Source organism: Streptomyces sp. NPDC007808 (assembly GCF_042868655.1).
GTDB lineage: Bacteria > Actinomycetota > Actinomycetes > Streptomycetales > Streptomycetaceae > Streptomyces.
Map to the genome: position 1 here is coordinate 570371 of NZ_JBIAEQ010000003.1, position 57671 is coordinate 628041.

A 57671-nucleotide genomic window follows, 5' to 3' on the forward strand; every position below is an offset into this window, starting at 1 on the left:
ACCGCCAGCGGAGCGGTCTCCGCCTCGGTGGTGATGACGGAACAGGTCACCCACCAGGCCTGCGGGTGCTCGTCGGGCAGCGTCTTGTCCCGCCAGAACTCGTACAGGCCCGCCATCGCGAACACCGACCCGTCGGCGGGCAGCACGAAGTACGGCTGCTTGCGCGGCCGCTTCTTCTTCCCTTCGACCTCCAGGTCCCGCTCCTGCTTGCCGGTGACCCACTCGTAGTAGCCGTCGGCGGGGATGATGCAGCGGCGGGTGGCGAAGGCCCGCCGGTACGACGGCTTCTCGTGCACCGTCTCCGCCCGCGCGTTGATCATCTTGAAGGCGCTCTCGGGGGTCTTGGACCAGCTGGGCACCAGTCCCCACTTCAGCTTCCGCAGCTGCCGAACCGGCCGGGGGTCGTCGGCGTCCTTCAAGGGACGGTCGAGGACGACGTGGACCTCCTTGGTGGGAGCCACGTTGAAGTCCGGTTCCAGGGTCTCCTCGGGCTCCCACTTCTCGATCTCGAAGATTCCTGCGAGATCCTCTGGTCCTCGACTCGCTGCATACCGTCCGCACATGCGTGCCACACTGCCAGATTCCATCCGACCCAAGGGAGCCTTCGCCTTACATGGACAGCACCGCATCCGCCTCGCTCGCCTCCCTCTGGGACGAGGTCTTCGGCACTCAGCCCGATCCCGACGTGTGGGTGGTGGTCGCCACCCTGGTCGCCGCTCTCGTCGTGGTGGTCCCGCACGGCCTGTGGCGCGTCTCGCGCAACGCGATCACCATCGCGCACGAGGGCGGCCACGGCCTGATCGCGCTGCTGACCGGCCGGACCCTGACCGGCATACGTCTGCACTCCGACACCAGCGGCCTCACGGTCAGCCGCGGCAAGCCGTACGGCCTCGGCATGATCCTCACGGCGGCCGCGGGCTACACGGCTCCTCCGCTGCTGGGGCTGGGGGGTGCGGCGCTGCTGGCGTCCGGCCGGATCACGTTGCTGCTGTGGCTGGCGACGGCCCTGTTGGTGGCGATGCTGGTGATGATCCGCAATGCGTACGGCGCACTGACGGTGTTCGTCACGGGTGGCACGTTCGTGCTGGTGAGCTGGTTGACCGGACCGCAGGTGCAGGCGGCCTTCGCGTACGCGGTGGTGTGGTTCCTGCTGCTGGGCGGAGTCCGGCCGGCGTTCGAGTTGCAGGCCAAGAGGTCGCGGGGAGGCGCGGGGGACTCGGACGCGGATCAGTTGTCGCGCCTGACCCATGTTCCGGCGGCGCTGTGGCTCTTCCTGTTCCACGCGGTGTCGCTGTGTTCGCTGATCGGCGGCGGCAGGTGGCTGCTGGCGCTGTGACCAGCCCGCCCGAGCGGGGGCGGGCCCGTACCGTTCGTCGGCTCCGCCGCGGGGCGCGACCAGCCACAACGGCGCCGCACCCGAACGACTGCCTCCTTATAAAGTGAACCCATGGCCCAAAACCCCGCCGCACACACCGCCCTCTGGCCCGCCCCGCACGCGAGCGGAGCCGTCGACGCGACAGTCCACGTGCCCGGGTCCAAGTCGGTCACCAACCGCGCCCTCGTCCTCGCCGCCCTGGCGAGCGAGCCCGGCTGGCTGCGCCGCCCGCTGCGCTCCCGCGACACCCTGCTGATGGCCGGCGCGCTGCGCGCGATGGGCGTCGGCATCGAGGAGGGCGTCGGCCCCGAGGGCACCGGCGAGGCCTGGCGCGTGCTCCCCACGGGCCTGCGCGGCCCCGCCACGGTCGACGTCGGCAACGCCGGCACGGTGATGCGCTTCCTGCCGCCGGTCGCCGCGCTCGCCGACGGCCCCATCCGCTTCGACGGCGACCCGAGGTCGTACGAGCGCCCCCTGAACGGCGTGATCGACGCCCTGCGCGTCCTCGGCGCCCGTATCGACGACGACGGGCGGGGCGCGCTGCCGCTGACGGTCCACGGCGGGGGTGCCCTGGAGGGCGGCCCGGTGGAGATCGACGCCTCCTCGTCGTCCCAGTTCGTCTCGGCGCTGCTGCTGTCCGGGCCGCGTTTCAACCAGGGGGTGGAGGTCCGCCACATCGGCTCCGCGCTGCCCTCCATGCCGCACATCCGCATGACCGTCGACATGCTGCGCTCGGTGGGCGCCCAGGTGGACACCCCGGAGTCGGGGGGCGAGCCCGACGTCTGGCGGGTCACGCCGGGCGCCCTGCTCGGCCGTGACCTGACCATCGAGCCGGACCTGTCCAACGCCCAGCCCTTCCTGGCGGCGGCGCTGGTGACCGGCGGCAAGATCCTCATCCCCGACTGGCCGGCGCGCACCACCCAGCCCGGTGACCGGCTGCGCGAGATCTTCACGGAGATGGGCGGTTCCTGCGAACTCACCGAGTACGGGCTCGTGTTCACCGGTTCGGGTGCCATCCACGGCATCGACGTGGACCTGAGCGAGGTCGGCGAGCTGACCCCTGGCATCGCGGCGGTCGCGGCCCTCGCCGACTCCCCCTCCACCCTGCGCGGGGTCGCGCACCTGCGTCTGCACGAGACCGACCGCCTGGCCGCGCTGACCAAGGAGATCAACGAACTCGGCGGTGACGTGACCGAGACCGCCGACGGTCTGCACATCCGCCCGCGCCGGCTGCACGGCGGCGTCTTCCACACCTACGAGGACCACCGCATGGCGACGGCCGGAGCGATCATCGGCCTCGCGGTCGAAGGCGTACGGATCGAGAACGTGGCGACGACGGCCAAGACCCTGCCGGACTTCCCTGAGCTGTGGACCGGGATGCTCGGGGCGTAGGGACGCGGGGACACAGTCATGCGCCGCTACGGCAAGCACACCGACGAGGACGACATCCGCACGCGTCCCGGCCGCCGGAACACCCGGCCGCGCACGAACATCCGGCCCAAGCACGAGGACGCCGCCGAGGGCATGGTCCTCACCGTCGACCGAGGGCGGCTGACCTGCCTCGTCGAGGACCGGGTCGTGATGGCCATGAAAGCCCGCGAGCTGGGCCGCAAGGCCGCGGTGGTCGGTGACCGGGTCGCCCTGGTCGGCGATCTGACCGGCAAGAAGGACACGCTGGCGCGGATCGTGCGGATCGAGGAGCGGACGTCGTTGCTGCGCCGTACCGCCGACGACGACGATCCGTTCGAGCGGGTGGTCGTGGCCAACGCCGACCAGCTCGCCATCGTCACCGCCCTCGCCGACCCCGAGCCGCGGCCCCGGCTGATCGACCGCTGCCTGGTGGCGGCGTTCGACGGCGGCCTTGAGCCGCTGCTGGTGATGACGAAGTCCGACCTGGCGCCGCCGGACAAACTCCTTGAGCTGTACGGGGCGTTGGACATCCCGTATGTCGTCACCAGCCGTGAGGAACTGGAGGACGGCGGTGCGGCGGACCGGGTGCGGGAGCATCTGGACGGCCGGGTCACCGCGTTCGTCGGGCACTCCGGGGTCGGCAAGACGACGCTGGTGAACGCGTTGGTGCCGGAGGAACGCCGGCGTACGACCGGTCATGTCAACGCGGTGACGGGGCGGGGGCGCCACACGACGACGTCGGCGCTGGCGCTGCCGCTCGCGGTGGCGGGTGGCTGGGTGATCGACACCCCGGGTGTGCGGTCGTTCGGGCTGGCTCATATCGATCCCTCCCGGGTGATCCACGCGTTTCCCGACCTCGAACCGGGAACCGAGGGCTGCCCGCGTGCGTGCAGTCATGACGAACCGGACTGCGCGCTGGACGGCTGGGTGACGGAGGGGCATGCGGATCCGGCGCGGCTGTATTCGCTGCGGCGGTTGCTGGCCACGCGGGAGCGCACGGAAGGCGACTGACCTCCGCGTTGTTTGTCTCCCCGTGAGGCCGGTAAAGGCATAATCGCACCGAGCCGGACGCAAGCCTGATCAAAGCCTGATGAAGCGGTCACAGTTGGCGGGGATACGGGAGGACAGCACATGGCGTGGCTGCTGGTCATCGTGGCGGGGTTGCTCGAAACCGGCTTCGCCGTCTGCCTGAAGCTGTCGCACGGGTTCACTCGGCTGTGGCCGACGATCGCCTTCTGCGTCTTCGCGCTGGGCAGCTTCGGGTTGCTGACGCTGTCTCTGAAGAAGCTGGACGTGGGGCCGGCGTACGCGGTGTGGACCGGGATCGGGGCGGCGGGCACCGCGATCTACGGGATGATCTTCCTCGGGGACATCGTGTCGACGCTGAAGATCGTGTCGATCAGCCTGGTGATCGTAGGGGTCGTCGGGTTGCAGCTGTCGGGGTCGGCGCACTGAGCGGGTTCTCCGGGTGGGGTCAGCCCGTCAACTGCCGGTGCAGCGCGAAGCGTACGAGGTCGGAGACGCCGCCTTCGCCGGGCGGGGCGGCGACGCAGGACAGCGCCAGTCTGACGACCAGTTCGCAGGAGCGGGCGAGGTCGGCGGTGTCGGGCTTGTTGATGCCGGGGCCGGTCAGCACGGCCATCGCCCGGTCGCGCACGATCGCCACGAAGTCGCCGGGCGAGGGAAGTGGCCCGTCGGCCCGCCGCTGCGCCGGTACGGACGAGGAGGACGGGACCGCGGTCAGCGTCAGCGAGGGCAGGCGCTCGCTCCAGCAGCCGGTGAGCATGGCGCGGACGAGGGCGTTGTCGCGGGCGAGTGCGGCGGTCCACTCGGCGGTGGCGGTGAGCCGCTCACGGGCGTCGCTGTGGGTGGCGAGGGCGCGGTCCACGCCCGCCAGGTAGCCGTCGGCCTCGCGGCGGACGAGGGCGCGGGCCAGGCCCTCCTTGCTGCCGAACTCGTTGTACAGCGTCTGCCGGGACACTCCGGCCGCCGCGGCCACGTCCACCATCCGCACGGCGGACCACGGCCGGCGCACCAGCGCCGTGTAAGCGGCGTCCAGCAGGGATTCCCGCGCTGCAGGCATCATCGCCTCCCTGGGCGAGCGGCTCTGCGCCCAGATTTGACGCGCACAGACGCACTGTCAAGGGTTCGCGAGGGCACTCGGGGGCGCCATTCGGCCACTCTGCGCGGGGGGGTGACGGGGCGGTGTGGGGGGCGCGTTCGCGGGTTCGGTGAGGGTGTGCGATGCCTGCGGCGCCAGCGCGGGTTCGGTGGGGGTGTGCGTTCTACGCCTGCGGCGCCTGTGCGGGTTCGGTGGGGGTGTGCGTTCTACGCCTGCGGCGCCAGTGCGGGTTCGGTGGGGGTGTGCGAGGCCTGCGGCGCCTGTGCGGGGTGCGCGTCGCGCCTGCGGTGGGTGGGGCGGGGCCGTGCCGGGGGGTGTCCGTCCTCGGGCCGGCGGTCGGGGGGTGTCCGTCCTCGGGCCGGCGGTGGGGGGCGTGTGAAAAGTGCTGTTTCTTGACGCCGGCCACTGCGGGCGGGCACCCCCCGGCACGGCCCCTTACCGCCATCGGCGGCCGCGGGGCGGTGGGGGTGCGCGGCCAATGATCACTAGGCCCGGTGGCCCCATCCCGACCATGGCAGATACCGTTCGTTCCATGCCGGACTACCTTGACGATCTCCGCCTCGCCCACGTCCTCGCGGACGCCGCCGACGCCGCCACGATGGACCGATTCAAGGCGCTCGACCTCAAGGTCGAGACCAAGCCGGACATGACCCCGGTGAGCGAGGCCGACAAGGCCGCCGAGGAGCTGATCCGCGGGCAGTTGCAGCGGGCCCGGCCGAGAGACGCGATCCTCGGGGAGGAGTACGGCGTCGAGGGCACCGGTCCTCGTCGCTGGGTGATCGACCCCATCGACGGCACCAAGAACTACGTCCGCGGTGTTCCGGTCTGGGCCACCCTCATCTCGCTGATGGAGGCGGGCGAGGGGGGCTATCAGCCCGTCGTCGGCGTGGTGTCCGCCCCCGCCCTCGGTCGCCGCTGGTGGGCGGCCCAGGGGCACGGCGCCTTCAGCGGGCGAAGCCTCTCCTCCGCGACCCGGCTGCAGGTCTCCCGGGTCTCGAAGCTGACGGACGCCTCGTTCGCGTACTCCTCCCTGAGCGGGTGGGAGGACCAGGGTCGGCTGGACGGTTTCCTCGACCTCACGCGGGAGGTGTGGCGCACGCGCGCTTACGGCGATTTCTGGCCGTACATGATGGTCGCCGAGGGGTCGGTCGACCTCTGCGCGGAGCCGGAGCTCTCCCTGTGGGACATGGCCGCCACCGCGATCATCGTCACGGAGGCCGGCGGTACCTTCACGGGCCTCGACGGCCGCCCCGGCCCGCACAGCGGCAACGCCGCCGCCTCGAACGGGTTGCTGCACGACGAGTTCCTGGGGTATCTCAACCAGCGCTACTGACGCCGCTAGCGGCCTGACCTGCACGTTCCCATGGGGATCACGCCCCCTGGGCCGTCGTGGGGCCGTCATCGTCCTCCGGACCGTTGTCGAACGCTTCGTTCACCGCCGCACGCGTCCGCTTCTCACTGCTCGGCATGAGGTGGGTGTAGGTCCGCAGCGTGAACCCCGGATCATGGTGACCCAGGTACTCCGACACAGCCTTGACGCTCTCCCCTGCGTCCAGCAGCACAGACGCGTAGAAGTGCCTCAGCGCGTGCATGCCGTTCTCCCGCCCGCGTGGGATGCCCGCCTTGTCGAGGGCCGGGCGCCACGCCTTGTGGTTGAACACGACGCGGTTCACTGGGCGCCCCTCGGCATTGCGGAAGAGCACGGCTGCCGTGGCCGGTGAGCCATCCACCGACCGCCACGGCAGCGTCACGGCCGTGGGCGGGTACTGCGCCATGTGCGCCTCCAACGCACGGGCAACCCTCTCCGGCAGTGGGACCGTGCGGGTCTTCCCACCCTTGGGCAGCGCGAACACCTGCCGTCCGGCGATGAGCTTGACCTGTCGGACGACGTGAATGACGCCCCCCACGAAGTCCACGTCATCGTCCGCCAGACCGGACACCTCGCCCTGGTGCATGCCGCACCCGCCGGCCAAGTCGACCACAGCCTGATACCGCTCCGGCAGTGCCGCGCGCACCGCCAGCACGCGCTCACGGGACCACGGAATGATCCGGCGAGGTTCCGGCTTTGGCGCCTTCACGGACGACGAACGGCACGGATTGTGAGGGATCAGGCGGTCGTCGACGGCTGCCGCGAGCATCGCGTTGAGGTTGGCGAAGATGACCCGCTGATAAGCGGCGGCCACTCCCCCGTCCTCCAGCTTCCGCAGCCACTCACGGATGTGGATCGGCCTCAGCGAGTCGAGCGAGCGGGTACCCCGGTGCGGTAGGACGTGGAGGCGAATGCGCTGCTCGGTACTCACGTAGGTCCCGGGGTCCATGGTGAGAGAGGCCAACCACCGTTCGGCGTGCTGCCGTACGGTGAGGCGACCGGCGCGGGGGTCGATGTACTGCCCCCGCGTCATGTCCGCCTCGATCTGTGCCAACCACTTCTCAGCGACGCGCTTCTGTCCGTCGGGGAAGCTCTTCGACTTCTCGGTGCCATCGGGACCGACGTAGCGGGCGCGGTAGCGCAGGCCAGTTCCGTGACGGTCAGTCTTGACGCGGACGGCCTTGTCGTTGAGGTGCGTGATCTTGTACCAGCGGTCTTGGATGTGGCCAGCCATGTAAGGCGCCGTCCCTTCTGGGCATGGGACGGGGAGGGCCACGGCGTGGCCCTCCCCTGGGAGTTCGGTGATGTGGTGACTTGTCGCTCTAGGCGGCGTCTACGTCCGCGTTCTTGCGGTCGGTGACGTAGGCGAGTACGTCGGCGGGGTCGTAGCGGACGTGCTTGCCGATGCGGAAGCTGGGCGGCCCGACGCGCTTCTTGCGCCACTGGTAGAGGGTCTCTTTGGGGACGTCGAAGATCTCGGCGACGTCGTCGGGGTTGAGGTACCGGTCGGGGAGGCCGCTCCGGAGGGTGGCGCGGGGGTCGGAATCTGTCGGCTGTGCCATAGGGACTCCAAACGGGGAGGGCATGGCCGCGTGTGTCCGAGGCTCGGATTTCTGCGTCATTGCGTCAGGCACGTCACTTGCAGGTCTGACCTGCGGCTACGCGGTGACGCAAGCCGCTCGGGGCGTGTCACAGGGCGGGGCCGGGTTCTGTCACGGGTGACGCGGGATGACTCAGGTGTCGGCCGTCTGCGTCACCGCTGTCGCCGCTGTTCAGGGAGCTGGTGCGGGTGGCTGATGACGTGGGTGACGCAGCGTCTCTCCTCTTAGGAAAAAAGAGGAGGGGTGGTGTCTGTTGTGGTGCGGCGGCGCTCAAGACATTCGGGTACGCACTGCCGCAATCATGGAAGAACCCCGAAATTCGCACACACCTTCAACAAATCAAGATATGGGATCAAGAGAGATACTCCAGCAGTACTGGTTTTCTATATTTTGAGGAGTTGGCCATCCAACTCGCCTGGGTCTGCGGGAGGATTCCTGAGACAGCCCGCAGATCTGAACTTCTACTGAGTGCACCCCCGCGCCACGCTTTGATTAGGCGAATTGTTGATTGATATTCATTCAGCCTCCGCTTCTATAGATGGTGGTGGCGGGCAACTGGGCATCCTTTTCCCGGGAACGGGAATCACACTTCGCGTAACGTTCGCAACTCGGCGGGCATCGAACTGCACGTGCCGCAGCGCACCAGGAGAGTGCGCTAAGAGCTCGTAACACGATCATGATCCGGCCTACTTGAGTCGCCTCCAGCAGATGAGGCTGCAGCCCAGCGAGGACCGCTCCGGCCAGGGCGGCAGCAGCGGCTCAATCAGTAACCACAAGTCATCGTCCACGATCCACGGGCGCGTACCCATACCCCGCGAACGGCCGGATCATCACCCCGGTCACGCCCGACCAGCAAATATCTACAAAATCGCGTTAGGACCTCATAGTGGGCGAGATGCTGTGACGATAGAACCTAGAGATTACTTCCGTCCCCGCACGGACTTGCATTTCGCGAGTTGGCTAGCGGCTTACTCCCAAGATGGAAAGGCTTACCGAAGCCCGGAGTGCCGGACACATTGTTATGCAGCGACTCTTCCGAGCGAAGCCAGCCTTTACCGCTGCTATCCGTAAACACAAGCGCATAGACATTGAAATCTACCTTACCTGTGCGCATCGTTGATTTTGCTACACCCCACTTCTTTAAGTCGCTCCCGTTGATAAGAACTTCCGAGCATGGCGCAAGGTAGCTAAGCGTTATGACGATACCCTCCCACAGTTGTTCTCCTGAAACTTTTGCGGAGATCTCGAAGTGCACAGACACTCCACTCACAGGGTCAGGTGATCGATTAGCGATGTGCATACGCTCACGCCCTTCACGGTCCGGTGTCACCCAAAAGGTGATTCTTTTGGCCTGGTCTCGTTCTTTGGCGCGGGCGGCCTCTTTGGACTCATCTAGCTGATCCGCCGCAACAAGGGCACCGTAGTAAGTGGCTATTCCCGTCAGGAGCAACCCTCCAACACTGGCAACAACCGTGACTACGACGCCTGCCTTGACCCAGTCGATTCGTAGCCATGTCCTTCGGTCTGATGTTCGCCGCGAACGTGGCGTCAGACTCACCCGACCCGGCCGAGGACGCTGTCTTGCGAGGCGCGCTCGTGTGCGTCGGTGTCCCATGTTTGCGAACATCGGCCCTCCCGCCTGCGTTGGTGGCAGAGGTAGAGACGCATGCGTAGTCGAATCGGATCCCTAGTACTGCAGTACTAGCCCGTTCTGTTCGGCTGTGGGATCTCCAACTTAGGCCATCCCGAACTGAATATCGGATCACCAGTCACGCAACACTAATCCGGCCCCTTAGAGCTCGTATCACGATCATGATCGTGTCACGAGCTCTAAGCGTCCAACTGCGTGACAACGCCCACGCATGGCGGCAGACAGCACCGCAGCAGGTGAGACCTGATCGCTCGGCGCACCCGCCGTCGTGGCTGGCTGTGATCGGCCGAGGATCGCGCCGCTGCCGTGCCAGATGCAGCAGTCAGCCACGGTCAATACCCTTGGGGGGCCGACCTCGACCCACGGTGTTCATGCAGGTCACCCAACCGGCCGGGGCCGTCTGTAGGCCGTCTGAGGGTGGCCGACGACGACCAATAGCGGCCAACATCGACAGCAATCGCGCTGGTCCCCGGCGCGGTGCCAAGCAACACCCCACCCCGCCGGGGAGCCGTTTCAATACCAGCGCTACTGAGGCGTGCGGGGTCGGCGTATGGCACCCGGCGTACACGCAGTTGCGTAACCAGCCGCACGCGCCCCCTTGTTGACCCGCGCTTTGCCTGCCACTCTGAGGGTCCCCCCACTTGTGAATTTGTGAAATGACGAACAAAGGCGGGGGCACTCCAGGAGGTGGCTCCATTCCATGCTCGTCCGTGACGCCATGAGCACAGTGGTCCTCACCATCGGCCCGACCCACACCCTTCGCCAAGCCGCAGCACTGATGGCCGCCCGCCGCGTCGGCGCGGCCGTGGTCCACGACCCCGACGCGGGCGGCATCGGCATCCTCACCGAGCGCGACATCCTCAACTCCGTCGGCCTCGGCCAGAACCCGGACATCGAACGCGCCCACGACCACACCACCAACAACGTCGTGTTCGCGACCCCGTCGTGGACCCTGGAGGAGGCGGCCCGCGCCATGGCGCACGGCGGCTTCCGCCATTTGATCGTCCTGGACCACGAGGAACCGGTCGGCATCGTCTCGGTCCGTGACATCATCCGCTGCTGGGCGCCCGCGCGGCAGCACGTGCCGGCCTAGGGGGTGTCTTTCCGATCATCGGATCGTTGGTCCGGTCGTGAGGGATGAGGAGATTTCTGACGCCGCGTGGGCGGTGATTGAACCGTTGCTGCCGCCCGTGGGCCGGGCCCGGGGGCGGTGGCGGGATCACCGGCAAGTGCTTGAGGGCATCGTGTTCAAGTTCCGCACCGGTCTGCCCTGGAGGGACCTGCCCGAGCGGTTCGGTCCCTGGCAGACAGTCCATGGACGCTTCGCCCGCTGGGCTGCGGACGGCACCTTCGACCGCCTGCTGGCCGCCGCTCAGTCCCGGGCGGAGGTGGACTGGCTGGTCGCGATCGACTCCACGATCGTGCGGGCCCACCAGCACGCGGCTGCCAAAGGGGGCTCGAAGAACGCGGCCCCGGACGTTCCCGCGGCGGGCTGACCAGCAAACTCCACCTCGCCTGCGACGGACGGGGCCGGCCTTTGGCCTTCGTGGTCACCGCGGGCAACCGCAACGACTGCACCCAGGCGGAGACCGTCATCGGCCGCATCCGCGTGGCCCGGCCGAGCCCGGGAAGACCCCGAACCCGGCCCGACCACATCGTCACGGACAAGGGCTACTCGGCCCGCAGCTTCCGGGCCTACCTGCGTCAGCGCGGGATCAAGGCCACGATCCCCGAACGTGTCGACCAGCTCGCCGGCCGGAAGCGGCGCCGGGAACGGCCCTGCGGCTTCGACAAGGCCGCCTACCGGCGTCGCAACGTCGTCGAACGCTGCTTCCACCGGCTCAAGCAATGGCGCGGCATCGCCACCCGCTACGACAAGCGTCCCGACCGCTACCTCGCCGCCATCGTCCTCGCCAGCACCCTCATCTGGCTCGACACATGATCGACAAGACGGCCCCTAGGGGCTCGGCGGTACACGGGACGGGTCGGTGGCCGGCGGGTGCCGGCCCGTCGCGCGTTCCGCGTGGTGTGGACTTTGTCCAATTCGGGTATTGATCCAAAGTCACACCCATTCGGAACCTGGTTACCCGGCTGTTAAGGTGTCTCCATGAGTGACCTTCTGGAACGGCTGCGCGGACGCGGATGGCGGATGACCGCGCAGCGTCGCGTCGTGGCCGAGGTCCTCGCCGGCGATCACGTGCATCTGACGGCCGACGAGGTACACGCACGGGCCGTCGCCAAGCTGCCCGAGATCTCCCGCGCGACCGTCTACAACACACTGGGCGAGCTGGTCACCCTGGGCGAGGTCCTTGAGGTCTCCACCGACAAGCGCGCCAAGCGTTACGACCCGAACGCCCACCGGCCTCACCACCACCTGGTCTGCGCCCAGTGCGGCGCGATCCGGGACGTCCACCCGACGGGCAACCCGATGGCCGACCTTCCGGACTCCGAGCGCTTCGGCTTCACGGTCTCGGACGTCGAGGTGACGTATCGCGGCGTCTGCCCCAACTGCGCCAAGGCCTGAACCCACATCCACCCCCGGCACCGGAGAGTGCCGGGGGCTTTTGTGTGCGCCCACATAGAGCAAGGGTCGGGATCCCTAAGGATCCCGACCCTTGGCCTTCAGTAGCGGGGACAGGATTTGAACCTGCGACCTCTGGGTTATGAGCCCAGCGAGCTACCGAGCTGCTCCACCCCGCGTCGATGAACGCAACATTACGTCAACACCGCGGACAGAAGCAAATCGCTGATCATCGCCCGGCTCACGCCGACAGTTCCTCCCGCAGCGCGTCCCGTAGCCGAGCCGCCCGCTTCGCGACCTCCTTCGGTCCGAGCGCCACCGCCCGGTCCGCCCAGCGCTGCCCCTCAGCCAGCTCTCCGCGACGCGCGTAGACCAGGGCCAGCCGCAACGCCGACCGCCCGTGCCCGGCGTCGGCCGCCCGCGTCCACCACATCGCCGCCTCCGGCTCACTCCCCTCCCGGGCGAGCAGCAGCCCCAGATTGAACGCTCCGTTGCGCGACCCGGCCTCCGCGGCCTCCCGGTACCACCGTGCCGCCTCCACCACGTCGCCCCGAGCCGCGGCCAGCATCCCCACCCGCACCATCGCCCGCCGGTGACCCTGGGAAGCCGCCCGCTCGTACCACTCCTCGCACTCGGTCTTCTCATGCACCGACTCGCCGAGCTCGTGCGCGGGCTCCGGCGGCCGCCGGGCGTCCAGCAGGGTCGCCAGCCGGTACGCCGCCTCCGCGCTGCCGGCGCCGGCCGCGCACCGCAGATGCCGCTCCGCCTCCGGCTCGTCCCCGTCCCGCAGCCGCGCGATGCCCACCTGGAGCGCCGCCTCGGAGTGCCCGGCGGCGGCGGCACGCTCGTACCACCGCAGCGCGGCCCGCTCCTCGCCCCGCCCGGCGTGCAGGATGCCCAGGTTGAACGCGGCGTCCACGCTGCCCGCCTCCGCGGCCTTGGAGAACCAGGGCTCGGCGCCGGTCACGTCCCCGCCCTGCAGCAGCAGGATCGCCAGCGCGTTCGCCGCCTCACGGTGTCCCGCGTACGCCGCCCGCCGGTACCACTGCTCGGCCTGCGGGGTGCGCCCCTGCTCGGCGCAGAGCAGCCCGAGGTTGTACGCGCCGTTCACGTCCCCTGCGTCCATCGCGGCCCGGTACCACCGCTCGGCCGTCTGCGTCTCGCCGCGCTCGGCGTGCAGCGCGCCCAGCGCGTTGGCCGCGTTGCCGTCGCCGTCCTGCGCGGCCCGCAGCCACCACACGGCGGCGCTCTCGGTGTCCCCCGCGTCCCGCAGCAGGAACCCGAGCGCGCAGGCGGCCCGCGCCTCCCCGTCCTTCGCGGACGTCAGGTACCAGCGCCCGGCCTCCTTCAGCTCCCCGCGCTTCTCCAGGATCGCCCCGAGATGCAGCGCGGCCCTGCGGTGCCCGCGCGCGGCGGCCTGCCGATACCACTGCTCGGCCTCCTCCAGCAGCGACGCGTCCGCGGCGACACCGTTGTCAGGCCCGTCCTCGCCCGCACGCACCGCCTGCCGGTCCAGCGCGCGCGCCAACCGGTACGCCGCCTCACGGTGCCCGCGCTCCGCGGCGGCCCGCATCCACTGGCGGGCCCCGGCGTCGCCGCGGTGCTCCAGGAGATCGGCGAGGGCGTACGCGCCCAGCACATGGCCCTGCTCGGCGGACTGGCGCAGCCAGTACTCGGCGGCGGGCTCGTCGCCCCGCTCGCGGTGATGGCGTCCCAGCGCGTGCGCGGCTGCCGCCGACCCCGCGACGGCGGCGATCCGCCACCAGCCGGCCGCCTCGTCGGCGTACCCGCGCTGATGCAGCAGGACTCCCAGGTTGTTGGCGGCGGCCCGATCCCCGGCTGCGGTGGCGGCGCGCAGATGAGGCTCGGCGTCGTCCAGATCACCGCGCCGCAGGAGCATCGCCCCGAGCACACTCATCGCCTCGACATCACCGGCCTCGGCGGCGAGCCGCTGCCGCGCCACCTCTGCGGCCTCTCCCGCCTCGTCCCGGTCCGTCGGCCGGTCGAGGGCGAGGTCGCCCTCTTGCTGTGCGACGTCCCCCGCCGGCTGCACGAAATCGCCCGTCGGCTGCTCAAAGTCGGCAGGCTGCACAAACCGCCCTGTCTCCAACAGAGTTGCCTTGTCCCCCATAACGTCCATCGTCGCACCACCTGCAACCTGGGTACACCTCGTATACCGCAGCCAGTGAGGTCACTTCAGCGTTTTGTCGACATGCCCACAGAGAGACAAGTCAAACACAGTTCTGCCAACTCCCCGCAGTGGCACGACCGTCCCGCCCTCCGGCACATGCGTTCGCACACGCCGAAGGCCCGGATCCCTTGTCGGATCCGGGCCTTCGCTGTCGTACGAATTTCTCGTCGACTTCAGTAGCGGGGACAGGATTTGAACCTGCGACCTCTGGGTTATGAGCCCAGCGAGCTACCGAGCTGCTCCACCCCGCGCCGTTGCTTTGCAACCGTATCACGGCGCGGGGTGGGCTTTTCGATCAGCCGGCGTCCCTACCTTCCGGTGGGGCTGCCGGACGGCTTCGGACTCGGGCTCGCTGCGCCGTCACCGGCGCCGCCCGTGCCCTTGTCCGCCTGCTCCTGGGCGTCCTCGGCCCGCTGCAGCGCCTCCTGGAGGTCCTCCTGCGCCCGGCCGTACGCCTCCCAGTCGCCCTTCTTCAGAGCTTCCTGGCCGGCGTCGAAGGCCTTCTGGGCGTCGTTGAGCGCCTCCTGGACCGTCGGGTTGGTCGACGTCGGCGGAGGCGGCGTGGTGCCGCCCTCCTCCTCGCCCTCGTCCGGTGGCTCGGGGGTCGCGCCCTCGGCTCCGAAGACCTTGCTGAGCGCTTCGTCGAGTGTGTCCTCGAAGGCGGTGGCCCCGCCGTAGGTCACCAACACCTTGCGCAGCAGCGGATACTTGAGGCCGCCACCGCGCACGTAGACCGGCTCGACGTAGAGCAGGCCGCCGTCGAGTGGGACTGCCAGCAGATTGCCGTACTCGACCTCGGAGTCGCCACCGCTCAGCAGCCTGATGGTCTCGGCGATGTTCTGCTCGGAGTTGAACTGGCTCTGGACCTGACTGGGGCCGTTGACCGTGGTGTTGGTCGGCAGTTTCAGGATTCTGATCTTGCCGTAGTCACTGGTCCCCGCCTCGGCGTCGACCGCCACGAAGGCGCTGAGGTTGTCCCGTCCACTCGGCGTGAGCGTCGTCGTCAGCGAGAACGCCTGCGCCTTCTGGTCGGGCATCTTCATGCTCAGGTAGTACGGCGGCACCGCGCTGCCCGACTTGTTGGTCGGGTCGTCCGGAACCTCCCAGACCTCGCTGCCGCTGAGGAACGTCGTCGCGTCCTTCACGTGGTAGCGGGTGAGCAGCTCACGCTGGACCTTGAACAGGTCCTGCGGGTAGCGCAGATGGGCCATCAGATCCTGGGAGATCTCGCCCTTGGGCTTGACCGTGTCCGGGAACGCCTTCATCCAGGTCTTCAGGACCGGATCCTTGGTGTCCCACTGGTACAGCTTGACCTCGCCCGTGTAGGCGTCGACCGTCGCCTTCACCGAGTTGCGGATGTAGTTGACCTGGTTCTGCTGGGCCACGACCGCACGCTGGTTGTTGTTCGCCGTCAGCGAGTCGGCCGTCGTGTCGCCGAGGGTCGTGCGGGACGAGTACGGATAGCCGTTCGTCGTCGTGTACGCGTCGACGATCCACTGGATGCGGTGGTTGACCACCGCCGGGTAGGCGTCACCGTCGATGGTCAGCCACGGGGCGACCGCCTCGACGCGCTCCTTGGGCGTGCGGTTGTACAGGACGCGCGAGCCTTCTCCGATCGCACCGGAGTACAGGATCTGCGGCTCGCCGAACGCCAAGGCGTACGCGGCCCGGTTGACCGGGTTGGACAGGCTGACGCCGCTGTCGCCCTTGTAGCTGTAGGTCTTCTCACCACTGTCGTCGGAGTAGTCGATCTCCTTCTGGGGACCGCCGACGATCGAGTACATGGTGGTCTTCTCGCCGTAGTAGACCCGCTGCTCGTACGTCCCGAGATCGCCCTTGGACGGCAGGTCGGACTCGGTGAAGTCCGGCCGGCCCTGGGAGTCGGCGCTGGTGCCCTCGGCGGCGACCACGCCGTAGCCGTGGGTGTAGCGGAAGTGGTCGTTGATCCAGTTCCGCTTCGGGATGCCGTTGAGGTTGATCTCGCGCAGACCGATGACCGTGTCCTGGTCCTTGCCGTCCTTGCTGTACCGGTCGACGTCCAGGTTGGTCGGGAACGCGTAGTAGTTCCTGATCTGCTGGAGCTGCTGGAAGGTCGGCGAGACGATGTTCGGGTCCATGATCCGGATGCTCGCCGTGGCGTCCACGTCGTCGCGCAGCTGGGTCTTGTCCTCGGTCTTGCTGGTGCCCGGGTAATCGGTGACCTTGGTTCCGTCGATGCCGTAGGCCTCGCGCGTCGCCTTGAGGTTCTTCTCGACGTACGGCGCTTCCTTGGCCTGCTCGTTCGGCTGGACCTGGAACTTCTGGACGATCGCGGGGTACAGGCCGCCGATGAGGATCGCCGAGAGCACCATCAGGCCGAAGCCGATGACGGGCAGCTGCCAGGTGCGCCGCCACAGGGTGGCGAAGAACAGCAGCGCGCAGATCACGGCGATGCAGAACAGGATCGTCTTGGCCGGCAGATAGGCGTTGGCGTCGACGTACCTGAGTCCGGTCCAGTTGTCGGTCGCCTTGAAGTCGCTGGACTTCACCGCGAGTCCGTACCGGTCGAGCCAGTACGCGATCGCCTTCAGCGCGACGAAGATGCCGAGGAGGACCGACAGATGGCCGGTGGCCGCGGCCGTGGCACGGGCGCCGGGGCTGGTGATGCGCAGCCCGCCGTACAGGTAGTGCGTCAGCGCGGCGGCGATCACGGAGAGGATCACGGCGGCGAAGCCGAAGCCGAGCAGGAACCGGTACCAGGGCAGGTCGAAGGCGTAGAAGGAGACGTCGAGCTCGAACTGCGGGTCCTTCTCACCGAAGGACACGCCGTTGACCCACATCAGCCAGGTCCGCCACTGGCTGGAGGCGGAGGCGCCGGCGATCAGGCCGACCAGCGCCGTGATCGCGATCAGCAGCCACTTCTTGTACGGCGCGATGCCCATGCGGTAGCGGTCGAGACTCTGCTGCTCCATGGACATGGCGCTCAGCGGCGGGCGCAGCCGGTGCGCCAGCCAGATGTTGAGGCCGACCGCGAGGGCCATGAGCAGGCCGAAGACGAAGAAGAGCCCGATCTTCGTCCACAGTGTGGTGGTGAACACGGACGAGTAGTTCACCGACCGGTACCACAGCCAGTCCGTCCAGAAGCCCGCGAACATGGTGAAGGCCATGCCGAGGACGGCGAGGACGCCCAGTGTCATGAGCAGGGTCCGGACGCGCCGGGACGGGCGGCCCACTCTCATCCGTGGCCCGGTCGGGCCTCCGCCGCGGTCCGGCATCTGGAAAGCCAAGGTTCGCACCCCGAAGTTCGCTGTTGATCCGTCAGGCCCGCGTCTTCGTGGACCCTCCGTGGCCCCCCGTGATCGTGGGCCCACACCTATGCAACTTACTCACCCTTTACTCGGTTCCCGATTCCGGTCAGGAACGAGGCAGGATTGTGACCATGTCCAACACTCCCATGGCGGCGAGCCCGCTGACCCGGGCGGTCCTTGAGATCGACGAGTACGCCTCCGGTCTCGGCTGGGACCAGCCCGCCCGCCTCTTCGCCCTCGTAGACACCGCACGGTTGCGCACCCAGGAACCCGGGCTCGCTGCCCAGCTCGGCCTGGGGGACGAGCAGGAGTCCTCCGGCCTGACCCCGATCGAGCAGGACGAACTGCCAACGGGCAAGCCGCTCGACGAGTTCCTGGGCACGATCGCCTGGCCCGACGCGGTGGTGGGCTGCGCGCTCACCGTCGAGCGCCTGATGCTGCCCCCGTCCGCCGAGGCCCAGGTTCCGCAGGGGCTGAGCGAGGCCAAGCTCACCAAGTGGGTGGCGGAGCACCCGGACCGCCAGGAGGTCCGCATGACGGTCGCGGTGCTGCGCGACGGAGCCCGCGAGTCCGCCCTGCGGCTGCGCGAGAAGGACACTCCGACCGAGGTCCTGACCGGCCCTGACCTGGTGCCCGGCCTGGCGGAGGCCCTGGCCGCGACGTTCGCGGACTGAGCTCTTCCGGCACGGCGACGATCTTGCGCCGGTACGGCGGTGGGGGCGCCCCTGAGGTGAGGGGCGCCCCCACCGCCGTACCGCGTCCGGTGTTCAGCTCTTGGCCGTGCAGCTGGGCAGGTCGGCGGTGTCGCCGGAGCGGATGTCCTTCAGCGCGCCGAGGGCGTCGTCCATGGTGCCGACCTTGACCAGGGTGAGCCCTTCGGGGACGTCCCTGGCGGCGGTCGCGCAGTTGTCGGCGGGCGTGAGGAAGTACTGCGCGCCCTTCTCCCGGGCGGCGATGGTCTTCATCTCGATGCCACCGATGGGGCCCACCTTGCCGGCGTCGTCGATGGTGCCGGTGCCGGCGACGAACTTGCCGCCGGTGAGGCTGCCCGGGGTGAGTTTGTCGTAGAGCCCGAGCGAGAACATCAGGCCGGCGCTGGGCCCGCCGACGTCGGCGAGCTTGATGTCGATGGTGAACGGGAAGGTGTGGTCGGTCCCGGCGGAGATGCCGACGATGGCGCGCTTGGTGCCGCTGTCGTCGGACTGGGCGGTCCTGATCGTGACCTTCTCGGTCTTCGTCGGCGTCCTGCGCTCCTTCTCGGCGGCGACCTGCTCCTTCGCCGGCACGATGGTGAAGACGACGTCCTGCCCCGGCTTGTGCTTGGTCACCAGCTCGGCGACGTCCCCGGGCTTCTTCACCGCCGTACCGTCGACGGCCTTGATCACGTCGCCGGCGTGCAGCTCGCCCTCGGCGGGGCTGCCCTTGACGACCGTCGAGACGATCACCCAGCTCTGCACGGGGATGTCCAGCGCCTTCAGGGCGGCGACCTTGGCGCTCTCCTGGGACTGGCTGAACTCCTCGGCGTTCTCCTGGGTGGACTCCTCCTCGGTCTTGCCGTCCGGGTAGAGGGTGTCGTGCGGCACGACCTTGTTGTCGTGCGCAAGCCACCCGTACACGGCCTCCACCAGGTTCATCTTGTAGTCGGCGCTGGTGACCCGGACGGTGGTCATGTTGAGGTGCCCGGTCGTCGGATAAGTCTTGCGCCCGGAGATCTGCAGCACCGGCTCGCCGTCGTGCTCGCCGAGGGTGTTCACCGTCGGCCCCGGGGACATCTCCGCGTACGGCACGGGGATGAAGACTCCCGCGCACAGGAGCGCGATCAGCATCAGGGTGGAGGCGAGCATCGTCGCGGTGCGGCGTGGCATGCCAAGACAGTACGTGACACTCCTGTCAGTGCCCCGTCAGGGCCGCTGAACCAGGCTCCTGATCATGTGCGCGACGGAGGCTTCTCCATGGCCGCACGGAACCGGGCATAGCCGTCGAGCTCCGGCCCGTCACCTCGTACCCTCCGGGTGCGGTGGGCCCAACTGCCCCACAGACCAGCGCCGATCGCAGCCACAAGCGGAATCAGCAACCAGGCGAGCGCCGCCATGCCGTCCTCCCATCCCCAATGAGTGACCGCAACTGACTGATCAGCAGATTAACCACTGGCACTGACAACGCTCACGCCAGGGGTGCGGTTACGCAACCGGAGTGGGATGGACGGGTAGGACGCGGACGTCAGCAGGCGCCGACCCACTCCTCGGTGCCGTCCGAGAACCGCTGGTGCTTCCAGATGGGCACCTCGTGCTTGAGGTCGTCGATCAGCTTCCGGCATGCCTCGAAGGCCTCACCGCGGTGGGGGCAGGAGACCGCGACGACCACGGCGAGATCGCCGACCTTCAGCTCGCCGACCCGGTGAACGGCCGCGAGGGCCCGCACCGGGTACTCGGCGACGACCTTCTCGGCGATGCGCCGCATCTCGGCCTCGGCACTGGGGTGGCACGAGTATCCGAGCTCGTCGACGTCGGCACCCCCGTCATGGTTGCGCACGGTTCCCACGAACAGCGCGGTCCCGCCGGCGGCGGCGTCCCCGACGGCCTGGAAGACCTCGTCCACGGAGAGGGCCGTCTCGCGTATACCGATGAGCTTGACGGGGTTCTGAGCGCCCTGCTCGCCGGGGTGGTCGTTGGTAGATGCCATGGCCCCATCGTGCCCCACGCGCGCGAGGACGGGGAATAGCGTCATCGCCCGGCACACACGTGTGCCGGTTTGGAGCCTTCTACATGGTGTGAGGTTCCCGCGGCCGGGAGGCGGGCCCACGCGCCGACCCGGGCCGTGGCCCTCTCAGATCCGCCGCCGAGCCTTCCGCGCCCGTCGCACCACTGCCGCCGCGCCCAGCAGGGCGACGGTCGCTCCCGCGGCACCGGCCGCCGTCGCGTCCTTGCGCCCGAGCCTGCGCCCGGCGACGGTGTGCCGTCCGGCGACCTCCTCCAGCAGTTCCTCGAGAACTTCCTCGTTGGTCCACTGCGGACGCCACCCGGCGTCATGGAGCCGGCTCCCGCTCACCACCCAGGGGTACATCGTGTAGGCCAGGTCACCGGCCGGGGAGGGGGTCAGCCCGATCCGGTGCAGCCGGGCCGCCGCACCCAGGGCGACCGCCGACGGCAACTCCATGCGCCGGATCCCGCTGAGCTCCTCGACCTCCTCCTGTTCCAGCCATCCGTCGCATCCCACGGCGAGTTCCCCGTCGACCTTCTCCAGGACGGCGTACTCCAGGGCGCTGCACAGGTCCTCGACGTGGCAGAACTGCCAGGCGGGCCGCGAACCGGCGACGACCAGCAGCCGAGGCGACTCGAAATACCTGGTCAGCGCGGTGTCGGTGCCTCCGACCAGCACGGCCGGGCGGACGACGGTGACATTGAGCCCGGGGTGGGCCCGAGGCGCCCTGCGCGCGAGACGCTCGATCTCCAGCAGGTCACCGACTCCGGTGGCCTCCGCGGTCGCCCGGAGCTCGGCGTCCTCGGACAGCGGAAGCTCGTTGTCGGGCAGCGCTCCGTAGACCATCGCGGAGGTGCACAGCACGACCCGGTGGATCCCGGCCGCCGCCGCGGCCGTCAGCACGGTCTGCGTCCCCCGGACGTTGTAAGCCGTCCGGGCGGCCGGATCCGTCTCCAGATCGAGGTCGAGCGCCAGGTGCACGACCACGTCGGCACCCCGCAGCTTGTCCGCGATCGCCGGGTCCCGGACATCCAGGATGTGCCACTGCGCCTCGGCGCACTCGCCGCGCCGCTCGTCGATGGCGATGACCTGCTTGACCTCGTCCGACGCCGCGAGCCGCTCGGTGAGCAGCGCGCCGATGCCGGAGGCGGCACCGGTCACGGCGACGACGGGCCCGCGCGCGGCGGCAGGGGTTGACCGGTTTCGCGCTGCGCGAACCTGCGGATCAGGGGAACTCACCGGGCGTCTCCTGCGGTTGTCTTCAGTACGTGCGCGAGTGACGCGTACGTACCAGGTGGCATCCATCCTGCCGCAGGCAGAGAGTCGGCGAAGCACCGAGGCCCGAACGGCTCGCGGTGTCTACGCTGGGTGGTGTTATCGGGCAGTCGCGCCGCCGGTACCAGCCGGTGGCCTTACCAGCCGAGGAATCCCGTGAGTGACACCCCATTCGGATTCGGCCTTCCGCCGGAGGAGCCGGACGACGGCGACGAGGGCAAGAAGAAGGACCAGCAGAGCGGCGGTGGTCAGGGACCGGCCAACCCGTTCGGTTTCGGCGGGCTGCCCGGAGCCGGGGGCTTTGGCGGCCCGGGCGCCGACAATCCCTTCGCAGCCATGTTCGGTTCGCTCAACCCCAGCGACCTGGGCGCAGCATTCCAGCAGCTGGGGCAGATGCTCTCGTACGAGGGCGGCCCGGTGAACTGGGACATGGCCAAGCAGATCGCCCGCCAGACCGTCTCCCAGGGCACCGCGGACGGCACGAAGGACGCCAGTGTGGGCCCGGCCGAGCGCAACGCGGTCCAGGAGGCCGTCCGCCTGGCCGACCTCTGGCTGGACGACGTGACGTCCCTGCCGTCGGGCGCCGGGTCAGCCGTGGCCTGGAGCCGCGCGGAGTGGGTCGAGGCGACCCTCCCCGCCTGGAAGGAGCTCGTCGACCCGGTCGCCGAGCGTGTGGGCACCGCCATGGGCGACGTCCTGCCGGAGGAGATGCAGGCCATGGCCGGCCCGCTGATCGGCATGATGCGCTCGATGGGCGGCGCCATGTTCGGCACGCAGATCGGGCAGGCCGTCGGCGTGCTCGCGGGCGAGGTCGTCGGCTCGTCCGACATCGGCCTGCCGCTCGGCCCGGCCGGCAAGGCCGCGCTGCTGCCGGTGAACATCCAGTCGTTCGGCAAGGACCTGAGCGTCCCCCAGGAGGAGGTGCGGCTGTACCTCGCCCTGCGCGAGGCCGCACACCAGCGCCTGTTCGCCCACGTGCCCTGGCTGCGCTCGCATCTGTTCGGCGCGGTCGACGGCTACGCGCGCGGGATCAAGGTGGACACGGCCAAGCTGGAGGACGTGGTCGGCCAGTTCGACCCGCAGAACCCCGAGCAGCTGCAGGACGCCCTTCAGCAGGGCATGTTCCAGCCCGAGGACACCCCGGAGCAGAAGGCAGCCCTGGCCCGTCTGGAGACCGCTCTGGCCCTCGTCGAGGGCTGGGTCGACGCCGTGGTCCACGCGGCCGCCAAGCCCCGCCTGTCGTCGGCGGACGCCCTGCGCGAGACGCTGCGCCGACGTCGCGCCTCGGGTGGACCGGCGGAGCAGACGTTCGCCACGCTGATCGGGCTGGAGCTGCGCCCGCGTCGTCTGCGTGACGCCTCCCGGCTGTGGGCCTCGCTCACCGACGCGCGCGGCGTCGACGGCCGGGACGCCCTGTGGCACCACCCGGACATGCTGCCGACGGCCACCGACCTGGACGACCCGGACGGTTTCGTGCACCGCGAGCAGATCGACTTCTCCGAGCTGGACAAGATGCTCGGCGAGGCGGCGGACGGCTCCGCCGGGAAGCCGAACCTGAACAAGGACGACGACTCCAAGGGCGACGACACCGAGTGAGCCTGTACGACGACGCGGTCCTCGTGCTCAAGGAGTACGGGGACCAGGAAGAGTTGCGCCAGACGTACCTGGAGCACTTGGAGACCCATCCGGACGGCATGTGGAAGGCCTGCGGCGACGGGCACATCACAGCGAGCGCGCTGGTGATCGACCCCGCGCGCGAGCGAGTGCTGCTGACGCTGCACAAGAAGCTGCGCATGTGGTTGCAGATGGGCGGTCACTGCGAGCCGGTCGACGAGTCGCTGGCGGCGGCCGCCCTTCGCGAGGGCACCGAGGAGTCGGGCGTGGCGGGACTGTCGCTGCTGCCGGGCGGCCCGGTGCGCCTGGACCGTCATCGCACGCCGTGCGCCTGGCACCTCGACGTCCAGTACGCGGCGCTCGCTCCGGCCGGCGCTGTGGAGGCGATCAGCGACGAGTCCCTCGACCTGCGCTGGTTCGCCTATGACGAGGTCGCGGACGTCGCCGACGAGTCGGTCGTACGGCTGCTGGAGGCGGCGCGGGCGCGGCTCGCGACCCTTGCCTGAGGTGACGGGTGCCTGAGATGACACCGGTCGGCTGAGAAGCCTGACGTATGTGTAAGGGGCGACCGCCGTGGCGGTCGCCCCTTACGTCTGCTTTCCGGACGGTCAGCTCCAGACGTTGCCCTGGTTCTGTCCCCGGGCCCCCTGCTGGCCCATGCCGTACTGCGCGGCGAGGCCCGAGCCCACCTGGGCGTTCTGCGGTGGCAGCAGCTCGCTGGGCTGGACGATCGCGTAACCGCTGCCCATGAAGCTGAGCTCCCAGCCCTCACCGGTGTTGCCGCGGCGCCGCCACACCCCGGAGGAGTGGGTCTGTGCCTGCATCTGGACACGCAGGCCGGTCGACCAGGCGACGATCGCGTCCGCGTCGCAGTTGACGTACTTGTCGGGCGTCACCTGCATCATCAGCGGCATGCCGGAGGTCATGAGGGCGACCTTGCCGCGACCGGTGATGTTGAGCTGGTACTTGCCGGAGCCGGAGATGCCGTAGAGGCTGTCGACGGCGATCACCTCGTGGTGGAGCGAGGACTCCATCGCCAGCACATAGCTGCTGTCGACGGTCAGCCCGTCCTGGTCCACGTCCACCAGGTGCACGTGCTGCTTGAGGTTGGCGAGGTAGACCGTGCCCTGCCCGTGGCAGCGCATCAGGTCCAGGCCCTCACCGGTCTGCGCACGCGCGCGTCCCTGCTGGTTGCTCTGGAACTCGGCGTCGAACTCGACCAGTCCCTGGTAGGCGACCATCGTGCCCTTGCGGGCGAGGATGTCGTCGTGGCCCTCCAGGTTGATGCGGAGCATCTGCTTGTTCTGCAGGCTCCAGCGCTCCTGGGTCTGCTGGTCGTTGTAGGCGAAAAGCGGGCTCTGCATGGCTTTCTGGCTCCCCCTCAGCCCCGGACCCGGAGGCGGTCGGTGCTGTCCTCGCTGGGCTGGACTACGACGATGCCCTGGCCGGAGAAGGCCATCTGGTAGGCCTCCCCACTGCCCCGGCCGATGAGCGACTGCGCCTTGAAGCTGCGCTTGCCCTTCACCTTGAGGTTCGGCGACCAGGCGACGAGCGCGTCGGGGTCGACGTAGGTCTCGTCCTCGCCGCCGCCGCAGTCGACGACGATCGGCTTGCCCCGGGAGGTCAGTGCGACCCATCCCTGCCCGGAGATCCTGGTGTTCCACAGGCCCTGCCCGGCGAACTTCGCCAGGCCCTTCACGCGCTCGACGCCCCACGTCAGGTGGGCGTCGAAGGCGAGCAGGTTGGTGGCGTTGACGGAGATGCCGTCGCCATTGAGGTTGATGACGACGACATTGGCGCCGTAGTCGGCGAGGTAGAGCAGGCCGTCGCCGGAGCACTTCATCAGGGGCGCGCCCTCACCGGTCATCCAGTCCTTGGCGATCTGGCGAACGGCCGGCGGGTTCGGCTCGTACTGGACGAAGCCCTCGTAGGCGACCATCGAGCCCACGCGCGCGAGGAGGTCGTTCCCGGTCTGCATGGCGACCTTCAGCATGTGGTTGCCGTGGTTCTCCATGCGGGCGGTGACGGGTGCGGGGGCGTAGCCCGCGAGCGGCTGGTTCATGACGGGCTCTCCCTCAGATCTCGTAAGGCTGGACGACGATGAAGTTGCCGGGCGCGCCACGGAACTGGAGGTTCACGCTCTCGCCGGTGTCGCCCGGGTAGGCGTTGCGGCGCATCCGAACCTGGCTGGAGACGACCACCTGGGAGGCGGCCGACCAGGCGACGACCGCATTGCAGTCGGCGAACGTCGTGGGCGTGACCGGGAGGACCACGGGCGTGCCGTGGGTCTTCACGACGATCGTGCCGGTGCCCGTGAACTGCATCGTGAACAGCGCGCCACCGGGGATGCCGTGGCCCTCGATGCGGCGGATCTCGTACTGGAGGCTCTCGTCGAAGGCGAGGACGTTCTCCGCGGAGACGCAGATGCCGTCGCCCTGGAGCTCGATCGGGTGCAGCATCGTCGAGTTCTCGGCGAGGAACACCTGGCCCTGGCCCGTACAGCGCATCAGCTGCATCTCCTGGCCGGTCGCGTTGCCCACGATCCGGCCGGCGAACCCGGCGCCCTTGTAGCTGAAGTCGACCTTGCCCTGGTAGAGCACCATGCTGCCCTGCCGGGCCAGCACGGGATGCCCGCCGATACCGAGGTCCACCCGGACCAGCTTCTTGTTCTGCTGCGTCCAGCGCTGACCGGTGGGCGTCTCCTTGAACTGCTGGAGCGCCGCAGCCACGCCGGGGCCCTGGGGCGCCCCCTGCGGGGCACCCTGCGGAGCTCCGTGGGGGGCCTGCTGGCCCGGGACCTGACCGTAAGGGGGCTGCTGGCCGTAACCGGGGGGCGGGGTGGGCTGGCCGTAGCCGGGCGGCGGAGCCGGGGCCTGGGGTGCCTGGGGTGCCTGGGGCTGGCCGTAGCCGGGGGGCGGTGGGGCGGTCGGGGCGGTGGCCTGGCCGTACGGCGCCTGCTGCCCGGGCTGGCCGTACGGCTGCTGCTGGCCCGGCTGGCCGTAGGGCGCGGGCGCCGGCGCGGGAGGCGGCGGGGTGCCGCCCGGCGGCGTCATGGGCGCGACGATGGTGGGCTGGGCGTGCACCGAGGGTGCGGGCACCTGCGACGGGGGCGGCGGGGTGGATCCCGGCGGGGGCGCGAAGCCCTGGGCGGCGGGCTGCGGTGCGGGCGCGGCCGGCGTAGGTGCGGGCGCGGGGGCCGGTGCGGGAGCCGCTGCGGGGGCCGGTGCCGCCGGGGCGCCGAACGCGGGCGGTGCCGCGGCCTGGGCGGGCGGCGCGAAGCCGGGAGTCGCGCCGGTCTGGGGCTGCTGCGGGGCGGCCGGCGCCTCTTCCTCGGCGACTTCGCCGCCGAAGTTCCTCAGCAGCGCGTCGAGGCCGCCGTCGAAGCCCTGCCCGACGGCGGCGAAGCGCCAGACGTCCTTGAGGTAGAAGTCACCCAGCATCACCGCGCGCTCGGTGGAGAACTCCGAGCCGTTGAAGGCGTACCGGGCCACCTCCTCGCCGCCCGCCACGATGCGGATGTATCCGGGGTTGATCTGCGACATCTGTCCGGCGCCGTCGATCGTCGCCGTGAAGGACAGCTTCTGGATCTGCGGGGGGATCTTGTCGAGCGTGACCCGGAAGGACTCCGTGTCGCCGGCCTGGGCGCCCAGGAGCTGAATGGACTCCTCGGGGGTCTTCGGCTGGTTGAAGAAGACGAAGTAGCGGTCGTCCGAGAGCCGTTCGTCGGCGTCGAGACCGAAGCAGCTGATGTCGAAGGTCAGCCCTGGAGCGGAGATCTGCACGCCTACGTACAGATCCGTGCCCGCGGTGAGGTCACTGATCCGGGCCTTGTGGCCGCGTTGGAATTCCCTGGCCATGCGTAACGACCGTCCCCCATCCCGAGTGTGAGTGCGTCGCGCCAGGCTAACGGCAAACTCCGACATCGGACGAAGCCGGTACAGACCCGGTACACAACGCGTGCCCGGCCGGAACGGAAGCACTGCCTCCGCAGGGGCCCCGGCGGTGTCTCAGCTCGCGGTCACTCGCCGCGCGCGACGGGCACATGGGGCAGTCGCTCGGCGGCGACGACGCCTTCGAGGTAGCCCTTCGCCCGCTCGGTGCGCGGATACGCCTCCAGCAGCCGCCAGAAACGGGGCCCGTGGCCGGGCACCAGCAGATGGGCGAGCTCATGGAGGAGGACGTAGTCCACGACGTACTCCGGCATCCCCTGCAGGCGGTGCGAGAGACGGATGCTGCCCTCGGCCGGTGTGCACGAGCCCCAGCGAGTGTTCTGGTTGGTGACCCAGCGCACCGACCTGGGCCGGGCGCGGCCGTCGAAGTACTGCGCCGACAACTGCTCGGCACGCTCGGCGAGTTCGGCGTCGCCGAGGACCTGCTTGCTCTCCTGGGCGGCCAGCTTGTCGAGCATGACGTTCACCCAGCGCTGCTCCTCCGCCTCGGACATCCGGGCGGGGATGAGCACAATGGTGCGATCGCCCTCGCGGTACGCCGAGACCGTCCGGCGGCGCCGGGCGCTCCTGCGAACCTCGATCACGCTCGCCCCCGAGCCGCCCGAGGGCGGGCTCGTCGTACTGCGCTGTGGGGTTCCGGCGCGGTGCAGTGGGTCGGCGGACACGCCCCGACGTTACCCGCTGCACACGGGGGAAGTCCCGACTCCGGAACGGTTCGATGCCGATCCCCCACCGAGCGTTTGATTTGTACGACGAATATCCACCGCCTGTGGACAACTTCGGACGACGAGCGGCGCTCCAGGGCATGCTGGCTGTGGCCGGCGGGGCTGCGACCGAGCGCCACCGGCAGACGGGGGCGTTCCACGACGGCTACGGGGGCTCGTTCATGCATGCGGCGATTTCATCCGCTTCATCACGTTCATCCACTTCATCGGGTTCATCGACTTCATGGACCTCATCGACTTCATCCGCTTCATCGGCTTCATCGTCTTCACCGGCTTCACCGGCTTCGACCGCCGCAACGGAATCGGCGGCTTCCATGAGTACGGCGAACATGCCAGCAAAACCGGATGTGTTGGACACATTGGGCACGTTGGACGCGTCGGACTCGCCGGATGCGCCGGACTCGTTGACCACCTCGGGCTCCGCACGGTCGGCGACCATGGTGGCTCCGCTCATGAAACCCGCGCTCAGGCGCGGATGGCGTGACCTCAACACCGTGCAGTTCGGGATGGCTCCGGCACACGCGATGACGCTGGGCCCGGTGGACACGGCGACGGGCAGCTTCCTCGACCTGCTCAATGGCACGCGCGGGATGGAGTTGCTGCGCGAAGAGGGCCGCCGCATGGATCTGCCGGACGGCCATGTCGACGAGTTGGTGCGGCGACTGGCACGGGCCGGACTGCTCGACGACGCCAAGGGCGGCGGCCCGGCCGCCGACGCGCTGCGCCGCAAGGAGGAAGTCCTGGACCGGCTGCTCCCCGATCTGGCCTCACTGTCCCTGACCACGTCCGAGCCTGGCGAGGCGATCGGCCGCCTGATCGCCCGCCGCTCCGCCCGGGTCCAAGTGAGGGGCGCCGGCCGGGTGGGGGCGATGGTGGCCTCCCTGCTGTCGGGCGCGGGAGTCGGCGAGGTCGACGTGCGCGACGTCGGCCGTGTCGAACCGTGGGACGTGGGACCGGGCGGACTGCCCGCCGAAGCGGTCGGCGACCGCAGGGACGAGGCCGCGCGACGGGCCGTGCGGCGCGCGGCACCCGATCGGCCACCGCGCCGCACTCCGCACTCATCACCTGGGCACGAGTGTGCGGGTCACTCCCTTGTGATCATCGCCCCCCGGGACGACGTCGCCGTGCACGCCCCCTCCCCCTCGGCGGCCGAACCTCTCATCACTTCCGGCACGCCCCATCTGTACGCGGGCGTCGTGGAGGGAACCGGTGTGGTCGGCCCGTTCGTCCTGCCGGGCGAGACCGGCTGCGCGGGCTGTCTCCACGAGGGTCGCGCCGATCGGGATCCGGTCTGGCCGCGCCTTGTCGCGCAGTGGCGCTCGGGGGCGGGGAGGACGCGCCATGTGCGGCCCTGTGACCTGGCTCTCGCCACCACGGTCGCCGGGCTGGTGGCCGCGCACGCCCTCGCTTTCCTGGACGGCCGCGTTCCGTCCAGCGTTGGTGCACGCTGGGAGGTGTCACTACCCGGTCTGAGCTGGCATGCCCGGCCGGTGTGGGCGCACCCCGCATGCCCGTGCGGCGCCGCGGAGAAAGGTGAGGGAGAACACCCCTCCGAGGACGAGGACTCGCACGAGACAATGGCGGAACAAGGGCCGTCGTCCGGGTCACGCCGCAAGGCGGACGCGGAGCGGCCGGCTGGGACCTGGAGGGCGCATGTCTGATCTTCCCCGCAAGGCGGTCACGCGTACCGCCAAGCTCGCCGCGCTTCCCCTCGGCTTCGCCGGGCGGGCGACCTGGGGACTGGGCAAGCGGATCGTCGGCGAGTCCGCGGAGCTCGTCGGCCGCGAACTGCAGCAGCGCACCGCCGAGCAGATGTTCAAGGTGCTCGGCGAGCTCAAGGGCGGCGCGATGAAGTTCGGCCAGGCCTTGTCGGTCTTCGAGTCCGCGCTGCCCGAGGAGATCGCCGGCCCCTACCGGGCGGCGCTCACCAAGCTGCAGGAAGCGGCACCACCGATGCCGACACGCACCGTGCACACGGTGCTGGCGGAGCGGCTCGGCGAGGACTGGCACGACCTGTTCCTGGAGTTCGAGGACAAGCCCGCGGCGGCGGCGTCCATCGGCCAGGTGCACCGCGGCGTGTGGCACGACGGCCGTGAGGTGGCGGTCAAGGTGCAGTACCCGGGTGCCGGTGAGGCCCTCCTCTCCGACCTGAACCAGCTGAGCCGTTTCGCGCGGCTGCTGGGCCCGCTGGTCCCCGGCATGGACATCAAGCCGTTGATCACGGAACTCAAGGACCGCGTCTCCGAGGAACTGGACTACGGCCTGGAGGCACAGGCCCAGCAGGCCCACGCGGAGGAGTTCGCCGACGACCCGGACGTGGTCGTGCCCGCAGTGATCCACCACTGCGACCAGGTTCTGGTCACGGAGTGGATCGACGGCATTCCGCTTTCCGAGGTGATCTCCGGCGGAACCCAGGAGCAGCGTGACCGCGCCGGCCAGCTCCTGGCACGCTTCCTCTTCTCCGGCCCGGCCCGCACCGGCCTGCTGCACGCCGACCCGCACCCCGGAAACTTCCGCCTGCTGCCGGGCGGCCCGGACGGCGAGGACGACTGGCGACTCGGAGTTCTGGACTTCGGTACGGTCGACCGCCTCCCGGGGGGCCTGCCGGACCCCATCGGTGACTCCCTGCGCATGACTCTGGACGGCGAGGCTGATGCCGTCTACGAGCTGCTGCGCACCGAGGGCTTCGTCAAGGAATCGATCGACCTGGAGCCCGACGCCGTCCTCGACTACCTCCTGCCGATCATCGAGCCGGCCCAGGTCGAGGCGTTCACCTTCACCCGCGGCTGGATGCGCAGCCAGGCCGCCCGGGTGGCCGACCCCCGTTCCCCCGCCTACCAGTTGGGCAAGCAACTCAATCTGCCGCCTGCCTACCTCCTCATCCACCGTGTGACATTGAGCACCATCGGCGTCCTGTGCCAGCTGGGCGCAACGGTACGACTGCGCGAGGAACTGGAGGAGTGGCTGCCGGGGTTCGCGCCGGAGGCGATGACGGACGAGGAGGACTCCGCGGCGGAGGCCTGAGAGCCGTACGGGCCTACCACCAGTCGGAGTCCAGTCGCCCTTCGATCGCCCTCAGGTTCTCCCGGGAGCAGGTGTCGCAGAAGTAGTGGCGTTTGCCGTTCTCCACGGAGAAGGTCCAGGTGGGTTGCGGGAGCTCGGCCCGGGTGCCGCAGCGGGCGCACACGAGGAGCTGAGGTTCTTCGGCTGAGCCGCCGTCGTCACCGGCTCCGGAAGGACTCGTCACTCGGCGACGATAACGCCGCCGCGGCTGATCGGCGGGCCCAACGCACCGCGGGGGCCAGCCCGTTCGCACGGACCGGCCCCCGCGGGGAGTGGCTGCCTTCGAGGCGTGATGGTCACCGCCTGGCGGTGGGCGACTACTGCATGACCGCCATGGCGAGCGCGCGGCGGGCACGCAGCGAGGCGCGCTCGGCCTTGCGCTGCATGCGGCGAGCGGACGCCAGGCGCACGGCCCGGCGTTCCCGCTCGGCCTCGTACTGTCGCTCGTGCATATGCGCACGTGCGAGGGCTTCTTGGATGAGTTGCATCTCTCGGGTCCTGTTCTTACGCGAGTCGTTCGCGCCAGTGGTGGTGAAGTCTTCGGGCGTGGAGCCCGCTGGTTCGTGGGTGGACGGCTTCATCGGGGCCTGCTTCTGGGGATCGTGCGTGAGGGGGCGGTCGATTGTTCCTGCGATGTTCATGCCGTGACCGGGTTCTTGCGCGGGCGGCCACGCGGCCGCTTCCGGGCGACGACGACACCCTGGACGAACAGCTCGCCACCCCAGACGCCCCAGGGCTCACGCCGCTCCTTGGCGCCGGCGAGGCAGGCCTCCATCAGCGGGCAGGTGCGGCAGAGGGACTTGGCGTACTCGACGTCCGCCGGCGACTCGGCGAAGAAGACCTCCGGGTCGTAGGAACGGCAGGGGACGGGTACGCCGAGGTTCTCGATGGCGTCGTCGAGCGCGGTGAGCGCGGTGAGCGGGGTCAAGGTGGAGTCCTCCGTGAGGCCGGGCTTGGGGATCGTGTCTGAGGGCGGTACGGACGGGGCGTGCGCTTCGAGTTGCACGGTTCGTCTTCCTCGTCTGGTCGTTCCGGCCCTGTTGGGCCGGGTGGCGGCTGGTACCGGGTTTTTTCTTGTCCCGAGGCCCCTTCACTCCGTCATCCCTGTTCAGGGACAAACAGAAGGGCCGCGGATCCCGGATGGGGTTCCGCGGCCCTGAAGGCGCCGGCCTGATCGGCGATCAGGCTGGATCACTCCAGGGTTCTGGCCCACGGAAGGCCCACATCAGGTGGTGCTGCGTCGTCTGCTTCCGGAATCCGGCACCGGTCGCCGTAAAGGCATAGGCCTGCGCCTGTGCCGCTACTGCCGCTTCCAGTGCCTTGGTCGGTCGCTCATTGCGCTCACGGACGGGAAGGCCCGCGAGGGACAGGGAGGACGCCGGACGGACGGCACGAATGCCGGACAGACCGGTGCCCTGGTCCGAGGCGCCGAGCATGCACAGGGAGGCGACGACCGAGCGATCGGTCATTTTGGCGGTGCTGATGGAGCTGGTGTTGATGCTGATCACTGGACTCGCCTCCTCTCGGCGTATCGGGGGACTGGGGTGAACCAGTCCGGCGGGTATGCAAGTACATCACGGAATTGGGGCCTCCGAGAAGGCCTCCGTTCCCGTGGCTAAGAACCTATGGGGATTGCCGGGGCATGCGCAAACTATTTTTTCGACGAGTTCGCTTCATTCCCCTTCCACTCTCTCACCGAGCGCCTGACCAGCACAGATGGCCAGGACATCGGATCCGTAGCGGTCCAGTTTGCGTTTCAGGACGCCGGGGATGGCGGACAGTTCGACCGGAGTAGTTGGCTCCGCTTCGGCGATCGCCATCAGCGTCCGGTCCGTGAAGACGCAGAAGTCCGGCTGCCCGCTCAGCCGGGCCTGGACCGCGCGCCACTCCCGGAGCCGTTCGTAGAGGCCCTCGTCCATCTCGGAGGGACAGTCCTCGCAGCGCATCAGCTTCATCTCGCCGGCGTCGGTGAGGGTGCGTCCGCAGACGCGGCAGCGGGCCGGGGTGCGCTTCATCCGTCTCGGGGCGACATCCGGCCTGCTCGTGAAACCGCGCTCGACACCGCCGCCCCGGCCGGCGGCGGAGCGGCCGACGGTGGCGGCCGAACCGGGACGCAGGCCGTCGAGAAAGCGGCTGGGGCGGCGGTTGGGCCGACCGCCGGGCGCGCGCGTCAGCGCCCACGAGACATGGAGGTGCTGCCGGGCACGGGTGACACCGACATAGAGGAGGCGGCGTTCCTCCTCGACCTGTTCGTCGGTCCTGGCGTAGGTGATCGGCATCATGCCTTCGGCGACTCCGACCAGGAAGACGACATCCCATTCCAGGCCCTTGGCCGAGTGCAGGGAGGCCAGGGTGACGCCCTGCACGGTCGGGGCGTGCTGGGCGTTCGCCCGTTCGTCGAGTTCGGCGACGAGGTCGGCGAGGGTGGCACCGGGTTTGGCGGCGGCGAAGTCCTGGGCGAGGTTCACCAGGGCGGCGAGCGACTCCCAGCGCTCTCTGACGGCACCGGAGCCGGCCGGGGGCTGGGGTGTCCAGCCTTCCGCCGACAGCACGGCTCGTACCTGCGAGGGCAGGTCGACGGCGTCGTCGAGAAGTGAGTCGTTGCCGCCGAAGCGGGCCGCGCCGCGCAGGGCGATGCCGGCCTTGCGCACCTCGGGCCGGTCGAAGAACCGCTCGGCGCCGCGCAGCTGGTAGGGGACGCCCGCGTCGGCGAGGGCCTGTTCGTAGGTCTCGGACTGGGAGTTCGTACGGAACAGGACGGCGATCTCGCTGGCTGGGACGCCCTCGTCCATGAGTTCCCGGATGCGACGGGCCGCGCCCTCGGCCTCGGCGGGTTCGTCGGTGTACTCGGTGTAGAGGGGTTCGGGGCCGGGGTCGCGTTGTGACACCAGTTCCAGGCGGTGGTCGGCGGCGCGGCCGCGGGCCTGGGCCAGTAGACCGTTGGCGAGGTGGACGACCTGGGGTGTGGAACGGTAGTCGCGGACCAGCTTGACGACCGTGGCACCGGGGTGGCGGATACGGAAGTCGAGCAGGTGGTCGGGAGTTGCTCCTGTGAACGAGTAGATCGTCTGGCTGGCGTCGCCGACCACGCACAGGTTGTCGCGCTCGCCCAGCCACAGCTCCAGCAGGCGCTGCTGGAGCGGGCTGACGTCCTGGTACTCGTCGACCACGAAGTGCTGGTACTGGGAGCGGACCTGATCGGCGATGTCGTGCCGGTCTTGGAGGATGCCGACGGTGAGCAGCAGGACGTCTTCGAAGTCGATGAGCGAGCGGTCTCGCTTGAGGTCCTCGTAGACGTTGTAGAGCTGGGCGATCTCGGCCGGGTCGCGGGGGGACTCGCGGCCCGCCTTCGCGGCGGCGAGCGCGTAGTCGGCAGGGACGGTCTGGGTGACCTTGGACCACTCGATCTCGGCGGTGACGTCCCGCAGCTCGTTGCGGTCGAGGCGGATGCGGCAGGCGGCGGCCGCATCGGCGACGAGCTGGATCTTGCGGTCGACGAGCCGGGGCATGGAGCCACCGACGGCTTTCGGCCAGAAGTACTGGAGCTGGCGAAGGGCTGCCGAGTGGAAGGTGCGGGCCTGCACCCCGGCGGCGCCGAGCTGGCGCAGCCGGCCGCGCATCTCTCCGGCGGCGCGGTTGGTGAAGGTGACGGCGAGCACGCTGGAGGGCTGGAGGATTCCGGCACGGACTCCGTAGGCGATGCGGTGGGTGATCGCCCGGGTCTTGCCCGTACCGGCGCCCGCGAGCACGCACACCGGACCGTGCAGGGCGGTGGCGACCTCGCGCTGCTCCGGGTCGAGCCCGTCGAGCACCGCGTCGGCAGTGTCCGGTGCCTGCGGGAAGAGGGTGGAGTGCGTTGCTGCTGTCACACCGCCATGCTGCCAGGTCCCCCGAGACGGCTGCGCCGGTTGTCCACAGGCAGGCCTTGATAGTCGTACTGATGCGGCAGGCGTCACGGAGCGGCCATACCCCGGGTGGGAATGGAGGCCGGATCCCGTACGTTCCCTCATTGGACGACCTGGTTTCCCCGAGCAACCCTAAGGAGCGCGCGAGACATGCAGGGCACTGTGACGATGTACAGCACCACGTGGTGCGGCTACTGCCAGCGGCTGAAGAAGCAGCTGGAGCGCGAGGGCATCGCGTACACCGAGATCAACATCGAGCAGGACCCCGAGTCCGCGGCATTCGTCGAGAAGGCGAATGGCGGAAACCAGACGGTTCCGACTGTTCAGATCGTGCCCTTGGGCGGTGGCTCCGAGGTCGTGATGACCAACCCGAGCCTGGCCCAGGTGAAGCAGGCTCTCAGCGCCTGACCGACGGCAGCGACCGGCCCTCGCCCGACACACGTCGGCGGGGGCCTCGTCGATGCCTCGTTGATCAACAACGGGCTGCTGATCGGTGATCGAAGCCGCCACCGGCACGCAGACGCCGAGCAGCGGGCAGAGCTGCGGCTGATCGTGGCGGACTGCCGACGCACCACCAGGGTCGCGTCCGCGGTGCCGTCCCCCTGCCCGGCTGCCCCCTGCGCAAGCGCCGTCCTTGCGGCGGCCTCTTCGGTCGCCTTGCGAGTCCCGTGCCGGGTACGTGCTCAGGGTCCGTCTGGTCGTGGTTTGTCCCACACGACTGTGTAGCGCCACAGCAGTCGGCGGCGGAAGCGGCAGCCCGGCAGGAGCCGCAGTGCCGCCTGCCGGACTTCGCCCCAGTGCATGCTCGAATCCTCGACGGGCATGTCGACAGGGCCTGCCTCACCGCCTCGCCGACAGGTCTCCAACAGGTTCACCGGGACACCGCAGCAGCTGATCACCCAGTCCAGCGGCGTCCTGTCGTACGCCATGCCGACGATCACCAGGCGGCCTCCGGGGGCCAGCAGCCGTACCAGGCGACCGACGGCCTTCTCGAACGGCGCGTGATGGACCACGGCCACAGCGCTGACGAAGTCGTAGGCGCCCTCGGGGAGGATGCCTTCCTCCAGGTAGTCACCCTCCACGTACGTGACGTCGCCGGGCGGCTGCTCCCTCGCGAGGCGGATCATCCGCGCCGAACGATCCACGCCCGTCACCGACGCCGCCCTGGTCGCCAGCTTCCGCGCGAGCAACCCGTCACCGCAGCCCACGTCCAGAGCCGCGCCGCAGTCTTCGGGTACGGCGGCCAGGACCGCGCGGTGGTAATGGACGTTGTGGTTCCAGTACGGGTCGGGCATCGATCTGGTGCCCGTCAGACGCTCCTCGTCGGCAGCGGCTTACCGTACCACAGCTCGATCAGTCGGGCCGCGATCGAGATGCCGTACGGAGGCAGGACCTCGCCGGATTCGAAGGCGGCGCGCAGTTCCTCACGGGAGAACCAGCGGGCCTCGTGGATCTCGTCGCCGTCCACGTCGACCTCGGTGGTGGTGGCGCGGGCCATGAAGCCCAGCATCAGGCTGGAGGGGAACGGCCAGGGCTGGCTGGCGACGTACTCGACCGGCCCGACGCTGACGCCGACCTCCTCGTGGACCTCGCGGCGTACCGCCTGCTCGATGGACTCGCCGGGCTCGACGAAGCCGGCGAGCGTCGAGAAGCGGCCCTCGGGCCAGTGGACCTGACGGCCGAGGAGAATGCGGTCGTCCTCGTCGGTGACGGCCATGATCACGGCGGGGTCGGTGCGCGGGTAGTGCTCGGCACCGCACGCGGGGCAGCGGCGGATGTGGCCGGCCGCGGCGATCACGGTGCGTTCACCGCATCGGGAGCAGAAGCGGTGGGTGCGCTGCCAGTTCTCCAGACCGACGGCGTGCACCATGAGGCCGGCGTCGCGCGGCGAGAGCAGCAGGCCCGCCTCTCTCAGGCCGGCGGGGCGCGCGGACTGGTCGATACGGCCGGGCAGGGCGTCCTTCTGGAGGGCGAAGTAGCTGACGCCGTCCTCGTCGATACCGAGGAAGTAGCGGTGCGCCTCGGTGAGGGGGGCCTCGAACGAGGGGGTCGTGACGAGTTCGGTGCGTCCGTCAGCCGTCTCGTCGATGAGGACCTGGCCGCCGGAGACCACGAAGCACCGGGTCGTGGGGTGGCTCCATGCCGCCGCGAGCCAGGCCTCGTCGAGCCGGTGGTGGGCGGCGCGGTCGATGCCGCTCGGGGCGGTGAGCGAGACGGGTCGGTCGGCGGTGTGGTCGGTCCAGGTGGTCACGGGTGCTTCCAACTCCCCCAGTGGAACGGTGTGCTTCGGCGGGTGGATCGGCGGGACGTGCGGCGGGCGGCGACCGGACTCGGCAGGGATCGGTGATGCGTGGCGGCCTTCTCAGTGTGCCCCGCGTACGACGCCGGTCCGGACCGCCGACGGAGCTCAGGGCGCATGGCGCCAGTGGGCGGCGAGGTCGCCCCACAGGTAGGCGGTGGTCTCGACGCCTTTGAGGAGAAGGTCCAGCTCCACCTTCTCGTTCGGCGCGTGCCAGCCGTCGGAGGGGACGGAGATGCCGAGGAAGAGCACGGGCGCGCCGAGGACGTCCTGCAGGTCGGCGGCGGGTCCCGAGCCGCCTTCGCGGGTGAAGCGGACGGGGCCCTCGAAGGCGCGGCCCATGGCGCGTACGACGGACTGCAGGGCCGGGTGGTCCAGGGGCGTCAGGCACGGGCGTGTACCCGCCGAGAACGTGATCTCGCTGCGGATGCCCGCGGGCGTCTGCTCGGCGGCCCAGGCGTGGACCACTTTCTCGATGTGGTCGAGGTCCTGCCCCGCGACCAGGCGGAACGAAAGCTTCACCATCGCGGAGGAGGGGATGATCGTCTTGCTGCCCGGTCCCTGGTATCCGCCACCGATGCCGTTGACCTCGGCGGTGGGCCGGGCCCAGATGCGCTCGAGGGTGGTGTGAGCGGCCTCACCATGGGTGGCGTGCGACTTGGCGGTGCGCAGCCACTGCTGCTCGTCGAAGGGCAGTTCGGCGAAGAGCTCGCGCTCACGCTCGGTCAGTTCCACGACTCCGTCGTAGAAGCCGGGGATCGCCACGCGCGCGTGCTCGTCGTGCAGAGCGGCGACCAGGCGGGCCGCGGCCGTCGCCGGGTTGGGGACTGCGCCGCCGAAGGAGCCGGAGTGGATGTCCTGGTCGGGGCCGTACAGCCGGATCTCGCACTCGGCGAGGCCGCGCATGCCGGTGCACACGGTCGGGGTGTCCTCGGACCACATGCCGGTGTCGGAGACGATCACGGCGTCGGCCGCGAGACGCCCGGCGCGCTCCTCGACGAGCGCGCGGAAGTTCGGGGAGCCGGACTCCTCCTCACCCTCGATCAGGAGCTTCAGGTTGACGGCCGGGGTGGTGCGGCCCGTGGCGGCGAGGTGGGCGCGGACGCCGAGTGTGTGGAAGAACACCTGGCCCTTGTCGTCGGCCGCCCCGCGCGCGTAGAGGCGTCCGTCGCGTACGACGGGCTCGAAGGGCTCACTGTCCCAGCCGTCCTCCCGGGCGGCGGGCTGCACGTCATGGTGGCCGTAGACGAGGACCGTGGGCGCCTGCGGGTCCTCCGCGGGCCACTCGGCGAAGACGGCGGGCGCGCCCGGGGTCGGCCAGACCTCCGCGGTCGGGAAGCCGGTCTCCTTGAGTTTGGCGGCGAGCCAGTCGGCGCTGCGGCGTACGTCGGGCGCGTGGTCGGGCTGGGCCGACACGGAGGGGATGCGCAGCCACTCGGCGAGGTCGTCGAGGAAGGCGGCACGATGCTGCTCGATGTACGTACGGACGGCGCTGTCCGGGGTCTGGCTCATGGTCACGAGCCTATCGGCCCGCACCGACATCCTGGCTGGGCGGTTCCTCACAGTGCGCCCGCGCGACCGGCTCCTGCGTCAGCAGCCGCTCCAGCGCGGCCCGGTCCGGCAGGGTGTCCGGGCGTACGACCTCGCCGCTGCGGACGTACAGGAAGGCGGCGTCGACCGACTCCAGGGGCACGCCCTGCTGCTCGGCCCAGGCGAGCCGGTAGAGGGCCAGCTGCAGCGGGTCCGCGGTGCGGGTGCGGTTGGTCTTCCAGTCGACGATCTCGTACGTCGCCCGCTCACCGTCGCCCTCCTTGTAGACGGCGTCGATACGGCCCCGTACGACGCGCCCGGCGATCGACAGCTGGAACGGGGCCTCGACCCGGTACGGCGTGCGCTGCGCGTACTCGGTGCGCTCGAAGGCGTCCTTCAGGGCTTGCAGGTCCCGTTCGTCGGCGATCTCGGCCTCGCTGCCGGGCAGGTCCTCCGGCTCCAGCATGGGCAGTGTCAGCTCCTCGAAGCGGGCTTCGACCCAGGCGTGGAACCGGGTGCCCCGGCGTGCGGCGGGTTGTGGCGGGCGCGGCATGGGGCGCGCGAGTTCCTGCGCGAACCCGTCCGGGTCGGCGGCCAGACGCAGCAGCTGGGAGGCGGTGAGGGAGGCGGGCAGGGGTACGTCCGTGACGCTCGCGCGGGCGCTCAGGAGTTCCCCGGCGAGGGCGTCGAGGTCGCGGTCCCATGAAGCGATGGTGCGGGCCTCTTCCGGTGTGAGGGGTTCCGGTTCCGCGGGGCGGGGGTGGGCCGGCGGGGGGACGGGGTCCGGAGAGGCCGCCTGGTGCGGGACCGTGGGGCGGTGGGTGGGTACGGAAGGACGGCCCGTGGGCACCGGGGGGTGGTCGGTGGGCAGCGGAGGGCGGTCGGTGGGCACAGAGGGGGTGTCGGTGGGCGTCGGAAGGTGGACCGTAGGGGCCGAAGGGGCCTTTGTCGACGTCGAGGGGCGGTCCGTGGTCCAGGAGTCCCAGTCCGCGGGGTCCTCCGCGGCGAAGGGGTCCTCCTCCGCGTACGCCTCCACGAGGGACTCGTCGTCGTCCGGTGGCGGGGGCCAGTCCGGGTCGTCGTAGGTGTCCGGGTCGTGTGTCGCCGTAGGGCCTGCCTCCTCGTCGGAGGCGAGGTTCAGGGTCTCCAGGTGGGCCAGGACCGTCTCGGCCGCCGCGCGCCGGCGTGCCAGGGCGGCCTCGTCCAAGGGCAGGGGCCAGACCTGGTCCGCGCTCTCCCGGTGCAGGGCCGGGTTCTCCGCGTCCTCGGCCGGTTCGTCGGCCCACGCCTCGATCTCGCCGTATCCGGCCGCGCAGTGGTCGTGGAGGGCCTGGAGGAAGTCGGAGGGCCCGCGGGGCTTCTTCTGGGTGGGGCCCCACCAGTGGCCGGAGCCGAGGAGCAGGGAGCGGGGGCGGGTGAAGGTGACGTAGCCGAGGCGGAGCTCCTCGGTGAGCTGGTGGTCCTTCATGGCCTCGTGGAAGGCCTTCAGGCCGCGGGAGTCCCAGGACTCGACGTCGGGGAGGGTGTCCGCGTCCCCGCGCAGTTCGTGCGGGAGCACCTTCCCCTGGGCGGTCCACTTCTCGCGACCCTGGGCGCTGGGGAAGGTGCCGGTGACCAGGCCGGGGACCGCCACGACGTCCCACTCCAGGCCCTTGGACTTGTGGGCGGTGAGCACCTTGACCGTGTTCTCGCCTCCCGGCAGGGCGTTGTCGAGCCCCTTCTCGTACTGGGCAGCGGTACGCAGGAAGCCGAGGAAGGCGAGCAGGGTCGCCTCGTTGTCGCCGGCGGCGAAGGAGGCGGCGACGTCCAGGAAGTTGGACAGGGTCTCGCGGCGGCGTGCGGCCAGGGCGTGCGGGGACGCCGACAGCTCCACCTCCAGACCGGTGACGGCGAGGACGCGGTGCAGGACGTCCATGAGCGGGTCGGACAGGGATCGGCGCAGATCGCGCAGCTCGGTGGCCAGGCGCGCGAACCGCACGCGCGCGTCCGGTGAGAAGGGCAGGCCGTCGTGGTCCGCGTCGCCGCCCAGCGGCGTCTCCAGGAAGGTGTCGAGAGCGTCCGCGAGGGAGATCACCTCGGCGGGGTCCACGCCCTGGACGGCCTCGGCGAGACGGCGGTCCGGGTCGTCGTCGCCGTCCACGCGCGCGTGGGACACCAGCAGCCGTGCGCGGCGTCCCAGGAGGGCGAGGTCACGGGGCCCGATGCGCCAGCGCGGGCCGGTGAGCAGGCGGACCAGGGAGGCGTTGGCGCCGGGGTCCTGGAGGACCTCGCAGACGGCGACCAGGTCGGCGACCTCGGGCAGATGCAGCAGCCCGGACAGGCCGACCACCTCGACGGGGATGTCCCGGGCGACGAGCGCGCCCTGGATCTCGGCGAAGTCGGTCGCCGTGCGGCACAGGACGGCGATCTCGCCGGGCGCCTTGCCGGTCCGTACCAGGTGCGCGACGGAGTCGGCGAGCCAGTCGATCTCCTCGGCGTGGGTGGGCAGGAGCGCACAGCGGACCTGCCCGTCACGCTCCGCGCCGGGGGCCGGGCGGAGGGCCTCCACGCCCGCGTGCATGGCGCGCAGGGGCTCGGCGAGGCCGTTGGCGAGGTCCAGGAGACGGCCGCCGCTGCGGCGGTTCTCGCTGAGCGCCTGGCGGGTGGCCGGGCGGCCGTCCGCGTGGGCGAAGTGCTCGGGGAAGTCGTCGAGGTTGGCGACGGAGGCGCCGCGCCAGCCGTAGATGGCCTGGCAGGGGTCGCCGACTGCGGTCACGGGGTGGCCGGTGCCGCCTCCGAACAGGCCCGCCAGAAGGACGCGTTGGGCGACGGACGTGTCCTGGTACTCGTCCAGGAGGACCACGCGGAACTCGTCGCGCATGATGCGGCCCACTTCGGGGATCCCCGCGAGCTGTGCCGACAGGGCGATCTGGTCGCCGAAGTCGAGCAGGTCCCGCTCCCGTTTGACGGCGCGGTAGCGGCCCACGAGGTCGGCGAGTGCGCGGCGGGCCGCGGCCGCCTCGGGAACCTTGCGCAGATCGGCGTTGGTGAGTTTGGCGCCTTCGAGGCGGAGCAGCAGCCGGGCGTCGTACGCGCGCAGGGCCTCGGGGCGTACGAGGTGCTCGGCGAGTTCGGCGTCGAGGGTGAGAAGGTCGCTGACCAGGTCGGCGAACGAGCGGGTCAGGGCCGGGTAGGGGCCCGGAGCCTCGCGCAGGACACGTGCGGCGAGCTGGTAGCGGGTGGCGTCGGCGAGGAGGCGGGAGGTCGGTTCGAGGCCGATGCGCAGGCCGTGGTCGGTCAGCAGACGCCCCGCGAAGGCGTGGTACGTCGAGATCACCGGCTCGCCGGGCGGGTTGTCCGGGTCGATGACGTCGGGGTCGGTGACGCCGGCCCTGACCAGCGCCTTGCGCACGCGCTCGGCGAGTTCACCGGCGGCTTTGTTGGTGAAGGTGAGGCCCAGTACCTGCTCGGGGGCGACCTGGCCGGTGCCGACCAGCCACACCACGCGCGCCGCCATCACCGTCGTCTTGCCCGATCCCGCTCCGGCCACGATCACCTGCGGGGCGGGCGGCGCGGTGATGCAGGCCGTCTGCTCCGGGGTGAACGGGATCCCGAGGAGCTCCTTGAGCTGCTCGGGATCGGTGATACGGGCGGACACCTCAGAGAGGCTAGCGGCGGGCACTGACAGCGGATGCCGCATCGGCCCCTCGGGCTGGGATATACGCAGGTCAGCACGTGAGGTGCGATCGATCACTCCGGTCCGCGGACCCGGTCGGCCGCTCGATCCATCGGCTCGCGCCGCCTCGGGGCCCTCGACCGGACCGGCTGCCCGGCACCCTCGGGTCCCCGGCCCGCGCCACCTCCCGGCACCCCGGGGCGCACTACCACCCCGGCCCCTCAGGCCGGTCGGCCGCACCGCCTGCCCGCCGCCACCGGCCACTCGACCGCTCGGTTCGACCACTCGGCCGCTCGACCGCTCGGTCACTCTGACCGCACCGGCCACTCTGACCGCACCGGCCACCGGAAGGCCCCGTCACTCGACCACGTGCCGCCCCTCGGGTCGCGCACTGCACGACGCCCGGAACGCGCAGTGTGTGCAGTGCTGGCCGGTACTCGGCGCGAAGCGTTCGTCGAGGACCTTGCCCGCCGCCGTGGCGAGCAGCTCGCCGACCCACGCCCCCTCCGGGCCCTCCAGGGCGCCCTGACTTTGCACCTTGGGCAGGGTCTCGCCGCCGTCCCGCTTGGCGGCGCCCTGACGCAGCTGGACGAGTTCGGCGCCGCCCGGATCGGGACGTATGCCGTCGAAGGCCTCGTCGACGGCGCCCTCGCGGACGGCGAGCTGGTAGACGGCGAGCTGAGGATGACGGGCCACCTCGGCCGAGCTCGGCGCCTGCTTGCCGGTCTTGAAGTCGACGACGTAGGCGCGGCCCTCGCCGTCGGCCTCGACGCGGTCCATCTGGCCGCGGATGCGCACCTCGACGTCGCCGGCCTCCAGGGTCACGTCGAAGTCGTGCTCGCTCGCCACCGGTGTGCGCCCCGCGCGGTCCATCACATGCCACGCAAGGAAGCGTTCGAGCGCCACGCGCGCGTTGGCCTTCTCCTGGTCCGACTTCCACGGCGCGTCGAAGGCGAGCGCGTTCCACACGGACTCAAGGCGCTCCATGAGGACGGCTAGGTCGGCCGGGGTGTGTCCGGAGGCCACCTCGTCGGCGAGGACGTGCACCACGTTGCCGAAGCCCTGAGCCGCGGTCGCGGGCGCGTCGGCCTTCACCTCGCGCCCCAGGAACCACTGCAGGGCACAGGTGTTGGCGAGCTGGTCGAGGGCGCTTCCGGAGAGCACGACGGGCTGGTCGCGGTCGCGCAGCGGCACCTTGGACTCGGTCGGCTCGAACATGCCCCACCAGCGGTAGGGGTGCGCGGAGGGGACCAGCGGGCGGCCGTCCTCGTCGGCGAGTGCGGCGAGCCGGGCCAGTCGGCGGGCGGCGGCTTCCCTGAGAGCATCCGAGACGCGCGGGTCCACCGTGGTCGCCCGGAGTTCGGCGACGAGCGCCGCGACGGCCAGGGGGCGGCGCGGGCGGCCCGTCACGTCCTTCGGTTCTACGCCGAGTTCGGTCAGGAAGCGGGAGGGCTGGTCGCCGTCGTCGGCCGGCGCCTTCACCGCCGTGACGACGAGGCGTTCACGCGCGCGCGTGGCGGCCACGTAGAACAGGCGGCGCTCCTCGGCCAGCAGCGCCCCCGGGGTGAGCGGTTCGGCGAGTCCGTCACGGCCGATGCGGTCGGCCTCCAACAGGGAACCGCGGCGGCGCAGGTCCGGCCACAGGCCCTCCTGCACGCCGGCGACGACGACCAGACGCCATTCCAGGCCCTTGGAGCGGTGCGCGGTCATCAGGCGCACGGCATCGGGCCGCACGGCACGCCGCGTGAGGGTGTCCGCGGCGATGTCCTCGGCGTCGATCTCCGCCAGGAAGTTCAGGGCGCCCCGGCCGCCCGTGCGCTCCTCCGCGCGGGCCGCGGTCGCGAACAGGGCGCATACGGCGTCGAGGTCGCGGTCGGCGTTGCGTCCGGCCGCGCCGCCGCGTCGGGCGGCCCGCTCCAGCCGGGTGGGCCACGGTGTGCCCTCCCACAGGTCCCACAGCGCCTCCTCGGCCGTACCGCCGCCTGCGAGGCGCTCGCGGGCCTTGCGCAGCAGTGCGCCGAGACGCTGGGCGCCACGCGCGTACGAGGGGTCGTGCACGGCCAGTCGCTCCGGCTCGGCCAGGGCTCGCGCGAGCAGCTCGTCCGAGGGCGGCGGCAAGGGGTTGCCCGCTGCCCGTTCCTCGTCGCGCAGGGCACGCCCGAGACGGCGCAGATCGGCCGCGTCCATGCCGGCCAGGGGCGAGGCGAGCAGAGTGAGGGCGGTTTCGGTGTCCAGCCAGCAGCCGTCCGGCCGGGGCTCGTGAAGGACGGGTTCTCCTGCGAGGACGGCCTCCGAGGACTCCTCCTGCCCTGTCCGGGCCGCCTCGACGGAAGCATCCGGCGCCACCGCTTCCGCACCCGCCCTCTCGGCGGAAACCCCCGATGCCGGCGACCCTTCATCCGCCGACTCCGAGGAAGCCCCAGACGCGACCGCCTCCCCGCCCGCCGACTCCGAGGAAACCCCCGCCACGAGCGCATCCGCACCCGACCACTCCGAGGAAACCCCCGACGCCGACTCCTCCGCCCCGGCCGCGCCTGACGGAACCTTCGGCTCCGCCCCGGCCGCATCGGACGGAACCTTCGGCTCCGTCCCGCTCGCCACCCCGGAGGAAGCCTCGCGGGTCGCCGCTCCCTCCGCCTCGCGGGTCGCCGCTCCCTCCGCCTCGCGGGTCGCCGCTCCCTCCGCCTCGGGGTGCGCCGAGCGCTCCCCCACCTCCGCGCCGGCCACCGCCCGCAACGCAGTCAGCAGGGGTGTGACGGCGGGCTCGTGGCGCAAGGGCAGGTCGTCGCCGTCGATGTCCAGGGGCACGCCGGCGGCCGTGAGCGCCCGGCGCACGGTCGGGATGGTGCGCGCCCCCGCACGCACCAGCACGGCCATCTCACTCCAGGGCACGCCGTCTTCGAGGTGCGCCCTGCGAAGGATGTCGGCGATGTTGTCCAGTTCCGTGCCGGATGTCGGATAGGTGAAGACCTCGACGCGGCTGCCCTCGCGGGCCGCGGCGAGCTCTCGGTGGGCGCGGACCTTCTCCGCCGGGAGCCTGGTGAGGGGCATGCGCTGGGTCAGCAGCCGCGTCGCGGCCAGCAGGGCGGCGCCCGAGCGGCGGGAGGTGCGCAGGACCTCGACCGGCGCCGGACGGCCGTCCGCGCGCGGGAAGGCCCGGGGGAAGTCCAGGATGCCGTTCACGTCGGCGCCGCGGAACGCGTAGATCGACTGGTCGGGATCGCCGAAGGCGACGAGGGTGCGGCCGTCGCCGGCGAGGGCGCGCAGCAGCCGCACCTGGGCCGGGTCGGTGTCCTGGTACTCGTCGACGTACACGGCGTCGTACCGGGCGGCGATGCGGGCGCCGGCCTCGGGGCGGCGGGCGAGGAGCACCGCGCGGTGGACGAGTTCGGCGTAGTCGAGCACGCCCTGCATGTCGAGCACGTCGAGGTACTCGGCGAGGAAGGAGGCCGCGGCGCGCCAGTCGGGGCGCCCGATGCGGCGGGCGAAGTCGTCCAGGGCCTCGGGGCCGAGTCCCAGTTCGCGGCTGCGGGCGAGGACCGCGCGGACCTCGTCGGCGAAGCCGCGGGTGGTGAGGCAGGCGCGCAGTTCGTCCGGCCAGCGCACGTGCGCCAGCCCGAGCCGCTCCAGGTCCGGCTGGCCCGCCAGCAGTTCCCGGACGGTGACGTCCTGCTCGGGACCGGACAGCAGCCGCAGTGGCTCCACGAACAGGTCGCTGTCCTGGTGGGCGCGGACCAGGGCGTAGCAGAAGGAGTGGAACGTGGTCGCCTGGGGCGCGCGTGCCGCCCCGATGCGCAGCGCCATACGGTCGCGCAGTTCCACGGCGGCCTTGCGGCTGAACGTCAGCACGAGGATGCGTTCGGGGTCCCCGCCACGGGCGATGCGCGCCGCCACCGACTCGACGAGCGTGGTGGTCTTCCCCGTGCCGGGACCGGCGAGAACGAGCAAGGGGCCGGTCGCGTGGTCAACCACGGCACGCTGTGCGGCGTCAAGAGGAGGGGGAGCCTCCTGGGCGACAGGGGTGCGCACCAGCCGGTAAGCGCCACGGGTCCCCTGCCGTACCCGGGGGTGCGACAGGCGCCTGGTGGAGGAAGAGGAGCTCACGTGGTTCGCCGGTCCTGGTGGGTGTGCTGGTGGGTCGCCCCTCGCGCGTGGAGGGCGGTGGCCGCGGGATGAGGGCGACACGTGCAGCCGACGCTACGCCGACGGATGACGCGGAAGCAGGGCTTCCGACTCATCCCTCGGTTCACTCGTGGCACGTGCGTCCCTCGACTCACGAACGTACGTCATGCCACAGACGTGCCCCTCTTCCCCCGTACGGATCACGGATCACACCGAGGGCCGTCCGATGGCGGAAGCTGTCAGGTGTGACCCAGTGCGCGCTCGCCGCCGTCCCATCGCGCCCGCTTCATGTCCAGGCGCGGAAGGTGGCCCTCGGCGGCCCTGCTCGCCCCCTTCAGAGGCGTGCCCTCCGACCGGTAGTGCCCCAGCGCTCTCAGTTCGTGGCCCGGCAGCAGGACGCCGTCCGCCCGGACCACGCGCCACCAGGGCACGGCTCCCCCGTACAGGGCCATCACCCGGCCGACCTGGCGCGGGCCACCCTCCTCCAGCCACTCCGCGACGTCCCCGTACGTCATGACACGCCCCGGCGGGATCAGTTCGGCGACCTCAAGCACCCTCTCGGCGTACTCCGGCAGCGTGTCCGCGTACTCCGAGCGGGCGTCGTCGTACTCCGGACGGGCCTCGTCCGGACGGCTCTCCTCGCTCATCGGCCCCATCCTGCCCCACGCCACCGACAATGTGACGCGTTCGGCACTGTGCGTATCCCTCGCCACTGGGCGACGCTTCGGGCAGACTGTCGGCCCCGCATTTGCACCCTGATGCCCCCGTGTGTCGGTGCGGCATGCCACCATCGTGCGGGCGGTGACTGGTGATACGAGATCAAGAAGAGACGATGAAGCAACAGGGTGTGCACCCGGAGGACGCGGAGAGCACCTCTGACGCTTCGTCGCGCCCGGGCACCGCGAACGGCGACAAGACGGACGCCGACGACAGGGGCGGCGGCAAGGACGAGAAGGCCGACGCCGGGCAGGAGACGCCCGCCAAGGACGCCGGCACGAGCGACGCCGGGCGGAAGGCCCTCGGACGCAAGGCCGTCGAGGGCAAGGCCGCGTACGACCGCGACGAGGCCCACGTGGACGAGGTCGAGGGCGACGAACCACTGCTGCCCGCGCGCGTGCACCGCCCGTCGGACCTGATGCGGCTTCTGGTGGGCGTGCTGGGTATCGCCCTGCTGCTCGCGATCGCCGCGTTCGCGCATGGCACCACTTCGGGTCTGGAACAGGACATCAACAAGGGCACCGGCCAGGCGCCCGACGTGTTCAGCAAGCTGGCCGGACTCGTCTCCAGCATCGCGATCCTCCTGGTGCCCGTCGCCTTCGCCATCGAGCGGCTGATCAAGCGGGACGGGCTGCGGATCGCCGACGGCGTGCTCGCGGCGGTCCTCGCGCACGGGGTGACGCTCGCCACCGACCTGTGGGTGGCGCAGGCCGCCCCGGAGTCCATCCGGGACGCGCTCACCCAGCCGTCCCCCGGCGACGTCGGCTCCCTCACCGACCCGGTGCACGGCTACCTCGCGCCCGTCATCGCGTACATGACGGCCGTGGGCATGTCCCGCAGACCGCGCTGGCGTGCGGTCCTGTGGGCGGTCCTGGTCCTGTACGCGTTCTCCATGCTGGTCACCGGCTACACCACGCCGTTCTCGATCCTCCTGACGCTGCTGATCGGCTGGACCGTCGCCTACGGCACGCTGTACGCGGTCGGCTCCCCGAATGTGCGGCCCACCGGACGGACCCTGATGGCGGGCCTGCGGCACGTGGGCTTCCGCCCGGTGAGCGCGGCGCGCGAGGAGGTCGCCGACACCCACGAGACGACCACCGACCGCGGCCGGCGTTACTTCGTCACCCTGGAGGACGGCCCACCGCTGGACGTGACGGTGGTCGACCGGGAGCAGCAGGCGCAGGGCTTCTTCTATCGCGCGTGGCGCAATCTGACACTGCGCGGGTTCGCCACCCGCAGCAGCCTGCAGTCGCTGCGTCAAGCCCTGGAGCAGGAGGCGCTGCTCGCGTACGCGGCCATCGCGGCGGGCGCCAACGCGCCGAAGCTGATCGCCACCTCCGAGCTCGGTCCGGACGCCGTGATGCTCGTCTACGAGCACACCGGCGGGCGCACCCTGGACTCGCTGCCGGACGACGAGATCACCGACGACCTGCTGCAGGGCACATGGCACCAGGTCAAGGCGCTGCAGTCCCGTCGCATCGCGCACCGCAGACTGGTCGGCGACGCGATTCTGGTGGATCGTTCCGGCAAAGTGATCATCACAGATCTGCGCATCGGTGAGATCGCGGCGAACACTCTGCTGCTCCGCATGGACATCTCCCAGCTGCTGGTGACGCTGGGCCTCAGGGTGGGAGCCGAGCGCGCGGTGGCCACGGCGGTGAGCGTGCTCGGCCCCGACGCGGTGGCCGACTGCCTGCCGATGCTGCAGCCCATCGCCCTGAGCCGCTCCACGCGCGCGACGCTGCGCCGACTGGCCCGGGAGCGTGCCGAGCGGGAGCGCGAGGCGGTGCTGGAGGCATCCCGGCACGCCAAGCACGCCCGCAGCGAGGAGGAGGCGGGCGACGCCGCGGCCGTACCCGACAAGCCGGACAAGAAGACCGTGCGGGCACAGGCGCGGGCCGAGAAGCGAGCCATCGACGAGGCACTGGAGGAGGCGCGCGAGGAGGATCTGCTCACACAGATCCGGCACGAGGTGCTGCGGATCAGGCCGCAGGCGCCGGTCGAACCGGCCCGGCTGGAGCGGGTGCGGCCACGTACGCTCATCAGCTTCATCGCGGGTGCCATCGGCGCGTACTTCCTGCTGACGCAGCTCACGCACTTCGAGTTCGGCCCGCTCATGTCCAACGCGCAGTGGGGCTGGGTGGCCGCGGCGGTGCTGTTCTCTGCGGCCAGCTACTTCGCGGCGGCGATGGCGCTGCTGGGGTTCGTGCCCGAGCGGGTGCCGTTCCGGCGGACCGTGGCGGCGCAGGTCGCCGGGTCCTTCGTGAAGATCGTCGCCCCCGCGGCGGTGGGCGGCGTCGCCCTCAACACACGCTTCCTCCAGCGCGCGGGCGTGCGGCCGGGGCTCGCGGTGGCGAGTGTCGGCGCGTCGCAGCTGTTCGGGCTCGGCTGCCACATCCTGATGCTGTTGGCGTTCGGCTATCTGACCGGCACCGAGAAGACCCCGTCGCTGTCGCCGTCCCGGACGGTCATCGCGGGTCTGCTGACGGTGGCGGTGCTGCTGCTCGTGGTGACCTCGGTGCCGTTCCTGCGGAAATTCGTCGTCACGCGCGTGAGGTCGCTCTTCGCGGGCGTCGTGCCGCGCATGCTCGACGTACTCCAGCGGCCGCAGAAGCTGATCACCGGCATCGGCGGCATGCTGCTGCTGACCGCGTGCTTCGTGATGTGCCTCGACGCGTCCATCCGCGCCTTCGGCAGCGAGGGCACCTCGATCAGCATCGCCAGCGTGGCCGTCGTCTTCCTCGCGGGCAACGCACTCGGTTCCGCGGCCCCCACCCCGGGCGGCGTGGGCGCCGTGGAGGCCACCCTGACCTTCGGTCTGATCGCCGTCGGCCTGGAAAGCCAGGTCGCCGCACCCGCGGTGCTGCTGTTCCGGCTGCTGACACTGTGGCTGCCGGTACTGCCGGGATGGCTCGCCTTCAACCACCTCACACGCAAGGGCGCGCTGTAGCGGCCGTCGTGCGAAGCACCGACCACCGGGCATGACGGTCTTTTTCGTACCAAAGGCCTTGTCGTACGAGGAGGACGGCGTCGTACGTTGTAAGGCACGGAAGAGGTGAGGCGTCGCGGTCCCTCGTACGGCCCGCGCTCCGAGCGCCCCACCCCACACGACCGCAGGATGGGACCATGCCGAACCCTGCCCGGACGCGCGCCGCTGCCCTGACCGCCACCGCCCTGCTGCTGTCCTCCGTGCTGGCGGGCTGCAGCGACGGCGACTCCGGGGAACAGGACCTGACAGCCCAGGAGCTGAGCTGGGAGGACTGCCCGGCACCGTCCCAGGCCCAGGGCGGCGGGGGCAGCCCGTCACCTCTGCCGGGCGGCGACGGCTGGCAGTGCGCCACGATGAAGGCGCCCCGCGACTGGGACGACCCCAAGGGCGACACGATCGACATCGAGCTGATCCGGGCGAGGACCAGCGGCGACGAGAACCGGCGCATCGGCTCCCTGATCTTCAACTTCGGCGGCCCGGGCGGTTCGGGCGTCACCACGCTGCCCGCTTTCGGCGAGGGCTACGAGAAGCTGCGCAGCCGCTACGACCTGGTCAGTTTCGACCCTCGTGGGGTCGGCCGCAGCGAACCCGTGCGGTGCGAGAACGACCAGGAGCTCGACGCCTACTTCCAGCAGGACGCGACGCCGGACGACACCGCCGAGCGCACCGAACTGGTGGATGCGACCAAGGACTTCAACGAGGCGTGCGAGGAGAACTCCGACGGGATGCTGCCGCACGTACGCACCACCGACGCGGCCCGTGACCTGGAGCTGATGCGCCAGGTCCTCGGTGACGACAAGCTGCACTACTTCGGCATCTCCTACGGCACCGAACTCGGCGGCGTCTACGCCCACCTCTTCCCCAAGAACGTCGGCCGTGCGGTCTTCGACGCCGTGGTCGACCCGACGCAGAATCCCGAGCAGGGCTCACTCGGGCAGGCCAGGGGCTTCCAGCGCGCGCTCGACAACTTCGCCGAGGACTGCACGTCCAGGACCGAGGAGTGCCCCATCGGAGACACCGCCCAGGAGGTCAAGGACCGCATCGCCGACCTGTTGCGGGACCTCGACAGCACACCGATCCCCGGCATCCTCCCGCGCCAGCTGACGCAGTCGGCCGCGGCCGGCGGCATCGCCCAGGCGCTGTACTCGCAGGAGTTCTGGCCCTATCTCACCCAAGGACTTGAACAGGCGTACGACGGCAACGGCCAGATCCTGATGCTGCTGTCCGACTCCATGAACGGGCGCGGCGAGAACGGTGAGTACAGCAACATCACCCCGGCCAACATTTCCATCAACTGCGCGGACGACAAGCCCCGGTACACGCCGGAGTACGTGCAGCGAAAGCTGCCCGAGTTCCGCTCGGCCTCGCCCCTGTTCGGGGAGTTCCTCGCCTGGTCCATGATCAGCTGCACCGACTGGCCGGTGGCGGGTGAGGCCGACCATCCCGACGTGAGCGCGCCCGGCTCGGCACCGATCCTCGTCGTGGGCAACACCGGCGACCCCGCCACGCCGTACGAGGGCGCACGCAGGATGGTGCAGGCGCTGGGCAAGGGTGTAGGCGTCGAGCTGACGTACCGGGGGCAGGGACACGGGGCGTACAACAGCAAGAACAGGTGCGTGCAGGACGCGGTGAACGGTTATCTGCTGGACGGGAAGGTACCGGCGGCGGGCACCGTGTGCTCGTAAGAGATCACTGAACTTGCAGGTCAGAAGGTTATCCACAGGCTCCGACGGGCTTTTCGTGATCCGCCTACTATGGCCTGACCGCCATCCGCGGCAGCGTGCGGACGGCCTGCGAGGGGGAAGAGCATGGCGCGTTTTGTACGTTGGACGGCCCTGACGGCCGCCGCCGCGCTCCTGGTGACGGGCTGCAGCGGCGGCTCGTCCGGCGGCGAGGGCAGTGGCCAGGGGAGCGAAACGGGTTCGGCGTCCGCCGGCTCGACGACCCCACTGCCGGCCTCGCTGACCTCGCAGAGACTCGACTGGGGAGACTGCAAGGCCACAGCGGACTCCCCTGAACCGGGCGGCGCCTGGCAGTGCGCGACCCTCGAAGCACCGCTGGACTGGGCGAAGCCGGACGGCGAGACGATCGACCTCGCACTGATCCGCGCCAAGGCCGACGGCGGTGACCGCATCGGCTCGCTGCTTTTCAACTTCGGCGGCCCCGGTAGCTCAGGGGTGTCCACACTGCCGTGGTACGCCTCCTCCGTCGCCGAGCTCGGCAAGCGCTACGACCTCGTGAGCTGGGACCCGCGCGGGGTGGGCGCCAGTAAGGGCCTGCGCTGCCGCAGCGACAAGGAGATCGAGGCCTCGGAGTCCGTGGACATCACCCCGGACACCTCGGCCGAGGAGACGGCCTACTTCCGCGACGCCGCCGCCTTCGGCAAGGGCTGCCAGAAGTCGGCGGGCACGCTGATGGCGCATGTGTCGACCACCGACACCGCGCGCGACATGGACCTCATGCGCCAGGTCCTCGGGGACACGAAGACGCACTACTTCGGCATCTCCTACGGCACCGAACTCGGCGGCGTCTACGCCCACCTGTTCCCCGAGAAGGTGGGCCGGCTCGTCCTCGACGCGGTCTCCGATCCGAGCGCCGACGCCGTGGGCCACGCCGAGAACCAGACCAGGGGCTTCCAGCGCGCCCTCGACAACTACCTGAAGTCCACCGGTCAGAGCGCCGAGGGCGGCACCCGAAAGATCGTGGACCTGCTGAGGCGGATCGACGCGAACCCGCTGCCCACGTCCTCCGACCGCAAGCTCACCGAGGCACTCGCCCTCATCGGTCTCCTGTACCCGCTGTACAGCGAGGCGAGCTGGCCGAGGTTGACCAGCGCAGTGAAGGCGGCCGAGCAGGGAGACGGCACGGAACTGCTGGCACTCGCCGACGACTACAACGATCGCGACGCCTCGGGGCACTACATGACCGGGACCCACTCGCAACGAGCCATATCGTGCCTGGACGACAAGCAGCGCCCCACCGTCGAGGAGACGAAGAAGCTGCTGCCTCGCTTCGAGAAGATCTCGCCCGTGTTCGGACCGATGCTGGGCTGGGACACCGCCGGCTGGTGCCACGACTGGCCGGTGGCCGGGCAGTACGACACTCCCGAGGTGAGCGCCCCGGGTGCGGCGCCGATCCTGCTCGTCGGCAACACCGGCGACCCGGCCACGCCCTACGAGGGCACCCGGCGGATGGCGGACGAGCTGGGCAAGGGCGTCGGCGTGATGATCACTTGGAAGGGCGAGGGCCACGCCGCGTACGGGAAGGGGAGCGACTGCGTCGACTCCGCGGTGAACGCGTATCTGCTCAAGGGGGCGGTGCCCGAGGACGGCAAGGTCTGCTCCTGAGGGACCGAACCCTGGATGAAACTTTGTGTGCAGATGCGTTGCCCTCTGTTGGGATCGTGGGCAGTAACCGGCCGGGGACAGAAGCCCATGGCATCCGAAGTGGTGGGACGACATGGGCTTCTCCTGCTCCGCCGGGCGGCGGAGCAGGGCGGCGGACCGGCCGGTGAGCGGGACGATCCCCCGGGAGCGGCCGGAGTACCTGCCCGGTAGGGCTGCCGTTCGGCTTCGCAGAAGGGAGCAGACCGTCCAGACCGGCGCAGCCCGAGGGACAGGCGGTGTCACACCTGGGCGCTGAGCACCTCGGCTTGGGTTTCCTTGAGGTTCCTGTACGACTCCCGGACGTAGATCACGAAGTCCGCCCCCGGGTGGCTCACGAGAGCCTTAGCGTCCGTCCCCGCCTCCCATTCGGCCACCGTGACCTCGTACGACGCGATGTGGGCGCAGAAGTCGAGGACTACGTGCGGGATCCGGTCCTCGATGAACAGGTCACCGTGGTCCACGATGACATCCCGCATCCGGCGCGCCGACGGCAAGAACACCGTGAGAACCCAGCGGCGCCAGAGTTTGCGCTGCTCCTCGGTCAACTCCGCGCCCCGCCGTCGTTCCTCCGCCGACGGTAGGTGCTGTCTGCGGAAGGCGTCCCAGGTCCGCTCGTTCGACTCCACGAGCACCAGGAGCGGCCCGTACAGATCCCGCAGCTGGGAGTCGACACGCTCCAGGCGTGCCTGGCGGCGGGCGCGTGCGAGTTCCCCGCGCTGATTGAGCACGTAGGCGAGGACGGCGATGAGGACACTGGCGATGGCGGTGACCAGCGCGGCGATCAGGGCGGACAGGGGGACTCCTTCACCCGGGTTACTGAGGTTCGAAGACCAGGGTCTGCTCGTCATCGGCGACCTCGATCGCGGTGCCGAGATGGGTCGCGAGCGTCTGCAGCCGCCCGTAGTTCTCGGTGGCACGACGATGCCCCTCGGCGTCACAGCGCACGGCGATCCCAGTCCTCGCCGGGCTCATCTCCCGGATGTGACGCTTGTCGATGATCTCGTGAAGACCCTGGACGACCGCCTCCTTCCAGGCGACATCCACCCCGCCGTTCACCGGGACGTCCGGGTCCGGACGGGCAGGAGTGGTGACCGACGAGGCCGTTGCGGCCGCCTCCAGTCTCCGTTCCAGCACTTGGAGTCTGATGTTCTGGTCCCGGACGAGGCGGACGAGCTCGTTGAGGATCTCGGGCGTCTGCCGGGGCTCCTCGGGCACGGGCACCGCCGCCGCCCTGATCTTCTGCAGCTCTGCGTCGAGTGCTCCCCAGTACTGGTCGAAATGGCTTCGCAGGACGCCGGGTTGCACCGGGCTGGCGCAGGCACCGTTGATCGTCTCGACCATCTCCCACACATGACGCTTGTCGGAGGAGTCAGTGGCCTGAAAGCTTGCCAGCGGCCCGGACTTGAGGTCCTTGTCCCGCAGATCGATGAGAAACGGCATGACCCGGCTGTAGGAGACCGCCTTCGACAACGCTCCTGCCTCGAAGTTGAGCCAGGGAGCCGTCTGGTTGCCGCGGGTGACACACACGATGCCCACGTCGGACTCCCGCAGTTCCTCGGCGATTCTGACCCTCGCCAGCTCACCCTTCGCGATGCCGGTGGGCGAGCAGAACGGCTGGATGGTGTGGTTCATCTTCTTGATCCACTCCTCCAGGACCAAGGCGCACTGCCGGGCTTTGTCGCCGGACCAACTGATGAAGAGCTTCACTCTGGCAGGTTCCTTGAGACGAGGGCGTGCGGCGGCCCGGTCCTTCGACCGGGCCGATTCATTGTCAACTCCGGTCCTGTACAAGTCCACTGCCGATAGACTGCCCCTTCTTCCTCTCCACTTGATGCACGAGGCACAACGGGGGTCACGTGTCCGTGATGAACTCCGACGGGATCTCGACGGCAGCCCGGGATCTCGAACTGTTCCTGTCCGGCCGAGGGCGCGGCGCCGAGGGGAGCTACTCCCCGGCGGTGCTCAAGGGCGTGGGGCCGTTCGCGGTGTTCCTGCACCGCAGAGTCGCCATGGCGTCGTCGGTGCTGGTGCCGGCGGCGGAGCGAGTGGTCAGCCCCAGCCCACACGTCCTGCTGCTGCCCCGGTTGTGCCAGCGCGCGGCGGCCGTGGACGAGCATGCGCTCGCCGAACTGCTGGACTGGGCGGAGATCGCCTGGTCCGGGCGCACCAGCCAGCGCTACTTCTACGCCCGTCGTGCGTTGCCCGAGCCGGTGTACCAGCATCTGCACGAGCTGGTGACTCGGCATGGCGCCGTGATGCGCCGGGCCACCGGATCGCTGGCACTGCGCGCGCGGGCCGACCATCTGCGGGCGGAGAAGGACCGCCTCGCGGGTGTCGACCGCACGTTCACCCGACCGTTGTTCGTCAAGCCCGTGGAAGCGGTCCTGCATGACCTCAGCCGGGGCGTGGTCGACGACCACGGGCTGCTGGAGCATCCCCCGGAAACGCTCGTCGCGCGGGCCAACGCCGCCCACCGCGGCCATGGCAATCTCGCGCCGGTCCCCAGCAGCGGCAAACGCTGGCCGGTGTTGGTGAAGAACACCGCCGAGATCTGCGAACTGCTGCGCGGCCTGTTGGAGATCGCGGCCGAGCACACCTGGGAAGGGCCCGACGTCTCCATGCCGCCGCTGGACCGGCTCGACCCCGGTCTGGCGCCTGTCGTCGAGGCACTGCTGTTCACCTCCGCGGATCTGGACGAGCCCCGGGCCGACGGCGAGGGCAGCTGGGTGGCGCGGGTCGCCGCCGAGGCGCTGATGCTGGCGGCCGCCGAGCACCGGCATCTGATCGCCCTGTCAGCGAGGGGGGCCGGCGTGCCGGACGAGGTGACCGCGCCGGCACTTGAGCCGCTGGAGAGGATCCGCGAGCAGGCGGACACCCTGTTCCGGGGACTGGCGCGTGATCCGGACGGGGAGGGTGAGGACCTGCACAGTCTGATCCTCGACGCCTTGGTCCGCGGTGATCTGCCCGACGCCAGGCAGGGCCTGGACATGCTGGAGGAGCTGGCCGGACGCACGGCCGTGGAGGCCAGGGCGGCGGCCATGCGGCAGGCCCTCGCCGGTCTCCAGGACAGGAAGGCGGCAGAGGCCGTAGGGCTTCACCTCCGCACGGTGGAACTGCACCTGGAAGGTGGTGACCTGCGTGCGGCCGAGTCCTACATCGTCCAGGCCGAGCAGGCCATGCCCGTCGACCCGGAATCGGCACCTACGCGGCAACCGCAGGACGCGGAGCCGACAGCGGCGCCCATGAAACCGGAACAGCACACCCCCACGCCCCAGACCGAGCCCGGGGGCACCGTTCACGACGACGAGCTGCCCGCCCGCATCCTCGCCGCCGCCCGGACCCCGACGCAGCAGACGGCGGACCGGGCACAACTGGAGCGGGACATTCAGCAGCTGGGCCGGTCGGGTCCGCTGTCCGACGTGGTCGGCATCGCCCGTGACCTGCTGCACCTCGCACCCGACCTGGTCCTCGAACTCACCGACCTGACACTGCTTCGGGCCCGCCCCGCCCTGCGTCCCTCCCTATGGCAGCTGCAGTACGACGCGCTGCGCGGCCTCGGCCACACGGAACGCGCCGAGAGTGTCTTCCTTCAGGGCCATCCACCGCTGCCGCCCGAGAGCCTGCCGGTCGGCGAGGCCGTACCAGGTGCAGACCTCCTCACCCCGTACTTACGACCGTTCCACGGGCCGGACGGCACCGCGGAGCCGAGCGGCGGCGCAGGAGCCGGGCCGCGCACGCCGGACGAGGAGGCGCGACTGCACGCCCGGTCACTGGAGGAGGGCAACACGGCCGCGCTCGGCTACGCCATCGGCTGGGCGGTCCACGCGGGCAGGGCCGCCGACGCCCTCGACCTCTACCGGCGGTTCGGGCCGTACCAGTACATCAACGCGGCGGCCGCGTGGAACATCGCCGCCGCCTACGCCGCCGTCGGCTGCGCCCCGCAGAGCCTTCAGGCCCTGGACGTCTTCCAGAACATCCTCTCCCGCATGGAACCCGTCCAGCGGCGTGCGATGACGGAGTTCATGGCCCTCCACCAGGTACGCCCCGCAGCCGAACCGGCTGGTGCACCCGGTGCGCCCACCGGGCTCACGCACCCGGAGGAGGAAGCCAAACGCCTGCACGCCGTGGGCCGCGCGAAGGAGGCGGCGGCCCGGCTGGAGCATCTGCTGTCGACCAACCCGCGCTCCCCCGGCGCCTTCCTGCTGCTGCGCATC

44 protein-coding genes, 2 tRNA genes and 1 pseudogene (2 of these 47 running past the window's edge) are annotated in these 57671 nt (G+C 70.3%); 18 read left to right on the plus strand and 29 right to left on the minus strand.

The window, feature by feature from the left end; all coding sequences use genetic code 11:
* Positions 1 to 563, minus strand: partial view of an SOS response-associated peptidase gene (locus ACFYNL_RS14340; protein WP_388801936.1) — the 5' portion only. 253 nt of this gene lie to the left of the window's left edge; 563 of the gene's 816 nt are visible here — the first part of the coding sequence; it begins with the start codon at positions 561 to 563; the stop codon falls past the left edge of the window.
* 50 nt (positions 564 to 613) lie between these two features.
* Here ACFYNL_RS14340 and ACFYNL_RS14345 point away from each other — a divergent pair, with 50 nt between their 5' ends.
* The 4 genes from ACFYNL_RS14345 to ACFYNL_RS14360 all read left to right on the plus strand — a co-directional run bounded on the left by ACFYNL_RS14345 (position 614) and on the right by ACFYNL_RS14360 (position 4240).
* Positions 614 to 1336 (plus strand): M50 family metallopeptidase, encoded by a 723-nt coding sequence (locus ACFYNL_RS14345; RefSeq protein ID WP_388801939.1) that lies wholly within the window; start codon positions 614 to 616, stop codon positions 1334 to 1336.
* A gap of 111 nt (positions 1337 to 1447) precedes the next feature.
* Complete coding sequence (aroA, locus tag ACFYNL_RS14350; RefSeq protein ID WP_388801942.1) at positions 1448 to 2767, plus strand: 3-phosphoshikimate 1-carboxyvinyltransferase; 1320 nt, start codon at positions 1448 to 1450, stop codon at positions 2765 to 2767.
* Positions 2768 to 2785: 18 nt separating this feature from the next.
* The gene (gene rsgA / locus ACFYNL_RS14355) at positions 2786 to 3796 is read left to right on the plus strand and encodes a ribosome small subunit-dependent GTPase A (protein WP_388801945.1); all 1011 of its coding nucleotides are present in this window, start codon (positions 2786 to 2788) and stop codon (positions 3794 to 3796) included.
* Between the two features lie 120 nt (positions 3797 to 3916).
* Positions 3917 to 4240: a DMT family transporter gene (locus ACFYNL_RS14360; RefSeq protein WP_388801948.1), complete on the plus strand. Its 324-nt coding sequence runs from the start codon at positions 3917 to 3919 to the stop codon at positions 4238 to 4240.
* A 19-nt stretch (positions 4241 to 4259) separates the two neighbouring features.
* Here the strand turns inward: ACFYNL_RS14360 and ACFYNL_RS14365 are convergent, their stop codons facing one another.
* Positions 4260 to 4868: a TetR/AcrR family transcriptional regulator gene (locus ACFYNL_RS14365; RefSeq protein WP_388802714.1), complete on the minus strand. Its 609-nt coding sequence runs from the start codon at positions 4866 to 4868 to the stop codon at positions 4260 to 4262.
* Positions 4869 to 5439: 571 nt separating this feature from the next.
* Between ACFYNL_RS14365 and hisN the strand changes: the two genes are divergently transcribed.
* Positions 5440 to 6240: a histidinol-phosphatase gene (gene hisN, locus ACFYNL_RS14370; RefSeq protein ID WP_388801951.1), complete on the plus strand. Its 801-nt coding sequence runs from the start codon at positions 5440 to 5442 to the stop codon at positions 6238 to 6240.
* A gap of 37 nt (positions 6241 to 6277) precedes the next feature.
* On the opposite strand, the gene ACFYNL_RS14375 is transcribed toward hisN, so the two are convergent.
* Both ACFYNL_RS14375 and ACFYNL_RS14380 read right to left on the minus strand, forming a co-directional pair.
* Positions 6278 to 7510 (minus strand): tyrosine-type recombinase/integrase, encoded by a 1233-nt coding sequence (locus tag ACFYNL_RS14375; protein WP_388801954.1) that lies wholly within the window; start codon positions 7508 to 7510, stop codon positions 6278 to 6280.
* Between the two features lie 88 nt (positions 7511 to 7598).
* Positions 7599 to 7838, minus strand: coding sequence for a helix-turn-helix domain-containing protein (locus tag ACFYNL_RS14380; RefSeq protein ID WP_388801957.1), 240 nt, complete (start codon positions 7836 to 7838; stop codon positions 7599 to 7601).
* Between the two features lie 2390 nt (positions 7839 to 10228).
* Between ACFYNL_RS14380 and ACFYNL_RS14385 the strand changes: the two genes are divergently transcribed.
* The 3 genes and pseudogenes from ACFYNL_RS14385 to ACFYNL_RS14395 all read left to right on the plus strand — a co-directional run bounded on the left by ACFYNL_RS14385 (position 10229) and on the right by ACFYNL_RS14395 (position 12052).
* Complete coding sequence (locus ACFYNL_RS14385) at positions 10229 to 10621, plus strand: cyclic nucleotide-binding/CBS domain-containing protein (RefSeq protein ID WP_388801959.1); 393 nt, start codon at positions 10229 to 10231, stop codon at positions 10619 to 10621.
* A 37-nt stretch (positions 10622 to 10658) separates the two neighbouring features.
* Positions 10659 to 11470: pseudogene (locus ACFYNL_RS14390) on the plus strand (IS5 family transposase).
* Positions 11471 to 11635: 165 nt separating this feature from the next.
* A complete protein-coding gene (locus ACFYNL_RS14395) occupies positions 11636 to 12052 on the plus strand; it encodes a Fur family transcriptional regulator (protein ID WP_126394944.1) in 417 nt (138 codons plus the stop codon).
* Between the two features lie 102 nt (positions 12053 to 12154).
* Here ACFYNL_RS14395 and ACFYNL_RS14400 read toward each other — a convergent pair.
* The 4 genes from ACFYNL_RS14400 to ACFYNL_RS14415 form a co-directional block, all read right to left on the minus strand.
* Positions 12155 to 12228 (minus strand) — tRNA-Met (locus tag ACFYNL_RS14400).
* A gap of 62 nt (positions 12229 to 12290) precedes the next feature.
* Positions 12291 to 14189: a tetratricopeptide repeat protein gene (locus ACFYNL_RS14405; RefSeq protein WP_388801962.1), complete on the minus strand. Its 1899-nt coding sequence runs from the start codon at positions 14187 to 14189 to the stop codon at positions 12291 to 12293.
* Positions 14190 to 14417: 228 nt separating this feature from the next.
* A tRNA-Met gene (locus ACFYNL_RS14410) sits at positions 14418 to 14491 on the minus strand.
* A 57-nt stretch (positions 14492 to 14548) separates the two neighbouring features.
* Entirely contained in the window at positions 14549 to 17494 is a 2946-nt protein-coding gene (locus tag ACFYNL_RS14415) for a UPF0182 family protein (protein ID WP_388802717.1), read from the minus strand.
* A 164-nt stretch (positions 17495 to 17658) separates the two neighbouring features.
* Here ACFYNL_RS14415 and ACFYNL_RS14420 point away from each other — a divergent pair, with 164 nt between their 5' ends.
* The gene (locus tag ACFYNL_RS14420) at positions 17659 to 18201 is read left to right on the plus strand and encodes a PPA1309 family protein (RefSeq protein ID WP_388801965.1); all 543 of its coding nucleotides are present in this window, start codon (positions 17659 to 17661) and stop codon (positions 18199 to 18201) included.
* Between the two features lie 93 nt (positions 18202 to 18294).
* Here ACFYNL_RS14420 and ACFYNL_RS14425 read toward each other — a convergent pair whose 3' ends face one another.
* The 3 genes from ACFYNL_RS14425 to ACFYNL_RS14435 all read right to left on the minus strand — a co-directional run bounded on the left by ACFYNL_RS14425 (position 18295) and on the right by ACFYNL_RS14435 (position 21466).
* Positions 18295 to 19392, minus strand: coding sequence for a PDZ domain-containing protein (locus ACFYNL_RS14425; protein WP_388801967.1), 1098 nt, complete (start codon positions 19390 to 19392; stop codon positions 18295 to 18297).
* Between the two features lie 355 nt (positions 19393 to 19747).
* The gene (locus tag ACFYNL_RS14430; protein ID WP_388801969.1) at positions 19748 to 20209 is read right to left on the minus strand and encodes a molybdenum cofactor biosynthesis protein MoaE; all 462 of its coding nucleotides are present in this window, start codon (positions 20207 to 20209) and stop codon (positions 19748 to 19750) included.
* Positions 20210 to 20353: 144 nt separating this feature from the next.
* Positions 20354 to 21466, minus strand: coding sequence for an SDR family oxidoreductase (locus ACFYNL_RS14435; protein ID WP_388801972.1), 1113 nt, complete (start codon positions 21464 to 21466; stop codon positions 20354 to 20356).
* 192 nt (positions 21467 to 21658) lie between these two features.
* On the opposite strand from ACFYNL_RS14435, the gene ACFYNL_RS14440 reads away from it, so the two are divergent.
* Both ACFYNL_RS14440 and ACFYNL_RS14445 read left to right on the plus strand, forming a co-directional pair.
* Positions 21659 to 23098 (plus strand): zinc-dependent metalloprotease, encoded by a 1440-nt coding sequence (locus tag ACFYNL_RS14440; RefSeq protein ID WP_388801975.1) that lies wholly within the window; start codon positions 21659 to 21661, stop codon positions 23096 to 23098.
* Positions 23095 to 23622 (plus strand): NUDIX hydrolase, encoded by a 528-nt coding sequence (locus tag ACFYNL_RS14445; RefSeq protein WP_388801978.1) that lies wholly within the window; start codon positions 23095 to 23097, stop codon positions 23620 to 23622. Before ACFYNL_RS14440 ends, ACFYNL_RS14445 begins: the two co-directional genes overlap by 4 nt.
* Positions 23623 to 23724: 102 nt before the next feature.
* Here the strand turns inward: ACFYNL_RS14445 and ACFYNL_RS14450 are convergent, their stop codons facing one another.
* The 5 genes from ACFYNL_RS14450 to ACFYNL_RS14470 form a co-directional block, all read right to left on the minus strand.
* Positions 23725 to 24480, minus strand: coding sequence for an AIM24 family protein (locus tag ACFYNL_RS14450; RefSeq protein ID WP_388801981.1), 756 nt, complete (start codon positions 24478 to 24480; stop codon positions 23725 to 23727).
* Positions 24481 to 24497: 17 nt separating this feature from the next.
* Positions 24498 to 25178: an AIM24 family protein gene (locus ACFYNL_RS14455; RefSeq protein WP_019755019.1), complete on the minus strand. Its 681-nt coding sequence runs from the start codon at positions 25176 to 25178 to the stop codon at positions 24498 to 24500.
* Between the two features lie 13 nt (positions 25179 to 25191).
* Positions 25192 to 26973, minus strand: a complete 1782-nt coding sequence (locus ACFYNL_RS14460) for a TerD family protein (protein ID WP_388801984.1) — start codon at positions 26971 to 26973, stop codon at positions 25192 to 25194.
* Between the two features lie 161 nt (positions 26974 to 27134).
* The gene (locus ACFYNL_RS14465) at positions 27135 to 27731 is read right to left on the minus strand and encodes a M48 family metallopeptidase (RefSeq protein WP_388801989.1); all 597 of its coding nucleotides are present in this window, start codon (positions 27729 to 27731) and stop codon (positions 27135 to 27137) included.
* Positions 27732 to 27936: 205 nt separating this feature from the next.
* Entirely contained in the window at positions 27937 to 28230 is a 294-nt protein-coding gene (locus tag ACFYNL_RS14470) for a hypothetical protein (protein WP_388801992.1), read from the minus strand.
* A gap of 1 nt (position 28231) precedes the next feature.
* On the opposite strand from ACFYNL_RS14470, the gene ACFYNL_RS14475 reads away from it, so the two are divergent.
* Both ACFYNL_RS14475 and ACFYNL_RS14480 read left to right on the plus strand, forming a co-directional pair.
* Complete coding sequence (locus tag ACFYNL_RS14475; RefSeq protein ID WP_388802720.1) at positions 28232 to 29452, plus strand: TOMM precursor leader peptide-binding protein; 1221 nt, start codon at positions 28232 to 28234, stop codon at positions 29450 to 29452.
* Positions 29445 to 30815, plus strand: a complete 1371-nt coding sequence (locus ACFYNL_RS14480; protein ID WP_388801995.1) for an ABC1 kinase family protein — start codon at positions 29445 to 29447, stop codon at positions 30813 to 30815. Before ACFYNL_RS14475 ends, ACFYNL_RS14480 begins: the two co-directional genes overlap by 8 nt.
* 13 nt (positions 30816 to 30828) lie before the next feature.
* Here the strand turns inward: ACFYNL_RS14480 and ACFYNL_RS14485 are convergent, their stop codons facing one another.
* From ACFYNL_RS14485 to ACFYNL_RS14505, 5 genes are all read right to left on the minus strand, one after another.
* Positions 30829 to 31038, minus strand: coding sequence for a hypothetical protein (locus tag ACFYNL_RS14485; protein ID WP_388801998.1), 210 nt, complete (start codon positions 31036 to 31038; stop codon positions 30829 to 30831).
* 133 nt (positions 31039 to 31171) lie between these two features.
* Positions 31172 to 31495, minus strand: a complete 324-nt coding sequence (locus tag ACFYNL_RS14490) for a hypothetical protein (RefSeq protein ID WP_388802001.1) — start codon at positions 31493 to 31495, stop codon at positions 31172 to 31174.
* Positions 31492 to 31860 carry a WhiB family transcriptional regulator gene (locus tag ACFYNL_RS14495; protein ID WP_019754617.1) on the minus strand — a complete coding sequence of 123 codons (369 nt, stop codon included), beginning with the start codon at positions 31858 to 31860 and terminating at the stop codon, positions 31492 to 31494. Before ACFYNL_RS14495 ends, ACFYNL_RS14490 begins: the two co-directional genes overlap by 4 nt.
* A 175-nt stretch (positions 31861 to 32035) precedes the next feature.
* Positions 32036 to 32362 (minus strand): hypothetical protein, encoded by a 327-nt coding sequence (locus tag ACFYNL_RS14500; RefSeq protein WP_388802005.1) that lies wholly within the window; start codon positions 32360 to 32362, stop codon positions 32036 to 32038.
* Positions 32363 to 32527: 165 nt separating this feature from the next.
* Positions 32528 to 34864 (minus strand): ATP-dependent DNA helicase UvrD2, encoded by a 2337-nt coding sequence (locus ACFYNL_RS14505; RefSeq protein ID WP_388802008.1) that lies wholly within the window; start codon positions 34862 to 34864, stop codon positions 32528 to 32530.
* A 45-nt stretch (positions 34865 to 34909) separates the two neighbouring features.
* Between ACFYNL_RS14505 and ACFYNL_RS14510 the strand changes: the two genes are divergently transcribed.
* On the plus strand, positions 34910 to 35167 hold the full coding sequence (locus ACFYNL_RS14510) for a mycoredoxin (RefSeq protein WP_388802011.1): 258 nt from the start codon (positions 34910 to 34912) through the stop codon (positions 35165 to 35167).
* A gap of 275 nt (positions 35168 to 35442) precedes the next feature.
* Here ACFYNL_RS14510 and ACFYNL_RS14515 read toward each other — a convergent pair whose 3' ends face one another.
* The 6 genes from ACFYNL_RS14515 to ACFYNL_RS14540 all read right to left on the minus strand — a co-directional run bounded on the left by ACFYNL_RS14515 (position 35443) and on the right by ACFYNL_RS14540 (position 47012).
* Positions 35443 to 36054, minus strand: coding sequence for a class I SAM-dependent methyltransferase (locus ACFYNL_RS14515; RefSeq protein ID WP_388802014.1), 612 nt, complete (start codon positions 36052 to 36054; stop codon positions 35443 to 35445).
* A 14-nt stretch (positions 36055 to 36068) separates the two neighbouring features.
* The gene (nudC, locus tag ACFYNL_RS14520) at positions 36069 to 37010 is read right to left on the minus strand and encodes an NAD(+) diphosphatase (protein ID WP_388802017.1); all 942 of its coding nucleotides are present in this window, start codon (positions 37008 to 37010) and stop codon (positions 36069 to 36071) included.
* Between the two features lie 156 nt (positions 37011 to 37166).
* Positions 37167 to 38570, minus strand: coding sequence for a dipeptidase (locus tag ACFYNL_RS14525; protein ID WP_388802019.1), 1404 nt, complete (start codon positions 38568 to 38570; stop codon positions 37167 to 37169).
* 10 nt (positions 38571 to 38580) lie between these two features.
* Positions 38581 to 42225 carry a UvrD-helicase domain-containing protein gene (locus ACFYNL_RS14530; protein WP_388802022.1) on the minus strand — a complete coding sequence of 1215 codons (3645 nt, stop codon included), beginning with the start codon at positions 42223 to 42225 and terminating at the stop codon, positions 38581 to 38583.
* A 375-nt stretch (positions 42226 to 42600) separates the two neighbouring features.
* Positions 42601 to 46347, minus strand: coding sequence for a UvrD-helicase domain-containing protein (locus tag ACFYNL_RS14535; protein WP_388802025.1), 3747 nt, complete (start codon positions 46345 to 46347; stop codon positions 42601 to 42603).
* A 257-nt stretch (positions 46348 to 46604) separates the two neighbouring features.
* Entirely contained in the window at positions 46605 to 47012 is a 408-nt protein-coding gene (locus tag ACFYNL_RS14540; protein WP_388802028.1) for an MGMT family protein, read from the minus strand.
* Positions 47013 to 47197: 185 nt separating this feature from the next.
* On the opposite strand from ACFYNL_RS14540, the gene ACFYNL_RS14545 reads away from it, so the two are divergent.
* The 3 genes from ACFYNL_RS14545 (at position 47198) to ACFYNL_RS14555 (ending at position 53418) form a co-directional block, all read left to right on the plus strand.
* Positions 47198 to 50032: a YbhN family protein gene (locus tag ACFYNL_RS14545; protein WP_388802031.1), complete on the plus strand. Its 2835-nt coding sequence runs from the start codon at positions 47198 to 47200 to the stop codon at positions 50030 to 50032.
* Positions 50033 to 50208: 176 nt separating this feature from the next.
* Positions 50209 to 51756 (plus strand): alpha/beta hydrolase, encoded by a 1548-nt coding sequence (locus ACFYNL_RS14550; protein WP_388802033.1) that lies wholly within the window; start codon positions 50209 to 50211, stop codon positions 51754 to 51756.
* A gap of 123 nt (positions 51757 to 51879) precedes the next feature.
* Positions 51880 to 53418 carry an alpha/beta hydrolase gene (locus ACFYNL_RS14555; protein WP_388802036.1) on the plus strand — a complete coding sequence of 513 codons (1539 nt, stop codon included), beginning with the start codon at positions 51880 to 51882 and terminating at the stop codon, positions 53416 to 53418.
* A gap of 278 nt (positions 53419 to 53696) precedes the next feature.
* On the opposite strand, the gene ACFYNL_RS14560 is transcribed toward ACFYNL_RS14555, so the two are convergent.
* Positions 53697 to 54305, minus strand: a complete 609-nt coding sequence (locus ACFYNL_RS14560) for a hypothetical protein (protein ID WP_388802039.1) — start codon at positions 54303 to 54305, stop codon at positions 53697 to 53699.
* Positions 54271 to 55164: a hypothetical protein gene (locus ACFYNL_RS14565; protein ID WP_388802041.1), complete on the minus strand. Its 894-nt coding sequence runs from the start codon at positions 55162 to 55164 to the stop codon at positions 54271 to 54273. Before ACFYNL_RS14565 ends, ACFYNL_RS14560 begins: the two co-directional genes overlap by 35 nt.
* Before the next feature lie 158 nt (positions 55165 to 55322).
* Between ACFYNL_RS14565 and ACFYNL_RS14570 the strand changes: the two genes are divergently transcribed.
* A protein-coding gene (locus ACFYNL_RS14570) for a hypothetical protein (RefSeq protein ID WP_388802044.1) crosses the window boundary here: on the plus strand, positions 55323 to 57671 show its 5' end (the start). The gene runs 5865 nt beyond the window's last position; only the first 2349 of its 8214 coding nucleotides appear in the window; its start codon is at positions 55323 to 55325; the stop codon falls past the right edge of the window.

Excerpts from the sequence above, each read along its gene's own strand:
- ACFYNL_RS14345 (WP_388801939.1), top strand. The coding sequence starts at position 614 with ATGGACAGCACCGCATCCGCCTCGCTCGCCTCCCTCTGGGACGAGGTC.
- aroA (WP_388801942.1), top strand. The coding sequence starts at position 1,448 with ATGGCCCAAAACCCCGCCGCACACACCGCCCTCTGGCCCGCCCCGCAC.
- rsgA (WP_388801945.1), top strand. The coding sequence starts at position 2,786 with ATGCGCCGCTACGGCAAGCACACCGACGAGGACGACATCCGCACGCGT.
- ACFYNL_RS14360 (WP_388801948.1), top strand. The coding sequence starts at position 3,917 with ATGGCGTGGCTGCTGGTCATCGTGGCGGGGTTGCTCGAAACCGGCTTC.
- ACFYNL_RS14365 (WP_388802714.1), bottom strand. The coding sequence starts at position 4,868 with ATGCCTGCAGCGCGGGAATCCCTGCTGGACGCCGCTTACACGGCGCTG.
- hisN (WP_388801951.1), top strand. The coding sequence starts at position 5,440 with ATGCCGGACTACCTTGACGATCTCCGCCTCGCCCACGTCCTCGCGGAC.
- ACFYNL_RS14375 (WP_388801954.1), bottom strand. The coding sequence starts at position 7,510 with ATGGCTGGCCACATCCAAGACCGCTGGTACAAGATCACGCACCTCAAC.
- ACFYNL_RS14380 (WP_388801957.1), bottom strand. The coding sequence starts at position 7,838 with ATGGCACAGCCGACAGATTCCGACCCCCGCGCCACCCTCCGGAGCGGC.
- ACFYNL_RS14385 (WP_388801959.1), top strand. The coding sequence starts at position 10,229 with ATGCTCGTCCGTGACGCCATGAGCACAGTGGTCCTCACCATCGGCCCG.
- ACFYNL_RS14395 (WP_126394944.1), top strand. The coding sequence starts at position 11,636 with ATGAGTGACCTTCTGGAACGGCTGCGCGGACGCGGATGGCGGATGACC.
- ACFYNL_RS14405 (WP_388801962.1), bottom strand. The coding sequence starts at position 14,189 with ATGGACGTTATGGGGGACAAGGCAACTCTGTTGGAGACAGGGCGGTTT.
- ACFYNL_RS14415 (WP_388802717.1), bottom strand. The coding sequence starts at position 17,494 with ATGCCGGACCGCGGCGGAGGCCCGACCGGGCCACGGATGAGAGTGGGC.
- ACFYNL_RS14420 (WP_388801965.1), top strand. The coding sequence starts at position 17,659 with ATGTCCAACACTCCCATGGCGGCGAGCCCGCTGACCCGGGCGGTCCTT.
- ACFYNL_RS14425 (WP_388801967.1), bottom strand. The coding sequence starts at position 19,392 with ATGCCACGCCGCACCGCGACGATGCTCGCCTCCACCCTGATGCTGATC.
- ACFYNL_RS14430 (WP_388801969.1), bottom strand. The coding sequence starts at position 20,209 with ATGGCATCTACCAACGACCACCCCGGCGAGCAGGGCGCTCAGAACCCC.
- ACFYNL_RS14450 (WP_388801981.1), bottom strand. The coding sequence starts at position 24,480 with ATGCAGAGCCCGCTTTTCGCCTACAACGACCAGCAGACCCAGGAGCGC.
- ACFYNL_RS14455 (WP_019755019.1), bottom strand. The coding sequence starts at position 25,178 with ATGAACCAGCCGCTCGCGGGCTACGCCCCCGCACCCGTCACCGCCCGC.
- ACFYNL_RS14460 (WP_388801984.1), bottom strand. The coding sequence starts at position 26,973 with ATGGCCAGGGAATTCCAACGCGGCCACAAGGCCCGGATCAGTGACCTC.
- ACFYNL_RS14470 (WP_388801992.1), bottom strand. The coding sequence starts at position 28,230 with ATGGTCGCCGACCGTGCGGAGCCCGAGGTGGTCAACGAGTCCGGCGCA.
- ACFYNL_RS14480 (WP_388801995.1), top strand. The coding sequence starts at position 29,445 with ATGTCTGATCTTCCCCGCAAGGCGGTCACGCGTACCGCCAAGCTCGCC.
- ACFYNL_RS14490 (WP_388802001.1), bottom strand. The coding sequence starts at position 31,495 with ATGAACATCGCAGGAACAATCGACCGCCCCCTCACGCACGATCCCCAG.
- ACFYNL_RS14505 (WP_388802008.1), bottom strand. The coding sequence starts at position 34,864 with ATGAGGGAACGTACGGGATCCGGCCTCCATTCCCACCCGGGGTATGGC.
- ACFYNL_RS14510 (WP_388802011.1), top strand. The coding sequence starts at position 34,910 with ATGCAGGGCACTGTGACGATGTACAGCACCACGTGGTGCGGCTACTGC.
- ACFYNL_RS14515 (WP_388802014.1), bottom strand. The coding sequence starts at position 36,054 with ATGCCCGACCCGTACTGGAACCACAACGTCCATTACCACCGCGCGGTC.
- ACFYNL_RS14525 (WP_388802019.1), bottom strand. The coding sequence starts at position 38,570 with ATGAGCCAGACCCCGGACAGCGCCGTCCGTACGTACATCGAGCAGCAT.
- ACFYNL_RS14540 (WP_388802028.1), bottom strand. The coding sequence starts at position 47,012 with ATGAGCGAGGAGAGCCGTCCGGACGAGGCCCGTCCGGAGTACGACGAC.
- ACFYNL_RS14545 (WP_388802031.1), top strand. The coding sequence starts at position 47,198 with ATGAAGCAACAGGGTGTGCACCCGGAGGACGCGGAGAGCACCTCTGAC.
- ACFYNL_RS14550 (WP_388802033.1), top strand. The coding sequence starts at position 50,209 with ATGCCGAACCCTGCCCGGACGCGCGCCGCTGCCCTGACCGCCACCGCC.
- ACFYNL_RS14555 (WP_388802036.1), top strand. The coding sequence starts at position 51,880 with ATGGCGCGTTTTGTACGTTGGACGGCCCTGACGGCCGCCGCCGCGCTC.
- ACFYNL_RS14560 (WP_388802039.1), bottom strand. The coding sequence starts at position 54,305 with ATGACGAGCAGACCCTGGTCTTCGAACCTCAGTAACCCGGGTGAAGGA.